The organism is Streptomyces sp. NPDC026575 (genome assembly GCF_055567415.1).
Window position 1 is genome coordinate 282036 of the sequence record NZ_JBVHQM010000006.1, and the last position, 55331, is coordinate 337366.

General features: G+C 72.2%; 50 protein-coding genes and 1 pseudogene. 26 read left to right on the forward strand and 25 right to left on the reverse strand.

The window, feature by feature from the left end; all coding sequences use genetic code 11:
• Positions 1-635: 635 nt before the first annotated feature.
• Both fxsT and ACZ4NB_RS11075 read right to left on the reverse strand, forming a co-directional pair.
• Entirely contained in the window at positions 636-3527 is a 2892-nt protein-coding gene (gene fxsT / locus ACZ4NB_RS11070; protein ID WP_467660339.1) for an FxSxx-COOH system tetratricopeptide repeat protein, read from the reverse strand.
• 297 nt (positions 3528-3824) lie between these two features.
• Positions 3825-4403 carry a class I SAM-dependent methyltransferase gene (locus ACZ4NB_RS11075; protein ID WP_467660215.1) on the reverse strand — a complete coding sequence of 193 codons (579 nt, stop codon included), beginning with the start codon at positions 4401-4403 and terminating at the stop codon, positions 3825-3827.
• 50 nt (positions 4404-4453) lie between these two features.
• On the opposite strand from ACZ4NB_RS11075, the gene ACZ4NB_RS11080 reads away from it, so the two are divergent.
• The gene (locus ACZ4NB_RS11080; RefSeq protein ID WP_467660217.1) at positions 4454-5263 is read left to right on the forward strand and encodes an AraC family transcriptional regulator; all 810 of its coding nucleotides are present in this window, start codon (positions 4454-4456) and stop codon (positions 5261-5263) included.
• A gap of 83 nt (positions 5264-5346) precedes the next feature.
• Here ACZ4NB_RS11080 and ACZ4NB_RS11085 read toward each other — a convergent pair whose 3' ends face one another.
• Entirely contained in the window at positions 5347-6594 is a 1248-nt protein-coding gene (locus tag ACZ4NB_RS11085; RefSeq protein ID WP_467660341.1) for a DUF2786 domain-containing protein, read from the reverse strand.
• A 78-nt stretch (positions 6595-6672) separates the two neighbouring features.
• Positions 6673-7116, reverse strand: a complete 444-nt coding sequence (locus ACZ4NB_RS11090) for a winged helix-turn-helix transcriptional regulator (RefSeq protein ID WP_467660218.1) — start codon at positions 7114-7116, stop codon at positions 6673-6675.
• Positions 7117-7203: 87 nt separating this feature from the next.
• Here ACZ4NB_RS11090 and ACZ4NB_RS11095 point away from each other — a divergent pair, with 87 nt between their 5' ends.
• Positions 7204-7794 (forward strand): YybH family protein, encoded by a 591-nt coding sequence (locus ACZ4NB_RS11095; RefSeq protein WP_467660220.1) that lies wholly within the window; start codon positions 7204-7206, stop codon positions 7792-7794.
• Between the two features lie 166 nt (positions 7795-7960).
• Here ACZ4NB_RS11095 and ACZ4NB_RS11100 read toward each other — a convergent pair whose 3' ends face one another.
• Positions 7961-9226: a L,D-transpeptidase gene (locus ACZ4NB_RS11100; RefSeq protein ID WP_467660221.1), complete on the reverse strand. Its 1266-nt coding sequence runs from the start codon at positions 9224-9226 to the stop codon at positions 7961-7963.
• Between the two features lie 378 nt (positions 9227-9604).
• On the reverse strand, positions 9605-9943 hold the full coding sequence (locus ACZ4NB_RS11105) for a hypothetical protein (protein ID WP_467660222.1): 339 nt from the start codon (positions 9941-9943) through the stop codon (positions 9605-9607).
• Positions 9944-10052: 109 nt separating this feature from the next.
• Between ACZ4NB_RS11105 and ACZ4NB_RS11110 the strand changes: the two genes are divergently transcribed.
• A complete protein-coding gene (locus ACZ4NB_RS11110; RefSeq protein WP_467660223.1) occupies positions 10053-10436 on the forward strand; it encodes a hypothetical protein in 384 nt (127 codons plus the stop codon).
• Positions 10437-10691: 255 nt separating this feature from the next.
• Here the strand turns inward: ACZ4NB_RS11110 and hutH are convergent, their stop codons facing one another.
• From hutH to ACZ4NB_RS11135, 5 genes are all read right to left on the reverse strand, one after another.
• Positions 10692-12236: a histidine ammonia-lyase gene (gene hutH / locus ACZ4NB_RS11115; RefSeq protein WP_467660224.1), complete on the reverse strand. Its 1545-nt coding sequence runs from the start codon at positions 12234-12236 to the stop codon at positions 10692-10694.
• A gap of 120 nt (positions 12237-12356) precedes the next feature.
• The gene (locus ACZ4NB_RS11120; protein WP_467660342.1) at positions 12357-13484 is read right to left on the reverse strand and encodes a GGDEF domain-containing protein; all 1128 of its coding nucleotides are present in this window, start codon (positions 13482-13484) and stop codon (positions 12357-12359) included.
• Positions 13485-13876: 392 nt separating this feature from the next.
• Complete coding sequence (locus ACZ4NB_RS11125; protein WP_467660225.1) at positions 13877-14671, reverse strand: enoyl-CoA hydratase/isomerase family protein; 795 nt, start codon at positions 14669-14671, stop codon at positions 13877-13879.
• A gap of 138 nt (positions 14672-14809) precedes the next feature.
• Positions 14810-15964 carry an adenylate/guanylate cyclase domain-containing protein gene (locus ACZ4NB_RS11130; protein ID WP_467660227.1) on the reverse strand — a complete coding sequence of 385 codons (1155 nt, stop codon included), beginning with the start codon at positions 15962-15964 and terminating at the stop codon, positions 14810-14812.
• A gap of 633 nt (positions 15965-16597) precedes the next feature.
• A complete protein-coding gene (locus ACZ4NB_RS11135; RefSeq protein WP_467660228.1) occupies positions 16598-17488 on the reverse strand; it encodes a biotin--[acetyl-CoA-carboxylase] ligase in 891 nt (296 codons plus the stop codon).
• Positions 17489-17619: 131 nt separating this feature from the next.
• Here ACZ4NB_RS11135 and ACZ4NB_RS11140 point away from each other — a divergent pair, with 131 nt between their 5' ends.
• The 7 genes from ACZ4NB_RS11140 (at position 17620) to ACZ4NB_RS11170 (ending at position 23650) form a co-directional block, all read left to right on the forward strand.
• On the forward strand, positions 17620-19209 hold the full coding sequence (locus ACZ4NB_RS11140; protein ID WP_467660229.1) for an acyl-CoA carboxylase subunit beta: 1590 nt from the start codon (positions 17620-17622) through the stop codon (positions 19207-19209).
• 13 nt (positions 19210-19222) lie between these two features.
• Positions 19223-19438 (forward strand): acyl-CoA carboxylase epsilon subunit, encoded by a 216-nt coding sequence (locus ACZ4NB_RS11145; protein ID WP_467660231.1) that lies wholly within the window; start codon positions 19223-19225, stop codon positions 19436-19438.
• Between the two features lie 221 nt (positions 19439-19659).
• Complete coding sequence (mmpB, locus tag ACZ4NB_RS11150; RefSeq protein WP_467660233.1) at positions 19660-19788, forward strand: morphogenic membrane protein MmpB; 129 nt, start codon at positions 19660-19662, stop codon at positions 19786-19788.
• A gap of 218 nt (positions 19789-20006) precedes the next feature.
• Positions 20007-21491, forward strand: a complete 1485-nt coding sequence (locus tag ACZ4NB_RS11155) for a peptidoglycan D,D-transpeptidase FtsI family protein (RefSeq protein WP_467660234.1) — start codon at positions 20007-20009, stop codon at positions 21489-21491.
• Positions 21492-21526: 35 nt separating this feature from the next.
• Positions 21527-22162 (forward strand): nucleoside triphosphate pyrophosphatase, encoded by a 636-nt coding sequence (locus tag ACZ4NB_RS11160; RefSeq protein ID WP_467660236.1) that lies wholly within the window; start codon positions 21527-21529, stop codon positions 22160-22162.
• A gap of 20 nt (positions 22163-22182) precedes the next feature.
• Positions 22183-23013, forward strand: a complete 831-nt coding sequence (locus ACZ4NB_RS11165; RefSeq protein WP_467660238.1) for an MOSC domain-containing protein — start codon at positions 22183-22185, stop codon at positions 23011-23013.
• Between the two features lie 70 nt (positions 23014-23083).
• Complete coding sequence (locus ACZ4NB_RS11170; protein WP_467660240.1) at positions 23084-23650, forward strand: DJ-1/PfpI family protein; 567 nt, start codon at positions 23084-23086, stop codon at positions 23648-23650.
• Between the two features lie 81 nt (positions 23651-23731).
• Here the strand turns inward: ACZ4NB_RS11170 and ACZ4NB_RS11175 are convergent, their stop codons facing one another.
• The 5 genes from ACZ4NB_RS11175 to ACZ4NB_RS11195 form a co-directional block, all read right to left on the reverse strand.
• Positions 23732-24109 carry an SH3 domain-containing protein gene (locus ACZ4NB_RS11175; RefSeq protein WP_467660242.1) on the reverse strand — a complete coding sequence of 126 codons (378 nt, stop codon included), beginning with the start codon at positions 24107-24109 and terminating at the stop codon, positions 23732-23734.
• 163 nt (positions 24110-24272) lie between these two features.
• Positions 24273-26381 (reverse strand): protein kinase domain-containing protein, encoded by a 2109-nt coding sequence (locus ACZ4NB_RS11180; RefSeq protein ID WP_467660244.1) that lies wholly within the window; start codon positions 26379-26381, stop codon positions 24273-24275.
• A 99-nt stretch (positions 26382-26480) separates the two neighbouring features.
• Complete coding sequence (locus ACZ4NB_RS11185; RefSeq protein ID WP_467660246.1) at positions 26481-28706, reverse strand: protein kinase domain-containing protein; 2226 nt, start codon at positions 28704-28706, stop codon at positions 26481-26483.
• Positions 28707-28713: 7 nt separating this feature from the next.
• Positions 28714-29655 carry a protein kinase family protein gene (locus ACZ4NB_RS11190; RefSeq protein WP_467660248.1) on the reverse strand — a complete coding sequence of 314 codons (942 nt, stop codon included), beginning with the start codon at positions 29653-29655 and terminating at the stop codon, positions 28714-28716.
• Positions 29656-29824: 169 nt separating this feature from the next.
• Positions 29825-30292, reverse strand: a complete 468-nt coding sequence (locus ACZ4NB_RS11195) for a hypothetical protein (RefSeq protein WP_467660249.1) — start codon at positions 30290-30292, stop codon at positions 29825-29827.
• A 435-nt stretch (positions 30293-30727) separates the two neighbouring features.
• On the opposite strand from ACZ4NB_RS11195, the gene ACZ4NB_RS11200 reads away from it, so the two are divergent.
• Positions 30728-32497, forward strand: coding sequence for an acetyl/propionyl/methylcrotonyl-CoA carboxylase subunit alpha (locus ACZ4NB_RS11200; RefSeq protein ID WP_467660251.1), 1770 nt, complete (start codon positions 30728-30730; stop codon positions 32495-32497).
• Between the two features lie 99 nt (positions 32498-32596).
• Here ACZ4NB_RS11200 and ACZ4NB_RS11205 read toward each other — a convergent pair whose 3' ends face one another.
• Complete coding sequence (locus tag ACZ4NB_RS11205) at positions 32597-33781, reverse strand: alpha/beta hydrolase (protein WP_467660253.1); 1185 nt, start codon at positions 33779-33781, stop codon at positions 32597-32599.
• A gap of 436 nt (positions 33782-34217) precedes the next feature.
• On the opposite strand from ACZ4NB_RS11205, the gene ACZ4NB_RS11210 reads away from it, so the two are divergent.
• A complete protein-coding gene (locus tag ACZ4NB_RS11210) occupies positions 34218-34778 on the forward strand; it encodes a TetR/AcrR family transcriptional regulator (protein ID WP_467660344.1) in 561 nt (186 codons plus the stop codon).
• Positions 34779-34838: 60 nt separating this feature from the next.
• Here the strand turns inward: ACZ4NB_RS11210 and ACZ4NB_RS11215 are convergent, their stop codons facing one another.
• Together ACZ4NB_RS11215 and ACZ4NB_RS11220 are read right to left on the reverse strand one after the other, a co-directional pair.
• The gene (locus ACZ4NB_RS11215; protein ID WP_467660255.1) at positions 34839-35828 is read right to left on the reverse strand and encodes a DeoR/GlpR family DNA-binding transcription regulator; all 990 of its coding nucleotides are present in this window, start codon (positions 35826-35828) and stop codon (positions 34839-34841) included.
• Positions 35829-36136: 308 nt separating this feature from the next.
• Positions 36137-37582: an NAD(P)H-quinone dehydrogenase gene (locus tag ACZ4NB_RS11220; protein ID WP_393489535.1), complete on the reverse strand. Its 1446-nt coding sequence runs from the start codon at positions 37580-37582 to the stop codon at positions 36137-36139.
• Between the two features lie 140 nt (positions 37583-37722).
• Between ACZ4NB_RS11220 and ACZ4NB_RS11225 the strand changes: the two genes are divergently transcribed.
• The 3 genes from ACZ4NB_RS11225 (at position 37723) to ACZ4NB_RS11235 (ending at position 41093) form a co-directional block, all read left to right on the forward strand.
• Positions 37723-38160 (forward strand): gamma-glutamylcyclotransferase family protein, encoded by a 438-nt coding sequence (locus ACZ4NB_RS11225; RefSeq protein WP_467660257.1) that lies wholly within the window; start codon positions 37723-37725, stop codon positions 38158-38160.
• 178 nt (positions 38161-38338) lie between these two features.
• A complete protein-coding gene (locus ACZ4NB_RS11230; RefSeq protein WP_393489540.1) occupies positions 38339-39160 on the forward strand; it encodes a purine-nucleoside phosphorylase in 822 nt (273 codons plus the stop codon).
• 238 nt (positions 39161-39398) lie between these two features.
• On the forward strand, positions 39399-41093 hold the full coding sequence (locus tag ACZ4NB_RS11235; RefSeq protein WP_467660258.1) for a phospho-sugar mutase: 1695 nt from the start codon (positions 39399-39401) through the stop codon (positions 41091-41093).
• A gap of 78 nt (positions 41094-41171) precedes the next feature.
• Here the strand turns inward: ACZ4NB_RS11235 and ACZ4NB_RS11240 are convergent, their stop codons facing one another.
• The 3 genes and pseudogenes from ACZ4NB_RS11240 to ACZ4NB_RS11250 all read right to left on the reverse strand — a co-directional run bounded on the left by ACZ4NB_RS11240 (position 41172) and on the right by ACZ4NB_RS11250 (position 42415).
• Entirely contained in the window at positions 41172-41378 is a 207-nt protein-coding gene (locus tag ACZ4NB_RS11240; protein WP_467660259.1) for a DUF397 domain-containing protein, read from the reverse strand.
• Positions 41378-41587 carry a DUF397 domain-containing protein gene (locus tag ACZ4NB_RS11245; protein WP_467660260.1) on the reverse strand — a complete coding sequence of 70 codons (210 nt, stop codon included), beginning with the start codon at positions 41585-41587 and terminating at the stop codon, positions 41378-41380. Before ACZ4NB_RS11245 ends, ACZ4NB_RS11240 begins: the two co-directional genes overlap by 1 nt.
• Positions 41584-42415 (reverse strand): annotated as a pseudogene (locus ACZ4NB_RS11250) (helix-turn-helix domain-containing protein). Before ACZ4NB_RS11250 ends, ACZ4NB_RS11245 begins: the two are co-directional and overlap by 4 nt.
• A 157-nt stretch (positions 42416-42572) precedes the next feature.
• Between ACZ4NB_RS11250 and ACZ4NB_RS11255 the strand changes: the two are divergent.
• From ACZ4NB_RS11255 to ACZ4NB_RS11265, 3 genes are all read left to right on the forward strand, one after another.
• Positions 42573-43058, forward strand: a complete 486-nt coding sequence (locus tag ACZ4NB_RS11255; RefSeq protein WP_467660261.1) for an ATP-binding protein — start codon at positions 42573-42575, stop codon at positions 43056-43058.
• 240 nt (positions 43059-43298) lie between these two features.
• A complete protein-coding gene (locus ACZ4NB_RS11260) occupies positions 43299-44183 on the forward strand; it encodes a helix-turn-helix domain-containing protein (protein WP_467660262.1) in 885 nt (294 codons plus the stop codon).
• Positions 44184-44232: 49 nt separating this feature from the next.
• Positions 44233-44820 (forward strand): Uma2 family endonuclease, encoded by a 588-nt coding sequence (locus tag ACZ4NB_RS11265; protein WP_467660264.1) that lies wholly within the window; start codon positions 44233-44235, stop codon positions 44818-44820.
• Between the two features lie 9 nt (positions 44821-44829).
• On the opposite strand, the gene ACZ4NB_RS11270 is transcribed toward ACZ4NB_RS11265, so the two are convergent.
• On the reverse strand, positions 44830-45462 hold the full coding sequence (locus tag ACZ4NB_RS11270) for a PH domain-containing protein (RefSeq protein ID WP_467660266.1): 633 nt from the start codon (positions 45460-45462) through the stop codon (positions 44830-44832).
• 129 nt (positions 45463-45591) lie between these two features.
• Here ACZ4NB_RS11270 and deoC point away from each other — a divergent pair, with 129 nt between their 5' ends.
• The 4 genes from deoC (at position 45592) to ACZ4NB_RS11290 (ending at position 49629) form a co-directional block, all read left to right on the forward strand.
• The gene (deoC, locus tag ACZ4NB_RS11275; protein WP_467660268.1) at positions 45592-46596 is read left to right on the forward strand and encodes a deoxyribose-phosphate aldolase; all 1005 of its coding nucleotides are present in this window, start codon (positions 45592-45594) and stop codon (positions 46594-46596) included.
• Between the two features lie 2 nt (positions 46597-46598).
• Positions 46599-48035, forward strand: coding sequence for an aldehyde dehydrogenase family protein (locus ACZ4NB_RS11280; RefSeq protein ID WP_467660270.1), 1437 nt, complete (start codon positions 46599-46601; stop codon positions 48033-48035).
• The gene (locus tag ACZ4NB_RS11285) at positions 48028-48906 is read left to right on the forward strand and encodes an aldehyde dehydrogenase family protein (protein ID WP_467660271.1); all 879 of its coding nucleotides are present in this window, start codon (positions 48028-48030) and stop codon (positions 48904-48906) included. The genes ACZ4NB_RS11280 and ACZ4NB_RS11285 overlap by 8 nt, the downstream gene beginning before the upstream one ends.
• A 420-nt stretch (positions 48907-49326) precedes the next feature.
• The gene (locus ACZ4NB_RS11290) at positions 49327-49629 is read left to right on the forward strand and encodes a hypothetical protein (protein ID WP_467660273.1); all 303 of its coding nucleotides are present in this window, start codon (positions 49327-49329) and stop codon (positions 49627-49629) included.
• 71 nt (positions 49630-49700) lie between these two features.
• On the opposite strand, the gene ACZ4NB_RS11295 is transcribed toward ACZ4NB_RS11290, so the two are convergent.
• A complete protein-coding gene (locus ACZ4NB_RS11295) occupies positions 49701-50153 on the reverse strand; it encodes a hypothetical protein (RefSeq protein ID WP_467660274.1) in 453 nt (150 codons plus the stop codon).
• 150 nt (positions 50154-50303) lie between these two features.
• Here ACZ4NB_RS11295 and ACZ4NB_RS11300 point away from each other — a divergent pair, with 150 nt between their 5' ends.
• On the forward strand, positions 50304-50933 hold the full coding sequence (locus tag ACZ4NB_RS11300) for a uridine kinase family protein (RefSeq protein ID WP_467660276.1): 630 nt from the start codon (positions 50304-50306) through the stop codon (positions 50931-50933).
• Between the two features lie 213 nt (positions 50934-51146).
• Here the strand turns inward: ACZ4NB_RS11300 and ACZ4NB_RS11305 are convergent, their stop codons facing one another.
• On the reverse strand, positions 51147-51935 hold the full coding sequence (locus ACZ4NB_RS11305) for a SigE family RNA polymerase sigma factor (protein WP_467660277.1): 789 nt from the start codon (positions 51933-51935) through the stop codon (positions 51147-51149).
• Between the two features lie 269 nt (positions 51936-52204).
• Here ACZ4NB_RS11305 and afsQ1 point away from each other — a divergent pair, with 269 nt between their 5' ends.
• Genes afsQ1 through ACZ4NB_RS11320 form a run of 3 tightly spaced genes read left to right on the forward strand, consistent with a single transcriptional unit; the run spans position 52205 to position 55232 of the window.
• Positions 52205-52882 (forward strand): two-component system response regulator AfsQ1, encoded by a 678-nt coding sequence (gene afsQ1, locus ACZ4NB_RS11310; RefSeq protein ID WP_026169550.1) that lies wholly within the window; start codon positions 52205-52207, stop codon positions 52880-52882.
• Complete coding sequence (locus ACZ4NB_RS11315; protein ID WP_467660279.1) at positions 52879-54612, forward strand: ATP-binding protein; 1734 nt, start codon at positions 52879-52881, stop codon at positions 54610-54612. The genes afsQ1 and ACZ4NB_RS11315 overlap by 4 nt, the downstream gene beginning before the upstream one ends.
• Entirely contained in the window at positions 54609-55232 is a 624-nt protein-coding gene (locus ACZ4NB_RS11320) for a hypothetical protein (RefSeq protein ID WP_467660281.1), read from the forward strand. Before ACZ4NB_RS11315 ends, ACZ4NB_RS11320 begins: the two co-directional genes overlap by 4 nt.
• The last annotated feature ends 99 nt before the right edge of the window (positions 55233-55331 follow it).

Below are 55331 nucleotides of genomic sequence, written 5' to 3' on the forward strand. Positions count from 1 at the left end.
TCGCGTCCGTGCCTCGGGGTGGCTTTGTGACTCTGTGATGCCAGCTTCAGCGATGCGAACGCTCCGACTAAGCCCGCAAGCGAGGTCACGAGTGCGGCGCAGGCAAAGAGAACGCTGGACACTGTAGAGGTCGCTTGCGGAGGGGGCTGCGTCTCTCCCTCATGGGACTGTAGTTCTCCCTCACTGGACTGTGTCTCGTGAGGGGGTGTCGCTTGTGGTGGCTCCGTTTCGTGATTGCTGGGCGTCGCCTCCGGCCTGGACGCTGTGGGTGTCGTGCCGTGGGTCGGCCGTCCGGACTCACTGGGCGTCACTACGGGCCCGGACACAGTGAATGGCGGTCTTGAGGCGGGCAATCGAATGGGCTCGACCTCACTTGGTCGTGAGAGCCACAAAATCGTTATGGCCAACCCTGTGGTCAAGAGCGCTGCGCTGACCACAGCAACGACTGGCCAGTGACGTGCCTGAATCCAGCCCATAACAAAATGTTGCCTGGCGCATATGTCGAGAACAGAGCCGACATGCGGAAATTGGGCCGATCGGGCCCGGAGCGCCCGTGGCGTCACGCGCGGACGACTGGCTCGAACGCAGAGGAAGGCGTCTCTGGACCGTAGTGCTGGCCAGTGATGGCCGGCTTGCTACCGGCGCTTTCGCCCTAGGCGGCGTTTACCTCTCTTCTGTTGCGCCAGGAGCCTCTGTGCTGCGAATCGCTTGCCCATGTTGGACCACGTGTCGGCCAGGATTTTGATGGTCAACAAGGTATCGGCGTGGTCATTGCCCAGCGTGCGCCGCTGGCGGTCAAGCACATCCTCAAGTAGCTGAGCCGCGTCTGCGTAGCGGCGGAGTCGACGAAGTGTGAGGGCGAGGCTGTAGGCGGAGTCCAGGACGTCGGGATGGTCGTCGCCGAGGATGCGTTGCTGTCGTTGGAGTGCGTCCTCGGACATCCGAAGGGCCCTCTCAAGTTCGCCGAGACTTCGCAGCGTAATGGCGAGGCTTTGGGCGGAGTCCAGGGTCCTGGGATGGTCCTCGCCGAGCATGCGTTGCCGCCGTTGGAGTGTGTCCTCGCACATCCGGAGGGCTGCGCCATACTCGCCGGCGGTATGCAGTGTGTGGGCGAGGCTTTGGGCGGAGTCCAGGGTGCTGGGATGATCCTCACCGAGGGTGCGTTGCTTTCGTTGGAGTGTGTCCTCGGACATGCGGCGGGCCCTTTTCAGTTCGCCGAGGCTTCGTAGCGTAATGGCGAGGCTGTGGGCGGACTCCAGGGTGCTGGGATGGTCCTCGCCGAGGATGCGTCGCCGCCGTTGGAGTGCGTCCTCGGACATCCGGAGGGCCCTTTTGAGCTCGCCGAGGTTTTGCAGTGTGTGGGCGAGGCTTTGGGCGGAGTCCAGGGTGCTGGGATGGTCGTCGCCGAGGGTGCGCCGCCGCCGTTGGAGTGTCTCCTCGGACATGCGGCGGGCTTCCCCATGCTCCCTGAAGTGATTCAGGGCCATGGCGACATTTTGGGCGGACTGAAGGGTTTCAGGATGGTCGTCGCCGAGGATGCGCCGCCGCCGTTGGAGTGTGTCCTCGGACATGCGCCGGCCCTCTGAATGGTCGCCCAAACGCCCCAAAGTGACGGCTAGGTCGTTGGCGGAGTGCAGAGTGGCTGGGTGATCGTCGCCGAGGATGCGTCGCCGACGGGCATGCGTGTCGCTGACTACGGCCAGGGCTCCGCCAATATCGCCGACATCTATGCTTGCGTGCCCGAAGTACTGCATGCAGCTGAGAGTGTCTGGATGGTCCTTCCCCAATCTGTTCACCCACAACTCGCCCAGAGACTTGGTGAAGCTGTATGCGGTGTGTGGCTGGCCGCTCCGAATAAGGAAGATCGCGGCCTTGAGCAGAATGATCCGGAGCTCGGGGCGCTCGTCCAGAACGGCATTCCGGGCGGTGAGATGAGAGGCGAGGGTGGCCCAAGCGGGCCACGTGTCCGGCCTTTCCGGGTCGCCTGGGTCAGTGCCGCTGAGGATGGTGGCGACGTCGCCCTTGACCTTTGATGCCTGCTCCAAGCTGGTCAGGTCACGGAGAACAGCCTGGGTGAGACGGTGGATCTGGAATGTTTCGTGGTCCACGCGGGCGAGCCCGAAGCGGCTGAGATACCGGAGGGCGGCGTGCGGCCACATGGCATCGTCTGGATCGCCGGGAATAGTGCTCAGCTCCGGGCGAGCGCTCTCCAGCCAGCTGGTGGGAATGGGGTCGGGTCCGAAAAAGGCACCGAGCCGAAGCAGAGCCGGGGCGTCGCTGTGGTCGTCGTGAAGACGGGTGGTGGCGATACCGACCGCTGCGGCCAGCGACGCCGGGTAACCGGGGGCGTGCCCCTCTTCCAAGATTCGTGCAGTACTGGTGGTGAGGAGTTGACGGTAGCGGACGAGGGTCATACCGCTGCCGATGACGCCTGCGGCTTGGGCCAGGGCCAGCGGAAGGTCGCCAAGGTCCGTCGCCAGGGCATCTACCTGCTCGGCGGTAATGCCTGGGATACGCGCTGTGAGATAGGCGAAGGAGTCGGAGCGGGTGAAGACGTCCAAGCCGGTTTGTTGTGCGATGCCTCGCCAATCAGGATTGCGTGAGGTGATCAGGACGTGGCCGGGGCCGTCGGGGAGCCAAGGCTCGATCTGAGCCGGATTTTCGGCGTTGTCGAGGATGATGAGCCAGCGCTGCTGGGTTCGCAGGTGCTGTAAGAGAGTGCGGGCGATATGTTCGGACCCTGCGTCAGGTTTGGCGATACCGAGGCGGGCGGCCAGCTCGGTGTAGTGGACGGGTAGCTGGTCGGCCTGTTCTGCATCGATCCACCACACCAGGTCGTACTGGCCGGCGAAGCGGTGCGCGTACTCCAGAGCGATCTGGGTCTTGCCGATGCCGCCCAGGCCGTGCAGCGCCTGAACCACGGCCTGCCGCCCATTGAGCAGCCCATCACGGAGCCGGGCGATCTCAGTCTCGCGACCAGAGAAGTCGGGATTGCGTCGGCGCACGTTCCACACGTCGGGTTGAGCGACGCTACTTGGCAGCCGGGGCTTCGGGATGCTTGAGACCGTGGCCGATCCGGGGTCCCCCGCGATGCCGGGAAAAGCGGGGGGAGCGAGAGGGCGAGCCCCGCCGTTGATGGCCTCCCGCAGGGCCGCCAGGGCGGCGGCCTCGTCCAGCCCGTGGAGGTCCTTGCGGATCTTCGCGGCTAGCAGAGGAGGGACATCCACGGTGGAGATCGGTTCGAGAGCGAGGGGAACGATGCGGTCCCTGCGGGCAACGGTGGCAGTCCACTCCTCCTGCGTCCACCGCTCGGGATCGAAGTACGACTTGGAGAACAGGGCGACAACTGCGTCAGCCGTTTCGAGGGCGTGGTCCATGTGGTGCACGAAGTTGTCGCCGGTACGCCAGTCCCACACGTCGAGGGTGACCTGCTGTCCGGCCTGTTCCAGATGCCAGCCCACCCATTCGGCCCATGGGCGGTCCGGTCCTGCGTAGCTGATGAAGAACCGCTGCGTGCTGTTGGCCATCGTGGCCCCCCGAGTGACCATGTGCTTGCCATGTCGTATCGCCGCAATGATCGCGCGTATGGCGTTGACGAGGTGGGAGAACGTCAAGGTTGCCACTGGCGCGCGGAGAGGGGGTCGGGATGGGGCCCGGCCGACCAGGCACGGCAGGCTGCCGCCGAGATCGGCCGCATCCTTGACGAAGCTCATGCCGCCGTCGGCCTCCCGGCCCGGTGAGCGCCGACCGGCGCTGGGAGGACAGCGGGAAACCAGGGATCGGGAGATCGAGGGATCGAGGGATCGAGGGATCGGCGGTAAGCGTCACGGCCGGATCGCGCGGAAGCGGAAGTGGTCCTTGGTGAGGGTGACGGTGATTCCGGAGGCCGCGAAGCCTGCTGCGCGGAGGCGGGACGGGAGGGTCTCGGGCGGGACGGGGACGTAGGTGTCGCGGAGGTGGACGAGGCGGAAGCCGCGGCTTGCGCGGCCGTCGCAGCCTGCGAAGACGCCGCCGGGGCGCAGTACCCGCAGCGCCTCGGCGAAGAGTTGGTCCTGCTGCCGCGGCGTGGGCACGTGGTGCAGCATCGTGAAGCAGACGACGGTGTCGAAGGCGGCGTCCGGGAGCGGCATCGCGGTGCCGTCGCCGTGGACGACCGCGATCCGCTCGCCGTACTGCGCGCGCAGCCGCTCCGCCGCGTCCCGGTCGACTTCCAGGACGCTCAGCCGACCGCCGGTCCGGCGCTCCAGCACCCGTGTCGTGGCGCCGTATCCGGGGCCGATCTCCAAGGTGTCGGCGCCCAGTTGGACCTCGTCGAGGGCCCAGGGCAGCAGGTCCTTCTCCACCGCGCGGGCCCACATCCGGGAGCTGCACAGCCACTGGTGATATCGGTTCATGGAAGGCATGCGCCGAGGGTAGGGAGCGGCTCGGGCCGACCACCACGCGACAGGGGGACATGTTGTATCGCAGGACGGACAGCGGTGCGCAGCCGAACGGGCACGAGGGGCCGGCCGGGCGGGTGGCGCCGGCGGGGCCGCCCTCCGGCGCGGCCGTCGTCGTGGGGAGCTTCGCGATGGACGGCGGGCAGTGGTTCGAGCGCCACCGCCACGAGCACCATCAACTCGCCTGGGCGGGCAGGGGCGTACTGGCCGTACGGGCCGTCGGCAGCACCTGGGTGCTCCCGCCGTCGATGGCGCTGTGGATCCCGGCCGGGACCCAGCACGCCACCGGCGCCGCCGGTCCGGCGCTCTTCCGCAGCCTGTACTTCCTGCCCGGGCGCTGCCCCGTCGGCTGGTCGGCGCCCACCGTCGTCGGTGTCTCACCGCTGCTGCGCGAGCTGATCTGCTACCTGGCGGACGACACCCTGGCCGCGGCCGCCCGCGAACGGGCCGAGGCCGTCGTCCTGGACCAGCTGCGCCCGGTGTCGGTGGCGACGGTGCAGGCCCCGATGCCCCGCGACCCGCGGGCGCGCCGGGTCGCGGAGGCGCTGCGCGCCGATCCGGCGGACGGGCGGACACTGGCGGAGTGGGGCGCCCGGGTGGGCGCGAGCGGCCGGACGCTGGCCCGCGCGTTCGTGGCGGACACCGGTATGCCGTACGGGCAGTGGCGCACCCGGGTGCGGTTGCAGGCCGCGATGCCGCTGCTGGCCGGCGGCGCGACCGTCGCGGCCGTGGCGGCGCGGGTGGGGTACGCCTCCCCGAGCGCGTTCGTCGCGGCCTTCCGGCGGGCGGTGGGGGTGCCGCCGGGGGTGTACTTCGCGCCGTAGGCCGGTCGTTGCCGGGCCGGGAGTGCGGGGGCCGGGCCGGGAGCGCGAAAACCGGGCGCGGGAGGGCAGGGACCGGGTGCGGTTCAGCCGTCGCCGAGGCGGGCGCGGTCCGCGGCGGCCCTGCCCTGGTGCCAGCCGGCCGCGTCGTTGACGCCGCGCAGGCGGACCGGGGCGGTGTCCGGGAAGAGGGCGCCGGTGGTCTCCTCGACGGCGAGTTCGCGGGCGGCGAGGACCGGGAGGAGGTCGGGGGCCGCCCCGGCGGACTCAGCGGTGGCGGCGGCCGTGGCGGCCGCGGTGGCCGCCGTCAGCCGGTCGCGGATGCGGTCGGCGTACGCCACGAGGAAGGTCTGGCGGAAGTCCCGGGTACGGCGGGAGCGGCCGCCGGCGACGGGGGTGCCGCCCCGCTCCTTGAGCGCGCGGCCGTGGTCGTCGCCCGCGCGGTTCATGGCCGTGGTGGCCTGCAGCAGCAGGGAGGTGTAGAGCATCTCGGCCGCCTCCAGGTCGGCCGGGAAGCCGACGACCGTGGAGAAGCCGACGTCGGCGGCCCAGACGGCCTGGCAGCGGTTGGCGGTCGCGACGGCGTCCAGGAGCAGCGCCTTGGCCTGCTCGTACGGTCCCTCGATGCCGATGCGGACCGCCGACGGGCCGGCCACCCCGCCCGGCGAGCCGTCCGCGGTGTCGAGGAGCGCCTCGTCGATGCTGTGCCGGGCCATCAGCTCCTGCGCCTTCGCCGACAGCGCCTCCGCCTCCTGCGCGTAGTTCGTCGCCTCGGCCTTGGCGAGCAGACCGCGGATGCGCCCCAGGGCGCGCGAGGCGGCGTCCCCGGAGCGGCGCCCCGCCGCGGCCCCCGCCCCGGTCTCGGGCGGGGTCGGCAGCGGGGTGATGCGGGGCAGCCGGGCGAGGACGCGCAGCGCCGCCAGCACGTCGTAGGCGGTCTCGAAGCGGGAGCTGCGGCGGCGCGCGGCCACCGCGTCGAGGTAGCCGCGGTCGGACTCCCACCACACCTCGGCGCCCAGCCGCCGCAGCTGCTCGGACCAGCGCGTGCCGGGCCGGGAGCGGGTCGCGGCGGGCCGGGCGTGCTCCGCGGCGACGGCGTCGACGACCAGCGCCACCAGCGTCGCGTCCGATGCCTCACGCCGCACGATCCGCTCCAGGTCGGCCGGGTGCCAGCCGCCCGCCCAGCACTGCCGCACCGCCCCAACGGCGGCCTCGACCACCGCCGTGCTCACCGCCTCCCAGCCGGGCTCGGCGGCGGCCAGCATCGAGGCACCCGCCTCTATGGCGTCCTCGGCCCCGGCGCCGTCGGGTGCGTAACGGACCATGCCGAGCACCTTCGCGACCAGCTCGTCGGCCGCCGACGACCGGGCCCCGCCGCGCCCTTTTCCTCCGCGTTCGCTCACCCGGTCACTCTACGGCCGCGCGCGGTACGGCCCGCCGGCCGGCGCCGCGGGGCCCGGTACGGCGCTGCCCGCCGCCGCCTCCCGCGGTCGGCCGGCGGCGGCGCCCCAGTCCCAGAGTGCCTGCATTACGGGCCCCAACTCCCGCCCGTGCGGGGTGAGTTCGTAGCGGACGGTGGACGGCCAGCCGGGAATGCGGTCGCGCCGGGCCACGCCCTCGGCGACGAGCTGGGCGAGCCGGTCGCTGAGCACCTTGTCGGAGAGCGCGGGGAGGGCGGCGGCCAGTTCGCCGTAGGTGTGCGGGCCGCGGAGCAGCTCGCGGAGGACGAGGGTGGTCCAGCGGCCGCGGAGCGCGCCGAGCGCGATCTCCACGGGGCAGTCGGGGGACGGTTCGCGCACCGAGGCCCGGGCGTCGTCGGGCAGGCCGGGAGCGCCCCGAACCGTTCGGTGAGTCACGAGGGGGCCTCCTAGGGTTGCGCCGCACCGGCGGCCACCCACTGAAACACGCCCCGGCCGCGCACCGGCACCCAGGAGGCAACGACCGTGACGCCCGTTTCCGCCCAGCCCGATCCCGAGCCCGACGCCGCCCCCGAACCCGATCCCTATCCCGAGCCCGAACCCGGCCCCGGCCCCGGCCCCGAGCCCCATCCCGGTCCCCATCCCCGTCCCGATCCCCGTCCCGATCCCCGTCCCGATCCCGTCTCCGGCCCTGTGCCCGTCCCGGCGGCCCGTCCCGCCGAGTTGCCGCGTGAGGCGCGGGACGTGCCCGCCGCCTTCGCGCAGCGCTTCAACTCGGGCGATGCCGACGCGGTACAGGAGATGTACGCGCCCGACGCGGTGTTCGTGCCGCGCGGCGGGGCACCGGCCACCACACCGGAGGCGATCCGGCGCGCCAACGCCGGCTTCCTCGGCCTCGGGCTGCCGATCACCGTACGGCCGCGGCAGGTCCAGGTCGCGGGTGACACGGCGCTGCTGGTCGTCGACTGGGAGCTGGACGGGGAGGTCGGCGGGGCGCGGGTCCGGGGCACCGCGACCGATGTCGCCCGGCGGGGCGGGGACGGCCGCTGGCGGTATGTGATCGACAGCCCGTTCGGGGGCGATGGTCCGGCGCCCGGGGGCGGGCACCGGCCGTAACCGCGACGACGCCCGGCGCGCCGTGTGTACGGCACCGCCGGGCGTCGGTCGGTCGGTCAGGTCGTGCGGCGCGGGGCGATCGCCCGCCCGTCACTGATCACTGCAGGCACTGCCCGCGGATCACTGCAGGCACTGCGCGCGGATCACTACAGGCACTGCCCGCGGATCACTGCAGGGCGCTGCCCGCGACCCACTGCGACCAGGCCATGTTCCAGCCGTTGAGGCCGTTGTCGGGCTTGATGGTGCGGTCCGGGGAGTTGACCACCTTCACCACGTCGCCGGTCCGCGAGTGGTTGAAGAACCAGGCGCCGTCCGTCTTGGGGTCGTCGGCGCCCTTGACGTCCTTCAGGCCGATGCAGCCGTGGCTGGTGTTGGCGGTGCCGAAGATGCCCTTGCCCCAGTAGTTGCCGTGGATGAAGGTGCCGGAGGCCGACAGGCGCATGGCGTGCGGCACGTCGGGGATGTCGTACTCGCCCTTGCCGTTCTTCTTCTTGAAGCCGACCGTCGAGCCGTCCATCCGGGTCTGCTTGAACCGCTCGGAGATGACCATGTCGCCGTTGTAGGTCGGGTTCTCCTGGCCGCCGGCCGAGATCGGGATGGTCTTCACGACCCGGCCGTCGCGCACCACGGTCATCTGGTGCGTCTTGGTGTCGACGGTGCTGACCTGCGAGCGGCCGACGTGGAAGCTGACGGTCTTGTTCTGGATGCCCCGGACGCCCGGCGATGCCTCGACGCCGCTCAGGCCGAGGTCCATGGTGACCTCGGAGTTCGCCTGCCAGTACTCCTGGGGGCGGAAGTCCAGCCGGGTGTCGCTGAACCAGTGGCCGATGACGCGCTGGTTGCTGCTCGCCGAGACCCTGATCGCGGACTCCACGTCGGCCTTGTTCTTGATCGGCTTGTCGAAGTTGATCGACACCGGCATGCCGACGCCGACGGTCGAGCCGTCCTCGGGCGTGAAGTTCCCGATGAAGCTGCTGGACGGGGTGAGCGTGGTGAAGCTGGAGTTCTCCACCGCCTTGCGGCCCTGGGAGTCCACCGCGCGCGCGGTGACCTTGTACTTCGTCGAGCGGCTCAGCGGCTGGTCCGGCTGCCAGGAGGTGCCGTCGGCCGACAGCGTGCCGTCGATCGTCCGGCCGGACTCGACGGAGGTCATCGTGACGTCGGTGAGCCGTCCGCCACTGACCGTGACCTTGGCGGGCTTGCTGAGGCTCGCGTGGGTGTCGCCGTTCTTCGGCGAGATGGTGATCTCGGCGTCGGAGACGTCCTTCGCGGCCGCCTCGTCGACCTGCTGGGCGTTCACGTGACGGGTGGCGTCGGCGCCGACACCGCCTCCGTCAGCCGCGCTGCTGGCGCCACACGCCGTCAGCGTGATTACGCCCCCGAGCAGCGCGGCGCTGGCTATGAGGCTCTTGCGGCGCTTGCTGTCCGTCATCACACGCATCTCCATTGCTACCGAATTCGCATCTTTCCCCGAGCCGACTGCCAACTGAGCGAAGGCATATCTGGACGCAGCCATTCCGGCCGACTCCATTTGAACGCCTTTTCCGTTTCGCCCGTTCCATTCGCCCGAAAAGTGTGGGGTAGGCCACTATGGGGACCCGCCTGCACCGGGACGTACGGCGGGCCAGGGGCAGGGGCTGCGGAATGCGCTCCGGCCGATCACGCAGAGTGCCTTTGTCCGAGGCGTACGGGCCCGCCGACGGCCGCTGCACGCAATCGACCCCGGCCCGCTGGACGTAATCGGCCCCCGTACGGGCGGGACGCCGCGCGGGGGCCGTGGCCGGTGGGGGTGCGGGAGCGGTGCCCGGTGTCAGCCCTCCCCGTCCGCATCGTCCGCCAGATCCCACTCCGCCGCGTCCCACTCGGCTTCGGGGTCGTAGTCGGTCAGCTCCTCGCTGCTCCACGATGCCTGGGCGAGCTCCGTGCCCGGCACCGCGGTGACGAGGTCGAACGGGTCGACCAGGTGGGCCAGCGCCTCCGCCGGGTCCTCCTTGACGGTCTCCCGGGACTGCCTGCGCTCCTCGTCCGGCAGCGACGGGTCGCCGTCGATGCGCTCCAGGGCCGCGCCGGTCAGCTGCCCGGCGTCGGTGACCTCCATGACCAGTTCGACATGAAGCCGCACAAAACGTGATGTCTCACCATTGCTCATAGCACGGAGGTTAGGCACGGACGGGTCCCGACTTCCCCGCGACCCGCGGCGGTCACTAACATCTGCGCTCAACGGCCAATTCGCCGAACCCACAAGGGGGATCGCTTTCGTGACCGCTCGACGACCACTGCTGACCGCCACCGCCGCGGGATCGGTACTGTTCGCCTTGTGGTTCGTACCGTCCGCCAACGCGATCGTGGGCACTGACGGAGCGACAGACTCCGGCCTGCGGACGGCTTCCGCGCCGGCCGAACCGGGACTGGCGGACGAATCGGGACCGACGGACCAGTCGGGTCCGGCGGACGGGACGGACCGGGTGAGCCGCGCGGGGAGCGACGCCAAGGCCCCCGGCCCCACCGCCCCCCAGCACTTCCTCGCCGACACCGGCAGCCCGGACACCACCCCGTACGTGATCGGCGGCGCCGGCTTCCTCGCGCTCGGCGCCGCGCTGGTCGCCTACTCGGTACGCCGTACCCCCGGCGAGACGGCCTGACGGCCACGCCCGGCCCTGCGCCCACGGGCAAGGCCCCGGGGGCGGTCCCGGGGCCTTAGGGGTGGGGGGAACAGATCCCGTAGGGGTTGCGAACGCCCCCTGCGGGGCCACAACGCGGCGGTTGCGGAGGGTATTCCGACGGCGAGGGGCGCACCTCGGCCGACTTGGCCCGGCTCGGCCGACTTGGCCCGGCCCACGTGACCCCCCTCAGCCGACTCGGCCCGGCCCACGTGGCCCGGCCAACCCGGGCGCCTCCTAAGCCAACTCCCCCGTGACCGACTCCGCCGCCGTCACCAGCTTTCCGGCACGTACGAACGCGTACGCGGCCTCCAGGTCCGGCGCCAGGAAGCGGTCCTCGCCCGGGCCCTGGATGCCCGCGGCGCGTACCGCGTCCAGTACCGCGCGGGTGGCGGGCGCCGGCGTCAGGCCCTCGCGCATCTCGATGGCGCGGGTCGCCGCGTACAGCTCGACGGCCACGATCCGGGTCAGGTTGTCGACGGCGGTGCGCAGCTTGCGCGCCGCCGACCAGCCCATCGAGACATGGTCCTCCTGCATGGCGGAGGACGGGATGGAGTCCACCGAAGCGGGCGCGGCCAGCCGCTTCAACTCGCTGACCAGCGCGGCCTGGGTGTACTGGGCGATCATCAGGCCGGAGTCGACGCCCGGGTCGCCGGCCAGGAAGGCGGGCAGCCCGTGGGAGCGGTTCTTGTCCAGCAGCCGGTCGGTGCGGCGCTCGGCGATCGAGCCGAGGTCGGCGGCGGCGATGGCCAGGAAGTCCAGGACGTAGGCGACCGGGGCGCCGTGGAAGTTGCCGTTGGACTCCACCCGGCCGTCGGGGAGCACCACCGGGTTGTCGACCGCCGACGCCAGCTCGCGGTCGGCGACCAGGCGGGCGTGGTCCAGAGTGTCCCGGCCGGCGCCGGCGACCTGCGGGGCGCAGCGGATGGAGTAGGCGTCCTGGACGCGCGGGGCGTCGTCCTGGTGGTGACCGGTGAAGCCCGAACCCTCCAGCACCTTCAGCATGTTGGCGGCCGAGGCGGCCTGCCCGGGGTGCGGGCGGATGGCGTGCAGCTCGGGCGCGAGGACCTTGTCCGTGCCGAGCAGCGCCTCCAGGGAGAGGGCCGCGGTGATGTCGGCGGAGGTGAAGAGCCGCGCGAGGTCGGCGCAGGCCATCACGAGCATGCCGAGCATGCCGTCGGTGCCGTTGAGAAGGGCCAGGCCCTCCTTCTCGCGCAGTTCGACGGGCGCGATGCCGTGCGCGGCCAGCAGCTCCCCGGCCGGGCGTACGACGCCGTCGGGGCCCTCCGCCTCGCCCTCGCCCATCAGCGTCAGCGCGCAGTGCGAGAGCGGTGCGAGGTCGCCGGAGCAGCCGAGGGATCCGTACTCGTGGACGACGGGGGTGATGCCGGCGTTGAGTATCGCGGCCATGGTCTCGACGACCAGCGGGCGGACGCCGGTGTGCCCGGAGGCGAGGGTCTTCAGCCGCAGGAACATCAGCGCGCGGACCACCTCGCGCTCGACCCGCGGGCCCATGCCGGCCGCGTGCGAGCGCACGATGTTGCGCTGGAGCTGGGCCCGCAGCTCGGGGCTGATGTGCCGTACGGCCAGGGCACCGAAGCCGGTGGAGACGCCGTAGACGGGGTCGGGCTTGGCGGCGAGTTCGTCGATGAAGGCGCGGGAGACGGCGACGGCCGCGAGGGCCTCCTCGGACAGCTCGATCCGGGCCGCGCCGCGGGCCACCGCGATGACGTCCTGTGCGGTCGTGCCGGACGTCCCCAGCACCACAGTGTGCATATCCATATTCAGGCACCCTAGAGACTGAATCGCCGGATGTCACCACCGGATTTCCGGATCACCCCTTACCAAGTGTGACCGCGGGCGGCCGGCGGCACCGCCCGAGGATCTCCCACCGCACCGACCTCACCTCCTGAAGCGCCGGCGCTCCGGCCCCGGCCGCCGGTCCGGAGCGTCGGCGAGCCGTACGACCGGGTCGTCCCGGCCGCCGTGCCGGCCGGCGACCACCGGCTCGCCCGAGCCCGCCGCCTTGGCCTTGTACTGCGCGGCGTCCGCGAGCCGGAAGAGGCGGCGGCCGCTGCGCACCTGGCCGATCGGATCACCGGTCGAGGCGACCCCCACCGCGACGCCCTCACCGAGGTCCAGCTCCCCGGCCCGGCGGCACAGCTCGGCGGCCACCTTGACCACCTCGTCGGCCGGCGGCCCCAGCGCGAGCAGGCAGAACTCGTCGCCGCCGAGCCGGGCGGCGAGCGTGCCGGGCAGCATCGCACCGCACAGCGAGAGCACCGACCCGAACCGCTCCAGCAGCCGGTCGCCCACCGCGTGGCCGCGCGAGTCGTTCACCCGCTTGAGCCCGTTGAGATCGCACACCACCAGGCTGACCACCGCGCCCTCGCCTCGGTGCAGCTCCAGCGCCTCGTCCAGCCGCATATCGACGGCCCGGCGGTTGGCGAGGCCGGTCAGCGCGTCGGTGAAGGCCAGTCGTCGGGCCTCGGCCAGCCGCTCGGTCTGGGCGATCCCGGCGGCCGTCACGGCGGCGAGCACGCTGGCGAAGTCGGCGTCCGCCCGGCCGAAGACGGGCTCCGCGGTGCGCCGGGCGACATACAGCTCACCCCACGCCCGCCCGTGCAGCACGATCGGGGCGACCACACAGCAGCCCCGGCCGCGGCGGCGCAGCGCGGCCACCCGCTGGTGGTTGTAGGGGCCGTCCCGGCCGCCCGCCGACCCGCCGGGCCCGGGGCCCCCGGGAGGCGGGTCCGCCTCGGCCGTCTCCACCCAGGCGCTGGGCTCGCCGCCGCCGGCCCACTGCTCGTGCAGGAACCCGACGATCTCCGGGAACTCGTGCACCGGGTAGCTCTCGTCCTCCGGGAACTCCTCCTCGCCCTCGGCGAGTTCGCCGACGTTGACCAGCACCCGGAGCTTGCCCAGCTCGCGCTCCCACTTCGAGATCGCCGCGAAGGAGCCGCCCAGGGCCAGGCGTACGCCCTGGGCCGCCGCGTGCGCCGATTCGCGCGGTGTGTGCGCGGCCGCCATCGCCTGCGCCAGCTCCACCACTGCCCGCAGCCTCGCATCGCCCTCACCCGTCACCGGATCCTCACATTCCGTCACCGTGAGCACGCTCTGTATTACAGCGTAGGAATGTTTAGCCCCTTTCGCCCCTTTGAGTGCGGGAATGACACCGGGGCGTTATCCACGTCGTGGCTGGTGGGGGCCGAAAAGGGGGTGGGAGAGGGGTTGATTACGTTGCGTCACCTGCGCGCCGGGCCGCCCGGGGCAGGCCGCCCGCAGCAGGCCATCCGTAGCGGGCCACCCGCAGCGGGCCATCCGTAGCGGCCCGGCGGCTCATACACCGGGCCTTACGTGGCCGGGTCGAGCCTCGTTCGCCGGGCCTCACGCACCGGGCCCCGGGCTTCGTTCACCGGCCCTCACTCACCGGGCCACTGCGGGTCCCGCTTCTCGTTGAAGGCCGCCACGCCCTCCGCGCGGTCCCCGGAGAAGGCCACGCTGCGCCAGGCGCCGTCCTCCAGGTCCAGTCCGGTGCGCAGGTCCAGGCCGTGCCCCAGGCGCAGCGCGCGCTTGGCGGCGCGCAGGCCGACGGGCGAGTTGCGGGCGATCGTCGCGGCCAGCGCCAGCGCCTCGGCCCGGTCCCGGCCGTCCGCCACCAGCTGGTCGACCAGCCCCAGCTGTGCCGCCTCGGCCGCCGGCACCCGCCGGGCGGTGAAGATCAGTTCGGCCGCCCGCGCGGCGCCCACCCGGCGCGGCAGCAGCTGGGTGCCGCCCCCGCCGGGGATGACGCCCACCGACACCTCCGGCAGCCCGACCACCGCGGTGCCGTCCGCGACGATCAGGTCGCAGGCCAGCGCCAGCTCGAAGCCGCCGCCGAGCGCGAAGCCGTGCACCGCGGCGATGGTGGGTACCGGCAGCTCCAGTACGCCGGTGTAGGCGGCGCGGGTGTGCGGGCGCTGGCGCATCAGGTCCGCGTCCGTGAAGGAGTTGCGCTCCTTGAGGTCCGCGCCGACGCAGAACGCCCGCTCGTGCGTGGAGGTGAGCACCACCGCCCGTACGGAACGGTCCGCGGCCAGCTCGGCGCAGGCCCGTGACAGGGCGTCGGCCATCGCCGTCGAGACCGCGTTCATGGCCTTGGGGCGGTCCATGACCAGTTCCGCCACGAAGCCATGGCGCTCGATGCCGACCCACTCGTCCGCGCCGAACCGCTGCATGGAACCCTCCCGTGTTAACGAACGTTGACCTGCTCGACTGGGGGGATCATGCCAGGCGGGAGCCCGGCGGGACAGGGGGGCGGGGCACTCGTCGTGCCACGGCAGGGCCGATCAGCCGCGCCGGGTCGGCCGCGCCGATCAGCCGCGCCGGGTCAGCAGCCACGGTTCCACGACGCCCAGGCCGCGCACCGGCCGCTGCCACATCGGCTGCAGCGCGAAGCGGTAGGACGGCGGCGCCTCGCCCGTGCCCTCCTCGGCGGCCTTCTCCGCGGCCGCGGCGTCCGCCTCGGAGACCGGCGCGTCACCGATCCGGCCGAGTTCCTCCGCGAACGCCTCGTCCACCAGGACGGTGTCCTTGGGGGCTATCGAGGTGAGCCGGCTGGCCAGATTGACGGTCGTGCCGAAGACATCGCCCATCCGGGTCGTGACCGTGCCGAAGGCGATGCCGACCCGCAGCTCCGGCATCGTCTCGTCGTGGCTCATCGTCTCGATCAGCCGCAGGCCGATCTCGGCGGCGATTCCGGCGTCGTCGGCCGAGAAGAGCACCTCGTCGCCGAGGGTCTTGATGAGCCGTCCGCCGTGCGCGGCCACCAGGTCCGAGCAGGTGGTCTCGAACGCCTCCACCAGCTCGCCCAGTTCCTCCTCCTCCAGACGGCGGGTCAGACGGGTGAAGCCGACCAGGTCCGCGAAGCCGACGGCGAGCCGGCGGTCGACCATCTCGACGTCGTCCTGGGCCCGTACGACCCGGCCGGTGGCCGCGGCGAGCTGCCGCCGCCAGACGTAGACCAGGAACTCCTCCAGCTCGGGCAGGAGCAGCTCCACCAGCGGATAGGTGATCTCCGTACGGGTCAGGCCGGAGTCCTGGGGCTCGGTGAGGCCCTCCAGGAAGGAGTCGATCTGCCAGTCGGCGAGGCGGGCGGTGGTCTGGCCCGTGGAACGGGCGACCTGGACGGCCATGGCCTCGCTCAGCAGACCGGCCTCGACCAGGCCGGCCAGGCGCCGCAGGGCGAGTACGTCGGCCTCGGTCAGGGCCTTGACCTGGCCGATGTCGGCGAAGCCCATGGCGCGCCAGAAGCGGGCCGCCAGGTCCATGGAGACGCCGGCGCTGCGGGCCGCCTGGAACGGCGTGTAGCGGCGGTCGGCGCCGAGGATGAGTTGTTCGAGGCGGACGGCGATGCTGTTGTCGTCGCCCCCGTCGACGGCCCCCGGCGGGTCGCCCGCGGGCACGTCGCGTACGGCATCGTCCTCGGTGTCCGTGTCGCGCGGGGCGGCGCCCGAGTCGTCGGCGGTCACCGGCCGCTCCCTGTCCGATCCCTGCGCACTGCCCTTCCGATCACTGCTCGCCGGTGGCCCGCTCCCTGGCGGACCGAGTCAACGATACGGCAGGTGTGTGCCGTGGCTCACTGTGTCGGGTACGTCGTGGTGGCCCGGGGCGGAGCCGTTGGGGGTTGCTGTTGGTGGTGGGGGCGTAATCAGGGGCTCACTGTGTCGGGTACGTCGTGGTGGCCCGGGGCGGAGCCGTTGGGGGTTGCTGTTGGTGGTGGGAGCGTAATCAGGGGCTCACTGTGTCGGGTACGTCGTGGTGGCCCGGGGCGGAGCCGTTGGGGGTTGCTGTTGGTGGTGGGAGCGTAATCAGGGGCTCACTGTGTCGGGTACGTCGTGGTGGCCCGGGGCGGAGCCGTTGGTGGTTGCTGTTGGTGCGGTGGGGGCAGTCAGGGGCGCTCTCGGGTACGCCGTGGTGGCCCGAGGCGGAGCCGTTGGGGGTTGCTGTTGGTGGTGGGGAGCGTAAGCAGGGGCGCTCGGTCTCGGGTATGACGTGCCGCCTCGGGTACGCGGTGTCGGGCCGAGGCGGGGCGGCGCCGTTGGGGGTTGCGGCCGGAGCAGGGACGTTGGCGGATCGCGGCGGGCTCGCTCGGGCTCGGCGGGTCACTTCGGCTGTCCGGTGGTGTCCCCTCCCGCCGGGCGGAGGTGGATGATGTCGCCCGCGCCCACCGGTTGCTGTACGCCGTCGGCCGTGGCCAGGACCAGGCGGCCGTCGCCGTCGATGGCGACCGCCTCGCCGACGATCTCGGTGCCGCCGGGGAGTTCGGCTCGCACCGTTCGGCCCAGCGTGGCGCAGCCGGCCGCGTAGGCGTCCTGGAGCCGGCTGGCCGCGGGGTCGCCGTTGGCGGTCTGCCACTCGCCGTACCAGTGGTCCAGGGAGCGCAGTACGGCGCGCAGCAGCGGGTCGCGGTCGGTGGTGCGGGCGCCCGCCAGGGCGAGGGAACCGGCGCCGGGCACGGGCAGTTCGTCGGCGGTGAGGGTGACGTTGAGGCCGATGCCGACGACCACGCCGTCCGCGGCCCGTTCGGCGAGGATGCCGCCGGCCTTGCGCTCGGCGCCGTCGACCGCGACCAGGAGGTCGTTGGGCCACTTGAGTGCGGTGTCGACGCCGGCCGTACGCGACAGCGCGGTGGCGGTGGCCACCCCGGCCAGCAGCGGGAGCCAGCCCCAGCGCTCGACGGGTACGCGGGGGGTGAGGTAGACGGAGAAGAACAGCCCGGAGCGCGGGGGCGCCGACCAGGTGCGGTCGAGGCGGCCGCGGCCGGCGGACTGCTCCTCGGCCACCAGGACGGCGCCCTCGGCCGCCCCCTGGGCCGCGCGCTCGGCCAGGTCGGTGTTGGTGGAGCCGGTGGCGGGAACGACGTCCAGGGCGGTCCACAGGGCGCCGGGGCGCACGAGGGCGCGACGCAGCGCGGTGGCGTTCAGCGGGGGACGGCCCAGATCGCTCCAGCGGCCGGCGTCTTTGTCCCGGTTTCCCGGTGGTTGAGGCGTCATGGCACCAGCCTAGGTGTGGTCAACGACGCAGTGCCGCTGAGCAGCCCCGCCGATACGCTACGAGTCGGTAGCCATACACGTACCACCCTCAGTACGAGCACCAGTCCAGGACGAGCAGGAGCCGCATCCCGATGTCCGAACCGGAAGCAAACATCCACACCACCGCGGGCAAACTGGCGGATCTGCAGCGGCGGGTCGACGAAGCCACGCACGCCGGTTCCGCCCGCGCGGTGGAAAAGCAGCACGCCAAGGGGAAGCTGACGGCGCGTGAGCGCATCGATCTGCTGCTGGACGAGGGCTCGTTCGTCGAGCTGGACGAGTTCGCGCGGCACCGGTCGACCAACTTCGGGCTGGAGAAGAACCGCCCGTACGGCGACGGCGTGGTGACCGGCTACGGCACGGTCGACGGCCGTCCGGTGGCCGTCTTCTCCCAGGACTTCACGGTCTTCGGCGGGGCGCTCGGCGGGGTCTTCGGCGAGAAGATCGTCAAGGTGATGGACTTCGCGCTCAAGACCGGCTGCCCGGTCATCGGCATCAACGACTCCGGCGGCGCGCGCATCCAGGAGGGCGTGGTCTCGCTGGGCATGTACGGCGAGATCTTCCGGCGCAACACCCACGCGTCGGGCGTCATTCCGCAGATCTCGCTGATCGTCGGCCCCTGCGCGGGCGGCGCGGTCTACTCCCCCGCCATCACCGACTTCACCGTCATGGTCGACCAGACCTCGCACATGTTCATCACCGGCCCGGACGTCATCAAGACGGTCACCGGCGAGGACGTGGGCTTCGAGGAGCTGGGCGGCGCGCGGACGCACAACACCACCTCGGGCGTGGCGCACCACATGGCGGGCGACGAGAAGGACGCCATCGACTACGTCAAGGGTCTGCTGTCCTACCTGCCGTCCAACAACCTCTCCGAGCCGCCGGTCTTCCCCGAGGAGGCGGACCTTGCGACCTCGGACTACGACCGCGAGCTGGACACCCTCGTCCCGGACTCGGCGAACCAGCCGTACGACATGGTCACGGCGATCGAGCACGTCCTGGACGACGGCGAGTTCATGGAGACCCAGGCGCTGTTCGCGCCGAACATCGTGACCGGCTTCGGGCGGGTGGAGGGCCATTCGGTCGGTGTGGTCGCCAACCAGCCGATGCAGTTCGCCGGCATCCTGGACATCAAGGCATCGGAGAAGGCCGCCCGGTTCGTGCGCACCTGCGACGCGTACAACATCCCGGTGCTGACGTTCGTGGACGTGCCGGGCTTCCTGCCGGGGACGGACCAGGAGTACGACGGGATCATCCGGCGCGGCGCCAAGCTGATCTACGCGTACGCGGAGGCGACGGTCCCGCTGATCACGGTCATCACCCGCAAGGCGTTCGGCGGCGCGTACGACGTCATGGGCTCCAAGCACCTGGGTGCCGATCTGAACCTGGCCTGGCCGACCGCGCAGATCGCGGTGATGGGCGCGCAGGGCGCGGTCAACATCCTGCACCGCCGCACCCTGGCCGCCATCGAGGACCCCGCCGCGCAGGACGCCCGCCGGCAGGAGCTGATCCAGGAGTACGAGGACGCCCTGCTCAACCCGTACGTGGCGGCCGAGCGCGGCTATGTCGACGCGGTGATCGAGCCGTCCGAGACGCGCCGGCACATCGTGCGCGGGCTGCGCGCGCTGCGCAACAAGCGCGAGGCGCTGCCGCCGAAGAAGCACGGCAACATCCCGCTGTAGGAGGTGGACGCAGATGATCAAGGTCGTACGGGGCAATCCGACACCTGAGGAGCTGGCCGCCGCACTGGCGGTGGTGCAGGCCCGTGCCGCGGCGGTCGCCGCCGGTGCCGCTGCCGAGGGCGGTGCCCCCGGCAGCGAGTGGTCCGATCCGGCGTCCACGATCCCGGCGCGCGCCCGGGTGCCGCACCCCGGTCCGCGGGCGTGGCGGACGAGTTACTGGCCCCGTTAGCCGGGGCGGGGCAGGAGCCGTTGCCTCGGTTGCTGTTCCGGTGTGGTTGCGGTGATCGTTCGTCGAGTCGAGGGGTTGCCGTCCACTGGCCGCGCTGACCGGCCGGGAGCGCCCGGCCGCCGGCCGGGGTCGGTGCATGGTGCACTGACTAGTCCTTCGGACCGCGGCGCCTGAGTACGCGTACTCAGGCGCCGCGGGCACGACGGGCACAGGATCGATACATGCTGTGGTCCGACCCGCCCGATGAGCCGCCCGAGGAGCTGCATGAGGTACAGGCCAAGCTCCGCCGGATGGGCATCGTGCTGGCCGTGGCCGCGGTGGTGCTGATGTTCCTGCTCTCCGTGAGATGACCGCGTCGCGCCGCTCCCGCCGGCCGCTCCGCGAGGCCGGTCCGCGGGCCGTTCCGTCCGCAGTTCCCGTGCCGCGCGAGGCGACGCTCACAGTTCCCGTCTGCAACCACAGCCGCCGCAATCTCATCTTTCACTCTCGAAGAGCCGCAATTCGGGCGTAGCGCGGTCGGGGCGCCGATCCGCCCGGACCGGCGCCGCCGATGGGGAGTGGGAGAGCGATGAACAGGCCGCTGAGGCATATAGCCGTCTTCTGCGGGGTGCTGGTGCTGGCCCTGCTGGCCCGCGCGACCTGGGTCCAGTTCGTCCAGGCCGACGAGCTGGCCAACGACCCCAACAACCGCCGGGTGAAGATCGAGGCGTTCTCCTACCCCCGCGGCAACATCATCGTCGGCGGCCGGCCGATCACCGGCTCCGTGGCGACCTCCGGCGACTTCAAGTACAAGCGGACGTACAAGGACGGCCCGATGTACGCCCCGGTCACCGGCTTCGCCTCGCAGGCCCAGGGCACGACCTTCCTGGAGGGCATCTACAACAAGGTGCTCAGCGGCAAGGACGACCGGCTCGCGCTCAAGCGCGCCAAGGACATCCTGACCGGGGAGAAGCCGCGCGGCGGCGATGTGATCACCACCATCGACCCCAAGGCGCAGAAGGCCGCCTACAAGGGTCTGACCGACCTCAACGCCAAGGGCGCGGTGGTCGCCCTCGACCCGCGCAACGGCAAGGTCCTCGCGCTGGCCTCCACCCCCTCCTACGACCCGTCGGTCTTCGCCGGCATCTCCAACGCCGAGAGCAGGAAGTTCAAGGCGCTGGACGACGACAAGACCAAGCCGCTGAGCAACCGGGCGCTGCGCGAGACCTTCGCCCCCGGCTCCACCTTCAAGATCCTCACCGCGGCCGCCGCCCTGGAGCACGGGGTGGTCAGCGACATCGACGCCCCCTCGGGCGCCCCCGCCCCCTACCAGCTGCCGCTGAGCACGACGAAGATCGGCAACGATGTCGCGGGCGCGCCCTGCGACAAGGCGTCCCTCAAGACCGGCATGCAGTGGTCGTGCAACAACGTCTTCCTCGACACCGCGCTGAAGGTCGGCAAGGACAAGATGCGCGAGACCGCGGAGAAGTTCGGCTTCAACTCCGATGTCTACGACAAGGACTTCGGGGACCTGCTGGCCACCAAGAGCCTCTACCCGGACAAGCTCGACAAGCCGCAGACCGCGCTGACCGGCATGGGCCAGGGCAGCCTGACCAGCACGCCGATGCAGATGGCGATGGTGGCGGCGGGGCTCGCCAACGACGGCAAGCTGATGACGCCCCACATCGTCGACGAGGTGCGCGGCTCCGACCTGTCGACGATCGAGAAGTTCGAGCCGAAGATGATGTCCCAGGCCGTCTCCGCCGACACCGCCAAGAAGGTGCAGCAGATGATGGAGTACACCGTCGAGGAGGGCACGGCCGGCAAGGCCAAGATCGACGGCGTGACGGTCGGCGGCAAGACCGGCACCGCCCAGCACGGCGCGAACGTCAACGACGAGCGCCCCTACGCCTGGTTCGTCTCCTACGCCAAGCAGAGCGACGGCTCCTCCCCGGTGGCGGTCGCCGTCTTCGTCGACCCCAAGGACATGGACATCCCCCGCTCCGAGATCGCCGGCGGCAAGCTGGGCGGCCCGATCGCCAAGCAGGTCATGCAGGCGGTCCTGGGCAAGTAGTCCGGCCGTACCGGGGCCGGCACCGGCTCCGTACGATGGCGCCCATGACCGAAGAGCAGCCCCACTCCCCCGCCCGCCCCCGCCGCCTCGTCCTCGCCTCCCAGTCCCCGGCCCGGCTGGCCCTGCTGCGCCAGGCCGGGCTGGCGCCCGAGGTCATCGTCAGCGGCGTCGACGAGGACGCGCTGACCGCGGCCACGCCCGGTGAGCTGGCCCGCGTCCTGGCCGAGGCGAAGGCCGCGGCCGTCGCCGCCCGCCCGGAGGCCGCCGGCGCGCTGGTCGTCGGCTGCGACTCGGTCCTGGAGCTGGACGGCCGGGCGCTGGGCAAGCCCGCCGACGCCGAGGACGCCACCGCCCGCTGGAAGTCCATGCGCGGCCGCTCCGGCGTGCTGCGGACCGGCCACTGCGTCATCGACACCGCCGGCGGCCGCGAGGTGTCCGCCACCGCCTCCACCACGGTCCGCTTCGGCGAGCCCACGGACGACGAGATCGCCGCGTACGTCGCGAGCGGCGAGCCGCTCTTCGTCGCCGGCGCCTTCACCCTCGACGGCCGCTCCGCCCCCTTCATCGACGGCATCGACGGCGACCCCGGCAACGTCATCGGCCTCTCCCTGCCGCTGCTGCGCCGCCTGCTCGCGGACCTGGACGTGGCGATCACCCAGCTGTGGACCTGAAGCTTTCCTAGGCTGCCCGTATGGCAACCGTCATCGAACTGATCAGCTACCCCGTCAAGGGCTGCGCCGGCACCCCGGCCGCCTCGGCGGAGCTCACCCGGGCCGGCCTCGCCCACGACCGCAGCTTCATGGTCGTCGGCAAGGACGGAGTCTTCCGCAGCCAGCGCACCGACCCCGCCCTTGCGGTCATACGCCCCGAGGTCGGCGCCAACGGCAGCGAACTCACCCTGTCCGCACCGGGAATCGCCCCCCTGACGTGCGAGATCGCCTACGGCACGGAATCCGCGGCCCGGGTCGACGTCGAGATGTTCGGCGCGCCGTACCGCGCCGTCGACCAGGGCGAGGCGGCGGCCGGCTGGCTGTCCGAGGTGCTCGGCGCGCCCAGCCGGCTCGTACGGGTACCGCCGGAGCACGACCGGGTCACCGACGGGTGCACCCCGGGCACCTCCGGCTTCGCCGACAGCAGCCCGGTCCACGTCCTGTCCCTGGCCTCCCTCGACGACCTCAACGCCCGTATCACCGCCGCCGGACGCGCCCCGGTCGCGATGGAGCGCTTCCGGCCGAACATCGTCGTCGACGGATGGCCGGAACCGCAGACCGAGGACCGGGCCCGCCGGGTCACCATCGGCGACGGCGAACTGGGCTTCGCCAAGCTCGCCGTCCGCTGCGCCGTCACCCTCGTCGACCAGCGCACCGGCACCAAGGCCGGACCCGAGCCGCTGCGCACCCTCGCCTCCTACCGCCGCGTCCCCGAGGGCGGTGTCGCCTTCGGATCGAAGTTCTCGGTACTGCGAACCGGACGGCCTGCGGTGGGCGACGCATTCAACGTCACGGCGTGGGGAACCGATTGATCCGATACGGCCTGATCGAACCGATCAGCCGGATCACACCGGTCCGCCCGACCCACGAGGAGTGCGCAGCATGCCCGAGATCCTGCTCATCGCCGGCGACGCCACCGAGGATCTGGAGTTCTTCTACCCGTACCAGCGGCTGCTGGAGGAGGGCTACGAGGTCCGTATCGCGGCCCCGTCGCGCAAGAAGCTGCAGTTCGTCGTGCACGACTTCGTCGACAACTTCGACACCTACATCGAACGGCCGGGCCACTCCTGGCCCTCCGACCTCGCCCTGTCCGAGGTCGACCCGGCCGGCTACGCCGGGCTGGTCCTCCCGGGCGGCCGGGCCCCCGAGTACCTGCGCAACGACCCCGACTACCGCCGCGTCGTCACCCACTTCTTCGACACCGACAAGCCCGTCGCCCACATCTGCCACGCGGCCACCACCCTCGCCCCCCTCGGCGTCCTCAAGGGCCGCCGCACCGCCGCCTACCCGGCCTGCGCACCGGACGTGGAGATGGGCGGCGGCGAATTCGTCGACGCCCCGGCCGTCGTCGACGGCAAGGTCGTCTCCGCCCGCGCCTGGCCCGACCACCCGGACTGGATGCGGGCGTTCATGGAGGTGCTGCGGCAGCACGCACCGGTGAAGGGCTGAACCTTTCACGGGCCCGGGGCGGGCGCTCCGGGCCCGCTGACTGCTCATGGCCGGCAGCAATGAGCAGTCGATGTGTGCGGGTTAGCTCCAGGGGTATTTCAGGCAGCTACTCGCCACCCAGCCTTTGATATCAGTTCCGTCCTTCGCCACGCGCTCCCACTTGTTTCCGCTTTTCCCACACGCCTTGTACTTACCGTGAATCGCCCCCTCATAGGCGAGGAGTTTCACGCCCTTGCCGACAACGCCCAAGGCCGTGGAACCAGTCGTCGGCTCCGCGCGCAACGTGACCGCCTCCAGAGTCCTCACCTGAACCGGCGAAGCGGCGCGCGGCGTGGCCGCCGCAGACGTTGCGCCAGAACCCCGAACAGTGTGAGCCTCCGTCGAGCCGGATGGGCTCGCCACCGCGATGCCGCTGGTCAAGACGGCACCGACCAGCACCGACATGGCCGCGGCCACCATGGACCGGGACTTCCTCATCAGGTTTCCCCCTCGTAGTTGACGACGCATCACCCCAGAGGTCAGTGGTGCGGGAGTTTCGCGCAGTACGGCTCTTCAAATGCACCCGGGATGATCAATACAAGGTACGCGAACAGCGCTACCGAGGGCTCCCGAATACCCCGGATCAGAACACCGGCAGGGCATACAGCGATGTCCCGTTCAAGACGAAGACCCGGTTGCCATCAGCCGCCAGCCAGCGGCGCTCCGCTTTGGGCAGCCCGAAAGACCAGGCCGGGTAGCCGGTGCGCTGATCCACCGCGTTGACCTGGTTCCAGATGTCCTCGTCGATGAACCACACCCCGTTTCCCTGGAGGAGCACCGGGCGGCTGAGGTCAGCCGTCCCGCGGCACTCAAAGATCTTGCTGCCGTCGCTGCGCTTGATCTTGCGGGCCCAGTTGCCGTGCGTGGCGTAGAGCAGATCGTCGTCGTAAGGGGTCGCCGGGCCCCAGTCCTGGTGTTTGTGCCAGGCCGCGTCCCGCGCCTCGACCTCCCACAGCTTCTTGCCGTCGGCCAGCCTCCGGGCCGTGAGCGTGCTGCCGTTGAGGTAGACCGTCGAGCCGTGAACCGCCGGGCGGATCGCGCCGTCCCACTGCTTGCGCAGATCCCAGACCCGGTGCCCGTCGGAGGTGGCGAAGGCCAGCACATCGCCCTTGTCGGTGGAGACGACCAGCCGGCCTTCGGCGGCGACACCCGGCGGGGTGAGGGCGCCGCTGAAGTCGCCGGTGGGCCGCGCCGTCCACCGCACCCTGGCATCGGACCGCCCCACCGCGCGCAGGCGGTGGTCCTTGGTCACGAGGTAGACCGCCTCGTCGTCGGCGGCCAGCAGTTGTTCGGCGTCGGCGTCGGCGGTCCAGCGGGGTTCGCCGGTGGAGGCGACGAAGGTGCGGAGGGTGCCCTCGGAGTCGACGGCGGCTATCAGGCGGTCGGAGAGGGAGAGGTAGCGGCCGGTCGCCTTGATGTCGCGGACGGCCCAACGGCGTTTGCCGTCCACCACGTTGTGGGCCGCGATCCCGCCGCCGGCCGCGCCGACGACGATGACGTCCCGTACGGGCAGCGGCGCCGGGGTCTCCGAGTCGAGCACCTCGATCGGGCCCCAGAGCTCCTTCGGCGAGCCGCCGACGATGAAGTCGCCGTCGTCCGCGTTCAGCACATGCGCCTCGGGGGTCCGCACGGCCGGCGGGAAGGCGAAGAGGTCGGTCTTCTTCTTCACCGGCGCGGTGCGGGCGGGCGGCCAGAGCGCGACGGCCGCGCCGCCGCCCGCCGCGAGGACCACCCCGCCCGCGGCCAGGCCCGTCAGGAGCCGGCGCCGGGTCACCGGGACCGGGGAGCCGGCGGCCTCCCCCGCGGTCAGCGTGGTCAGCTCGTGGATCCGGGATTCCCGCTCCTTGATCGCGGCGGCCACCCGGCCGCGCCGCCAGGCCCGTTCGGCGCCCTTGGGCGCGGCGAAGGCCGCGGCGATCTGGGCGGGGGTGGGCCGGGTGGCCGGGTCCTTGGCGAGGCAGGGGGCGATCAGCGGCCGCAGCTGCTCGGGGACGCCGTGGAGTTCGGGCTCGTCGTGGACGACCTTGTACTGGAGGGCGGCGATATGGGTGGCGTCGAACGCGCGGTGGCCGCTGGCCGCGTACACCAGGACCGCGCCGAGGGAGAAGACGTCGGCGGGGGAGGCGACCCGGCGGCCCAGGACCTGTTCGGGCGCGCCGTAGCCGGGGGTCACCGGGATCTGCCCGGTGGTGGTCAGGGTGAGGCCGTGCTCCGGGCGGGCGATACCGAAGTCGATGACGCGCGGCCCGGTCGAGGTCAGGACGATGTTCGGGGGCTTGAGGTCGCGGTGGATCAGGCCCGCGGCGTGGATGTCCTCCAGCGTGCGGGCGATCGAGGAGGCCAGGGCGCGTACGGCCGCGTCGTCGAACGGGCCGTATGCCTCGACGGCCTCGTCGAGGGTCGGACCGGCCAGGAACTCGGTGGCGATCCACGGCCGGCCGCCCTCGGTCTGCGCGCCGAGCACCCGCGCCACGCCCTTGCCGGTCACCGCCCGCGCCGCCTGCGCCTCGCGGACGAAGCGCTGCACGAGGTTCGTCTCGCCGGTGAGTTCGGGCCGGAGCACCTTGACCGCGGCGACGGTGCCTTCGGCGTCCTGCCCGACGTAGACCTTGCCCATACCGCCCTCGCCGAGCACGCCGAGCAGGCGGTACGGGCCGAGGCGGAGCGGGTCGCCGGTGCCGAGAGGGTTCATGGTCGCGGCTTTCTGCGGAGGTGGGAGGGAGGCAGGGAGGGAGGGAGGGAGGGTGGGTGGGAGGTGTCCGAGGGTCCGGTGGCCTGTGGAGCCGCCGTACTACCGGAGGGGGAAGCCGGCGAGGAAGTGCTCGCCCGACGCCATGATCATCTTGCTCTGCGCCACGGCGGTGAAGCGGTCCCCGTTGGCCTTGTAGAGGTGGGCGGTGGTGCGCGAGCCGAGGTCGATCGCCCGCAGCGCCCCCTCGCTCTTGCTGTACGTGTACGCGTACCGGGAGCCGATGACGGGGCGGGAGATGAGTGACGCCTGCGCGCCGTCGCCGCCCTTCTCGCTCCAGCGCGGCTTCCCGCCGGCGGCGTCGGTCCCGACGAGGCCGACGCCCTTCCGCACCGCGTACACCACACCGTCCTTCAGGACCGGCGGCCCGTAGCTCCTGCCATCGGCCGCCTCCCACGCCTGGCCGCCGTCGCTCAGCCGCAGCGCCCGCAGCCGCCCGGTGCCCAGGTACAGGTGCGTGCCGTCGGCCGTCAGCGGGTGGTGCGCGGCGGCCGGCCCGACGTCCCACGGCTTGTCCCAGACGACCTTCCCGGTGCGGGTGCTCCGGGCGACGATCCGGACCTTGCCGTCGTTCATCTGCTGCAGGAGCAGCAGGCGGTCGTCGGCGACCTTGGCGGCCAGGAAGTGCCACTCGTCGGACTTCGCCGACCGGAACGGCAGCGGCTCGGTCCACGGCCGGCGCGCCGAGGCGAGGTCCACGGCGGTCACGGCCCAGGGGATCTGCCGCTGGTACATCTTGACCTTGCCCTGCGAGACGGCCAGGTAGGCGGTGTCGCCGGCGACCGCCAGCAACTGGCTGTCGATACCGCCGAAGTTCGCGTCGGTGATCTCGGCGAGGTGCTTGCCGGCCTTGCCCGTGGCCAGGTCGACGCGGGCGAGGAACCGGTCGACGGTGCGCGGAATCCCGCTCTTGGGGTCGTCGTAGTGCGCGACCCTGACGTTCTGGAAGAGGCGCTCGCCGTCCGAGGCGACCTGCCAGGTGCCGTCGATGTCGGCGGTCCACTTCACCGCGCCGGACGCCGGGTCCATCCGGTAGATCTGCGTGTTGCCCACCACGACGGGCACGCCGCCGAGCACGAAGGGGGCATCGGGCGACTCGTCGTCATAGGTGCCGCCGTTCTGGATCTGCCACACCGAATCCAGCTTCTTCTTCTTGAGCGCGCCGACACTCGGACCGGGCGTCGGCTTCTCGTACGGACCCGTCGGCCCCGGGTCGGTCCCGCCCCGCCCCAGCCACGCCCAGACGCCGGCCCCGGCCCCGGCCACGCCGAGCACCGACCCCGCGCCGGCCATCAGCAGCCCCCGGCGGGAGAGGCCGCCCGTGGCGGGCCCGTCGGCCATCGGCACGGTCGCCGGCTGGTCGGCCGGTGCGGGCAGCCGCTGCGGCACGATCTGCCAGACCTCGCTCGCCCGCCGCCCGATCTCCGCGAGCACCGCGTCCGGAAGCAGGTCGGCGAACGCGCCGCCGCCGTCGTGCAGCCGGGCCGACAGCTCGGCGGTGGTCGGGCGCTGTGCGGGGTCCTTGGCCAGGCAGCGGGTCAGGATCGGGGCGAGGGCGGCGGGGGTGCCGGTGAGGTCGGGTTCGCCGTAGGTGACCCGGTACAGCAGGTCCGCGGGTTGCCCGTCGCCGAAGGGGCCGCGGCCGGTGGCGGCGAAGACCAGGACCCCGGCGAGCGCGAAGACGTCCCCGGCCGGGGTGTGTTCCCCGCCGGTCGCCTGCTCCGGCGACATGAACGCGGGGGTGCCGACCGCGGCGCCCGTCTGGGTCAGCCGGTCGTCGCCCAGGGCGCGGGCGATACCGAAGTCGATGACCTTCGGGCCGTCGGCGGTGACCATGATGTTCGAGGGCTTGAGGTCGCGGTGCACGACATCGGAGCGGTGCAGCTGGCCGAGCGCCCCGCACAGCGCCGCGCCCAGGGCCCGTACGGACGCCTCGGGCAGCGGGCCGGCCAGTTCCACCGCCTCGTCCAGCGGCGGGCCGAGGACGTACTCGGTGGCGATCCAGGGGGTTTCGGCGAGCGGATCGGCCTCGACGACCTGGGCGCCGTGGCGTCCTCCGATGACCCGGGCGGCGTCCGCCTCCAGCCGGAACCGGGTGCGGAAGGCGGCCTCGGTGGCGATCCGGGCGTGCATGGTCTTGACCGCCACGGTCCGGCCGCCCGGCGAGCGCGCCAGGTAGACGGTGCCCATACCGCCGCTGCCCAGCCGGGCGAGGAGGCGGTAGGGGCCGAAGCCGTGCGGGTCGTCGTGGGTCAGGGGCAAGGGCATGGCGGTGTCAGTCCTGGCGTGCGGCGGGCAAAGGCGGGAGGGTCGCGGCGAGCAGCCCGGCCGACTGGCGGGCCAGGGCCGCGATGATCCGGCCGGGCAGCCAGCCGGGGCCGAGCGCGGCGGCGGCCCGCTCGGCGGGGTTGCCGGCGGCGTCGGGGCCCGCGCCGGGGTGCGCGGTGATCGGGCTGAGCGCGTCCAGCAGCTCCGCCGGACGCGGCCGGGCGGCCGGGTCCCGGGACAGGCAGGCCGTGACGACGGACCGCAGGGCGGCCGGCAACTCCTGTCGTTCCGGCACGGTGTGGCCGGTCGCGGCGTAGGCGAGGGTCGCGCCCAGGGCGTAGATGTCGCCCGCCGGCTGCGGGTGCCCGCCACCGGCCTGCTCCGGCGGCAGGCTCCCGGACTCCAGGCCCGGCAGCCCGGAGCGCGCGGTGCCGTCCTCGGCCGCGGCGCGTACCGCCCCGAAGCAGGTGAGCCGGGGCCCGTCCGCCGCCAGCAGGACGGCCGCGGGCGAGACGCCGGCGTGGCTGAGCCCCTGCCCGTGCCCGATGATCAGGGTCTCGACAAGGGCGGCGCCCAGGGCCCGCACGGTGCGTTCGGGCAGCGGGCCGCCGTGCACGGCGAGTGCGGCCGGCAGCGGGACCACCGGGAGGTAGGGGCGGGCGTGCCAGGGCGCGTCACCGGGGGCGGCCAGCTCGGCGACCGGGGCGGACCACGGCCCGAGCAGATAGCGGGATGCCTCCGCCTCGGCCAGGAACCGGCCGGGGTCGGCTCCGGGGAGCGGCAGCCCGATCAGGACCGTGCGGTCCCCGTCGGCGCTGCGCCCGATGAACCGCCGCTCGGGTACCGGCACCTGGGACGCCTCGTCGTCCAGCCGGCCCAGCACCGCGTACGGGCCGATCGTCACCGGCGCGCCCGTTCGCGCTCCGGCAGCCGCAACTGACGCCTGCATGCGCACCATCCCCCGTCGACGACACAGCGCGCTGAGCCTAACCCGGGCGTGTCGCGGGCCCTCAGGGGGTGTCGACCGGGGCCGGGCGGCGGGGAGTTCGGGCGCGGGGGCGGGTGGCGGTGCGGGTGGCCGTCCGGGTGCCTGTGCGGAGGATCCGGTGCGGGTGCTCTCAGACCGTGCCGGGCGCCGCCGCCGGCGGCCCGTTCGGGGCGCCCTCGGGTCCGCCGTCGCTCTCCTGCCCGCTGCGGCCCTCCCCGTACGCCACCAGCGTCAGCACGAGCAGCCCCAGCACGACGCTCATCGCGAGGAAGGCGACCCAGCCGACCAGGCCGACGGCGAAGGCGCCCAGCAGACCGTGCACCACGGCGGCGCTGATCAGGGCGATACGGCCGAAGCCGCCCGGGGCGCGGTCGCGCACCGCGGTGCGGATCAGGACGGCGGCGCAGAACAGGAGATAGAGCCCGAAGAGGACGCCGCCTATCCAGGAGCCGGTGGACATCGCGCGGGGCTGCAGACCCGCCAGCGACATCTGCTGCCGGTCCACGACGATGCTCAGGATCCAGTTGAGCAGCACGATCCCGCCGGCCTCCAGGATCAGTACCACCGCCGCGGCCGCCGCCACCGGTCGTCGTGCCATCACCCCGCCCACCCACTTCCGGAAGACATCCGTTACCGCGAGTACAAAGACATCGGGCACGCTACTAATGGGTAATAGCCAGGGCAAGGGTTCTGCGCGAGTGGGTGCGGACGACTGCGGGCGAGCGTCCGGCGGCACGCCGACGGACGGAGCCGGCGGCAAAGTTTTCTTCGCCCATTCGTAGGGACTCCACAAAGAATTGACGATCCGCTGGATCCCGGAGGTTCGAGACCTAGGCCACACCGCGTCTCTCGCCGGAGCCCGTGAATCCGGGCCTACCCTGGGACACCAGGGGACTTAGGCCCCTCACTGGCGCTCCGGGCACACTCCGTGTGGGAAAGCTCACCCCAGGGAACGGGTCGGCACGCGGTGTCGCCAGTCCCTAAAATCGCCGCATCCCTATTGATGCGGCGAAGCGCCAAGGAAGGACCCATCGTGCGCAAGGTGCTCATCGCCAACCGTGGCGAAATCGCTGTTCGCGTTGCCCGTGCATGCCGGGACGCGGGGATCGGCAGCGTAGCCGTCTACGCCGACCCCGACCGGGACGCTCTGCACGTCCGCGCGGCAGACGAGGCTTACGCCCTGGGCGGTGACACTCCTGCCACCAGCTACCTGGACATCGCCAAGGTCCTGGCCGCCGCCGCCGATTCGGGCGCGGACGCCATCCACCCCGGTTACGGCTTCCTCTCCGAGAACGCCGAGTTCGCCCAGGCCGTCCTCGACGCCGGGCTGACCTGGATCGGCCCTCCTCCGCAGGCCATCCGCGACCTCGGTGACAAGGTCGCCGCGCGGCATATCGCCCAGCGCGCCGGTGCGCCGCTGGTCGCCGGCACCCCCGACCCGGTCTCCGGCGCCGAGGAGGTCGTGGCCTTCGCCAAGGAGCACGGCCTGCCGATCGCGATCAAGGCGGCGTTCGGTGGCGGCGGCCGCGGTCTGAAGGTCGCCCGCACCCTGGACGAGGTCCCCGAGCTGTACGACTCGGCCGTCCGTGAGGCGGTCGCCGCCTTCGGCCGCGGCGAGTGCTTCGTCGAGCGGTACCTGGACCGCCCGCGGCACGTCGAGACCCAGTGCCTGGCCGACAAGCACGGCAACGTGGTCGTGGTCTCCACCCGTGACTGCTCGCTCCAGCGCCGCCACCAGAAGCTGGTGGAGGAGGCCCCCGCGCCGTTCCTGACGGACGAGCAGAACGCCGAGCTGTACCGCGCGTCCAAGGCCATCCTCAAGGAGGCCGGCTACGAGGGCGCCGGCACCTGCGAGTTCCTCGTCGGCCAGGACGGCACGATCTCCTTCCTGGAGGTCAACACCCGCCTCCAGGTCGAGCACCCGGTCACCGAGGAGGTCACCGGCCTGGACCTGGTCCGCGAGATGTTCCGGATCGCCGACGGCGAGGAGCTCGGCTACGACGACCCGGCGGTGCGCGGCCACTCCTTCGAGTTCCGCATCAACGGCGAGGACCCGGGCCGCAACTTCCTCCCGGCGCCCGGCACGGTCACCCGCTTCGACGCCCCCTCCGGTCCCGGCGTCCGCCTGGACGCGGGCGTGGAGTCCGGCTCGGTCATCGGCCCGGCCTGGGACTCCCTGCTGGCCAAGCTGGTCGTCACCGGCGCCACCCGCGCGCAGGCCCTGCAGCGCGCCGCCCGTGCGCTGGCGGAGTTCCAGGTGGACGGCATGGCCACGGCCATCCCCTTCCACCGCGCGGTCGTCAAGGACCCGGCGTTCGCCCCCGAACTGACCGGCTCCGCGGACCCGTTCACCGTCCACACCCGCTGGATCGAGACCGAGTTCGTCAACGAGATCGCCCCGTTCGCCGCGCCCGGCGCGGAGGAGTCCGAGGCCGACACCCGCGAGACGGTCGTCGTCGAGGTCGGCGGCAAGCGCCTGGAGGTCTCGCTGCCGTCCTCGCTCGGCATGCCGCTGGCCCGCGCCGCGGTCGCCGGTGGCGCCAAGCCCAAGCGCAAGGCCGCCAAGAAGGCCGGCAGCGCCGCCTCCGGCGACGCGCTCGCCTCGCCGATGCAGGGCACCATCGTCAAGGTCGCCGTCGAGGAGGGCCAGCAGGTCACCGAGGGCGAGCTGGTCGTCGTCCTGGAGGCGATGAAGATGGAGCAGCCGCTGAACGCGCACCGCTCCGGCACCATCAAGGGCCTGACCGCCGAGGTCGGCGCCGCGCTCACGTCCGGCGCGGTGATCTGCGAGATCAAGGACTGACCCGGTAGTTCCGAAACCTTCGAGGGGCTCGTGGCGGTGGACCGCCGCGAGCCCCTCGCACAGGTCCGGGACCTTCCCCGGCCGCCGCCGGCGCCCGCGCTACGAGTTGCCCACCACGTCCTCCGGGAACGTCAGCCGCTTGTCCATCCACTCCAGCGCCGAGGGCACCTCGCGCCGCCAGGTGGCGAAGTTGTGGCTGCCGTGGTCCAGGACGACGGCGTCGGCCTTCATCGGCGGCCGCACCGCGTCCAGGAAGGCCCGCGCGGCCGGGTAGTTCTTCTCGCCCGTACGGCTCGTGCCCACCAGGACGCTGATCTGCGGGGCCGGCAGATGCCGCAGCCGCCACATCAGATCGTGCTCCTGGCGGCGGCGGACCCGGTCCCGGCCGTCGCCGAAGAGGTTGCCGGTCGTGGGGTCGTTGCTGACCTTGAAGTCGGGCGAGAGGGCGGCCGCCGCGGTGTAGGTGCGGTCGTGCCGCATGCTGAGCTGGAGGGCGCAGGAGCCGCCCGAGGAGTAGCCCAGCACGCCCCAGCCGCCGGGGTCGTGGCCGATCCGGTAGTGCGACTTCAGGGCGTCGGGGACGTCCCGGGCGAAGAAGGTCTCGGCCTGCGGACCGCCGGGCACGTCGACGCACTGGGTGTCGCGCGGCGGCGCGATGGTGGGCCGCATCATCACGATGACGGTCGGCTGCATCCGCCCGGCACGGATCAGCCCGGCGGCGGTCTGCGGCAGCCGCAGATGCTGCGCCAGCAGGAACGTGCCGCCCGGGTAGCCGCTGAGCGCGACGATGACGGGGAAGCGCTGACGGGCGTACTGCGGCTGGAAGTACTGCGGCGGCAGATAGACATAGGCCGGGTCCACCGCCCGGGTCCGCTTGCCGACGATCCGCACCGCCTCGACCTTGCCCACCTGGTCCGGCGGGCCCTTGGGCAGCCCGTGCACCTTGTCCATGCCGTCCGGGCCCGACGTCTGGACCAGGCCCTTGGACGGGTCGCCGGCGGGCCCGGCCATACCGCCGTCGCCCCACTTCCCGGCGGCGGCCGGCGCGTCGTCGTACAGGCCGAGCAACTCGTGCCAGGAGCCGTAGAACTGGAAGTTGGCGTTCACCGCGAGGCCCAGCGCCGCCACGATGGTCAGCTGGGTGGCGGCGATCGAGCCGAGCCGCCCCAGCAGCGCCCGCGGCCCGCGCCCGGCGAACCGCGGCCACAGCCAGAGCGTGAGTCCTACGCAGACCACGGCGACCGCGGCCATGGCGTACAACAGCGACCGGCTGGTCAGTCCCATGACGTTTTCCCCAGATGTCCGGCGCCGCGCGCCACTCCCCGGCGGCCTGGCACGGCGTCTTCCCGGGTCTCCGGAACAGCCCGGAAGACCTCATTGCGCCAGGTTTGATGTCTCTTGACGGCGCGGCGTTGCGGCCCGCCCGAGGAGTTCGGCCGCGCGACCACCGCGGTACGCCGCGACTTCACGCCCCGTGCGCCGGCCGTCCACCGGGCGGGGCGCGGGAGCACCCCCCCGGGACAACAGGAGGGCACCTCCGGCATTCCTTGCATACCGCACCGGAACACCCCCCGATCGGGCAATGGCATCCTGGATCCACCGGGCCGCAAACCGGCCGGGTCGAGGAAGGACGGCGATGGCGACGGAGACGGCAGGGCAGCGGCAGGCGGCGCGGGGTCCGATGGCGTCCGCACCGGCGCGGGCACACGACGTACGCCCCATGCGGGCCGACGCGCGCCGCAATTACGAACGGCTGCTGACCGAGGCCCGGACGGCCTTCACCGAACACGGCACGGACACCTCGCTGGAGGACATCGCCCGCCGCGCCGGTGTCGGCATCGGCACCCTCTACCGGCACTTCCCCAACCGCACCGCCCTGATGGGCGCGGTCTTCCAGAGCGAGGTGGAGGCCCTGCTGGCGTACGCCGGCCAGCTGGCCGACGCGCCCCAGCCGTGCGCCGCGCTGGTCGACTGGCTGCGCGCGATCATCACCCACGCCAGCACCTACCGCGGACTGTCGCGGGCCCTGATGACCGCCTCGGCGGACGAGAGCTCGGGCATGGCGCGGTGCAGCGTGCCGATGCGGGAGGCCGGCGGCGCACTGCTGGCCCGCGCCCAGCAGGCCGGGGCGGTACGCCCGGATGTGAGCATCGGCGATCTGATGCAGCTGACCAACGGCATCGCGCTGGCCGTCGAGGAGTCCCCGGACGATCCGAAGCTCGCCGACCGGCTGCTGAGGCTCACCCTGCGCGGACTGAAGCCGGAGAGCGGCTCTTCCTGAGAAGGCGCGCTGCCGGCAGGGCGCCTTCCCCGGGCCGGCCGCTCGCGCCGGCAGTCGCGCTCAGCGCCGCCGTGGCGCCAGATCGGCGACCCGGCCGCCGCCCGGCGGTTCGCTCAGCGACGCCGCCGGGCGCAGCTGCGGCCCACCGCCCGCGGCACCCGGCGCATGGCTGCGCCGCTGGCCCGGCAGCGGGACGTCCCGCCGCGGTCCCCTGCGGTCACCGGCCGAGCCGTCCAGGCCCGGCTGGCCCGCCGCGTGCCCCGCACCCGGACCGCCGGCGACGGCGATCTGGACCCCCTGGTCGGCCAGCGCCTGGAGTTCGGTGGCGGCGCGGTCGTCGTGGGCCGGCGGCTCGTCCGTGACCAGGCGGGTGATCACGTCCGTCGGGACGGTCTGGAACATCGTGTCGGAGCCGAGCTTGGTGTGGTCGGCGAGCACCACCACCTCCCCCGCCGCCTGGACCAGCGCCCGGTCGACGCTGGCGGAGAGCATGTTGGAGGTGGACAGGCCGCGCTCGGCGGTCAGACCGCTGCCCGACAGGAAGGCGCGGGAGACCCGCAGGCCCTGGAGGGACTGCTCGGCACCGCTGCCGACCAGCGCGTAGTTGGAGCCGCGCAGGGTGCCGCCGGTCATCACGACCTCGACGCGGTTGGCATGGGCCAACGCCTGGGCGACGAGCAGGGAGTTGGTGACGACGGTGAGTCCGGGGACACGGGCGAGCCGGCGGGCCAGCTCCTGGGTGGTCGTTCCCGCGCCGACGACAATGGCCTCGCCCTCTTCGACGAAGCCGGCCGCGAGATCGGCGATGGCCGTTTTCTCCGCGGTCGCTAGATGGGATTTCTGCGGGAATCCGGATTCCCTGGTAAAACCTCCCGGCAGGACCGCACCGCCGTGCCGGCGGTCGAGCAGTCCCTCTGCCTCCAGCGCCCGCACATCCCGCCGTACGGTTACTTCGGAGGTCTGGACGACGCGGGCGAGCTCCCGGAGCGAAACCGCCCCGTTGGCGCGCACCATTTCAAGGATCAATTGGCGACGTTCTGCAGCGAACACGAAACTGACAGTAACGCCAACGACCGTCTGTTTTCAGCAGGTTGCACCAATTAACGGAAGTTGTTCACAGCGCAAGGCGTGACGTGGTATGCGGCGCGCATATGTCGCGCCTACGTCGAACTGCCGCGCGGCACCGCCCGCTTGCTGCCTGGTCAGCCGCCCTGACGGCCGGTGCGGCGGCGCATCGCCGCCGCGGCCCGGCCGCCGGTCCATGCAGGGACGTTTCATCCCCAGTGCTCACGGGGGGCACAAAGTTTTCAATCGCCTATGGGCGCCAGGGTGTCGCTTCTTTGTCGCCAGAGGGCCGGTTACTCGCCCGCGGTCTTACGGGAGTGCAACTGCCGGGCGACCTCGGCGATCGAACCGGACAGCGACGGATAGACCGTGAAGGCGCTGGCGATCTGCTCGACCGTCAGATTGTTGTCGACCGCGATCGAGATGGGGTGGATCAGCTCGCTGGCACGCGGGGAGACCACCACACCGCCGACGACGATGCCCGTGCCCGGACGGCAGAAGAGCTTCACGAAACCGTCGCGGATGCCCTGCATCTTCGCGCGCGGGTTGCGCAGCAGCGGCAGCTTCACCACCCGGGCGTCGATCCGGCCGCTGTCGACGTCCGCCTGGGAGTAGCCGACGGTGGCGATCTCGGGGTCGGTGAAGACGTTCGCGGAGACGGTCTTGAGGTTCAGCGGCGTCACCGCGTCGCCGAGGAAGTGGTACATCGCGATCCGGCCCTGCATCGCGGCGACGGACGCCAGCGCGAAGACGCCGGTGCAGTCGCCGGCCGCGTACACGCCGGGGGCGGTGGTGCGCGAGACCTTGTCGGTCCAGACGTGGCCGGAGTCCTTGAGCTTGACGCCGGCCGCCTCCAGGCCGATCCCCTCGGTGTTGGGGATCGAGCCGACCGCCATCAGGCAGTGCGTACCGGAGATCGTCCGGCCGTCGGCGAGGGTGACCTCGACGCGGTCGCCGACCCGCTTGGCGGACTGCGCCCGCGAGCGCGCCATGACGTTCATGCCGCGGCGGCGGAAGACGTCCTCCAGGACGGCGGCGGCGTCCGGGTCCTCGCCCGGCAGCACGCGGTCGCGGGAGGAGACGAGGGTGACGCGGGAGCCGAGCGCCTGGTAGGCACCGGCGAACTCGGCGCCGGTGACACCGGAACCGACCACGATGAGCTCCTCGGGCAGCTCGTCGAGGTCGTAGACCTGCGTCCAGTTCAAGATCCGCTCGCCGTCGGGCAGCGCGTCGGGGATCTCGCGGGGGTGCGCGCCCGTGGCGATCAGCACGGCGTCCGCGATCAGGCCCTCGGACGTGCCGTCGGCGGCGGTCACCGTCACCTTGCGCGAACCGTCCGGCGCCTGGCCCGGCTCCAGCCGGCCGCGGCCGCGCATGACCCGGCCGCCGGCGCGGGTCACGGAAGCGGTGATGTCATGCGACTGGGCGAGCGCCAGGCGCTTCACACGCCGGTTGACCTTGCCGAGGTCGACGCCGACGACCCGGGCCGGCCGGTCGATGTGCGGCGTGTCGTCCTCGACGATGATGCCGAGCTCCTCGTACGAGGAGTCGAAGGTCGTCATCACCTCGGCCGTGGCGATAAGGGTCTTCGACGGCACGCAGTCGGTGAGCACCGACGCCCCGCCCAGACCGTCGCAGTCGACGACGGTCACCTCCGCGCCGAGAGAGGCCGCCACCAGGGCCGCTTCGTATCCGCCGGGTCCGCCACCGATGATCACGATCCGAGTCACGTACTCCATTGTCCCGCACGCCCGAAGCTCCCTCTCGCCCGGGGGCGCCGTGTGCGCCCCGCAGCCGTCCGGACGCCCTCCGCAGTGCCCGGTCGGACGAACCTCCGGTACCACGAGCCCGGCGGGCAACCTCCCGTACCCTCGGAACCATGTCGCTCTACGCCGCGTACGCCGGCAACCTCGACGCGCGGCTGATGTCCCGCCGCGCACCGCACTCGCCGCTGCGCGGCACCGGCTGGCTCAACGGCTGGCGGCTGACCTTCGGCGGCGAGCAGATGGGCTGGGAGGGCGCGCTGGTGACGGTCGTCGAGGACCCGGGCTCCCAGCTCTTCGTGGCCCTCTACGACATCGCCCCCATGGACGAGGAGTCCCTGGACCGCTGGGAGGGCGTCGGCATGGAGATCTACCGGCGGATGCGGGTGCGGGTGCACACCCTCGAAGGCGACGAGACGGCCTGGATCTATGTGCTCAACGGCTACGAGGGCGGACTGCCCTCCGCCCGGTACCTGGGCGAGATCGCGGACGCCGCGGAGTCGGCCGGCGCCCCGCACGACTATGTGATGGAGCTGCGCAAGCGGCCCTGCTGAGGAGCGTCCGGGCGGGCCGGGAACGCGGTGCGCCCGGGGCCGGGGCCCGGATGCGTCCGTACGGGTGTCGCGACGCGCCCGGGGGACGGGCCTTTGGCAAATGCCACAAGACAACGATCCCAGCACCGTGGGCAGCGACATCTACGCGCGTAGGGGATTACCGGCTACCCTCGTCCGCGTGAACGCATCTGTTACCCCGGACATCGCGCGCGACCCACAGGGTGCCGCCGCCGACGCCGCCGCCCGCCTGCGCGAGCTGACCGGCGCCGAGACCCACGACGTCGCCCTGGTGATGGGCTCCGGCTGGGCGCCGGCCGCCGAGGCCCTGGGCGCGCCCGAGCACGAATTCCCCGTCACCGAGCTGCCCGGCTTCCCGCCCCCGGCGGTCGCCGGCCACGGCGGCAAGATCCGCTCCTACCAGGTGGGCGCCAAGCGGGCGCTGGTCTTCCTGGGCCGCACCCACTACTACGAGGGCCGCGGCGTGGCCGCCGTCGCGCACGGCGTCCGTACCGCCGTGGCGGCCGGCTGCAAGACCGTCGTGCTCACCAACGGGTGCGGCGGCCTGCGCGAGGGCATGCGCCCCGGCCAGCCGGTCCTGATCAGCGACCACCTCAACCTCACCGCCACCTCCCCGATCGTCGGCGCCAACTTCGTCGACCTGACCGACCTGTACTCGCCGCGGCTGCGCGCGCTGTGCAAGGAGGTCGACGCGAGCCTGGAGGAGGGCGTCTACGCCCAGTTCCCCGGCCCGCACTACGAGACCCCGGCCGAGATCAAGATGATCCGCACGCTGGGCGCCGACCTGGTCGGCATGTCCACCGTCCTGGAGGCCATCGCGGCCCGCGAGGCCGGCGCCGAGGTGCTCGGCCTGTCGCTGGTGACGAACCTCGCCGCCGGCATGACGGGCGAGCCGCTCAACCACGAGGAGGTGCTCCAGGCCGGCCGCGACTCCGCGACCCGGATGGGCAGCCTGCTCGCCCAGGTGCTCGGCAAGCTCTGAGCCACCGCGGCGCCACGGCCGCGGCGGGTGCGCGGGCCGCGTCCCGGGCCGGTCCCCACGGACCGGCCGGACGCGCCGCCCGCCGCGCCGGCCCGCCACCGCCGCCCCGGCCCCGCATTGGCCGGATCTGCGGCTCCCCGCACGCGCCCACCGGGTAAGCGTGACGAGCCGGAGCGAAGCCGTGCCCACGGGCACCCGCAGCGCGCCCCCACCCCGCATCCACCGTCAGGAGCATCACGTGGCTACCGATCCCGCGGAGCTGATCAACCGGGCCCAGGCATGGCTGGCCGAGGACCCCGACCCGGAGACCCGGGAGGAGCTGTCCAAGCTCATCGAAGCCGCCGGCGACCCCGGCACCACGGCCGACCTGGCCGCGCGGTTCACCGGCACCCTGCAGTTCGGCACCGCCGGGCTGCGCGGTGAGCTGGGCGCGGGCCCGATGCGGATGAACCGCGCGGTGGTCATCCGGGCCGCGGCCGGCCTCGCCGCGTACCTCAAGGCCAAGGGCGAGGGCTCGGGCCTGGTCGTCATCGGCTACGACGCGCGCCACAAGAGCGCCGACTTCGCCCGCGACACCGCGGCCGTGATGGTCGGCGCGGGCCTGCGCGCCGCGCTGCTCCCGCGCCCGCTGCCCACCCCCGTACTGGCCTTCGCGATCCGCCACCTGGGCGCGGTGGCCGGCGTCGAGGTCACCGCCAGCCACAACCCGCCGCGCGACAACGGCTACAAGGTCTACCTGGGCGACGGCTCGCAGATCGTGCCGCCCGCGGACGGCGAGATCGCCGCCGAGATCGCCGCGATCCGCTCGCTGGCCGACGTACCGCGCCCCGAGTCCGGCTGGGACACCCTCGACGACGCCGTCCTCGCGGCCTACCTGGAGCGCACCGACGCCGTCCTGACCCCCGGCTCCCCCCGGGACGTGAAGGTCGTCTACACGCCGATGCACGGCGTCGGCCGGGACACCCTCCTCGCCGCCTTCGACCGGGCCGGCCTCCCGGCCCCCGCGGTCGTCGCCGAGCAGGCCGAGCCGGACCCGGACTTCCCCACGGTCGCCTTCCCCAACCCGGAGGAGCCGGGCGCGATGGACCTCGCGTTCGCCACCGCCCGGTCGAAGGGCACCGGCGAGGTGGACATCGTCATCGCCAACGACCCCGACGCGGACCGCTGCGCCGTCGCCGTACCGGCCCCCGGCACGCCCGAGGGCTGGCGGATGCTGCGCGGCGACGAGGTCGGCGCCCTGCTCGCCGCCCACCTGGTCGCCAAGGGCGCGTCCGGCACCTTCGCCACGACGATCGTCTCCTCCCAGCTGATGTCCCGTATCGCCGCCGGCGCCTCGCTCCCCTACGAGGAGACGCTGACCGGCTTCAAGTGGCTGGCCCGGGTGGACTCTCTGCGCTACGCCTTCGAGGAGGCGCTCGGCTACTGCGTCGACCCGCAGGGCGTACGCGACAAGGACGGCATCACCGCCGCCCTGCTGATCGCCGAACTGGCCGCGGAGCTGAAGGCTGCCGGGCGCGGCCTGCCGGACCTGCTGGACGAGCTGGCCGTGGAGCACGGGCTGCACGCCACCGACCAGCTCTCGGTCCGCGTCGAGGACCTGTCGCTGATCTCCGACGCGATGCGCAGGCTGCGCGAGCAGCCGCCGACCTCGCTGGCGGGCCTGACCGTGCAGCGCGCCGACGACCTGAACGAGGGCAGTGAGGCGCTGCCGCCGACCGACGGCCTGCGCTACTACCTCTCCGGCGCGCCGGAGGCCGGTATCGAGGCCGCCCGCGTCGTCGTCCGCCCCAGCGGCACCGAGCCCAAGCTCAAGTGCTACCTGGAGGTCGTGGTCCCGGTGGCATCGACGGACGGCCTGCCGGAGGCCCGCGGGCGCGCGGCCGGGACGCTGGCGGCCATCAAGGAGGATCTGTCGGTGGCGGCCGGGATCTGAGGGCCTTCTGCTCTTCTCACGCCATGTGCCCCGCTCCCGGGTTCACCGGGGAGCGGGGCGCGTTGCGTTCAGTCGTCTTCAGCGCTCGACCATGTACGTCACGAAGTCGGCCCACGCGGTCGGCGTGAAGCCGAGGCGGGGCCCATGGGTGTTCTTGGAGTCGCGCACATGGATCGTGCCGGGGGTGGTCGCGACCTCAACGCACTCACTGCTGTTGCTGCTGTCGCTATAGCTGCTCTTGAACCACTCCAGGTCGGCAGCACCCCCAACAGGGGACTTGGGCATCACGTCTCGACCACGTACGACACGAAGTCGGCCCACGCGCCAGCTGTGAAGCCGAGCCGGGGGCCGTGGGTGTTCTTGGAGTCGCGGACGTGGACGAGGCCGGGGGCGCTGGCGACTTCGACGCAGTCGTTGGGGTTGCTCGTGTCGCTGTAGCTGCTCTTGAACCACTGCAGCTCGGAACCATGCCCGGCGGAGAGCTTGTGGATCATGATTCTCCCAGCACTTGCTCGATGAAGGCCAGCGATTCTGCTGGCGCGAGAGCTTGTGCCCGGATGATGCCATACCTCAGCTCAAGGATGCGGAGCCGCCTGGGGTCGGAAACCGGACGACCAGCAAACTCATCGTCAATGCGCCCAACAGCCGAACCGTCAGCGAACTTCAGCACCTGAATCCGCCCGCCGGTTCCCGGGTGGTTCCACCGCGCAATCGGCATTACCTGGATCTCGACGTAGGGCAACTCGGCTAGCTGCAGAAGCCGTTCGAGTTGCCGACGCCATACCGTCACACCCCCGACGGGGCGCCGCAGTGACGCCTCCTCCAGCACAAAGCTGAGTTCAGGGGCAGGCGCCCGCTCAAAGATCGACCGTCGGGCCATGCGCGCGGCCACCGCTCGCTCCAACTCACCCTGCGACAGTGCGGGGCGCCGCGTACCGAGCAGCGCCCGCGCGTGACCCTCCGTCTGCAACAACCCGTGCAGGCTGTGACTGCCGTACGCCAAGAGCTCGACCGCACGCTCCTCCAACTTCGCCAGCTCCCGCACCTTCTTCGGGTACCGGGCCTCCGCCACATCCCGCTTCATGGCGGACAGCTTTCCGCCCGCCCTCCACCTTGTAGATCAGGTCCTCCCCATACCCGATCGCCGCCCCGAACTCCGCGGCCCGCAGCCCGGCCGCCTCGCGCCACGCCTTGAGCTGGCGGCCGACCGTCGCGACCACCGCCGCCCCCGACTCGTCGTCCGGATCGACGTCCCAGCCCGGCTCGTCCGCCCCGGTCTCCCCCGTCTCCCCGGTCCCCACGCTCTCGCCGTCTACGCCCATCCGCGCCCACCTCCGAGATCCGTTCCTGGTCAACGCCCCGACTCGGCGCGATGTCACTCCGGACAGCCGGGACAGCACCGGACAAGCCCGGGACAGTCTCCGTACGCAAGGGCGCCACCGCTGTGCACGGTACGCACGCATCGCCACGCTGAGTGACATGAACCGAGAAATCCCCCAAACCGACACCCGCACACGGCAGTTCGCGGTCCAGCTCTCCGCCACCCGACGAGGCGCCCGGCTCGCGAGGCTGCTCGCCACCGAACAACTCCGTTCCTGGGGGCTCCCCATGGACACCGCCGCCCACGTCATCGCCGAACTCGCCGCGAATGCCGTGCTTCATGGCCGCGTACCGGGGCGGGACTTCCGGCTCATGCTGACCGTGCACGGCGACACACTGCGTATCGAGGTGACCGACGCCCGCGCCGAGCGGCTGCCCGTCCTCGCGGAGCGCCCGGAGCACCCGGAGCCTCCGGCCGACAGCGAGTCGGGCCGCGGACTGCTCCTCGTCGCGGCGCTCGCCGACCGCTGGGGCGTCACCCCGGGACCCGTCCCCTGCAAAACGGTGTGGGCGGAAATCGCCCTGGTCACCACGCCGTTCACCGCATCGCACCTGCCGCGACCCGGTGGAGCACGACGCGGGTGACCACGACGCGACGCGCCACGACATCAAGGCTTAAAGAACCGGGAAATCCCCGGGAAAATACCCTTCCCCACCCCTCCGGCCTCCCGTCACCCACTCAGGTGACATCGCCCAACTGGGCTGGATTTCCTACGGGTTCACCGGCATATGCTCGCCGCAACAACTCCAGACATGCGACGGCCCCCGGCCGGGACTCGCAATCCCGATCGAGGGCCTGACCACCGAGGAAGTAGGAGCTTCCCGATGGCTTTGCAGCACCCTAGCGCGCCCTCGCGCGCCTCGTCTCCCGTTCCCCGCCCGACCGCCCGATCCGGTGTCATTCACGTCAACATCCGGCACACCACCCGCTACACGGTCGTCGGCAACCACCTCGCCCAGCACCGCGAGCTCTCCCTCGTCGCGATCGGGCTCGCCGTCCACATCCAGTCGCTGCCTGTGGGCGCCCTGGTCGGCATCAAGTTCCTGTCGGCCCGCTTCCCCGAGAGCGAGCACCGCATCGCCGGGGCGCTACGGGAGCTGGAGGCCCACGGCTATCTGAAGCGCACCAGGGAACGACTCCCCGGCGGCAAGGTCGTCACCCGAACTGTCTCGTACAACCAGCCGGGCACGGCCGTCACAGCGGCACCCAGGCCGACCCGCACGCCCGAGCGCCCCCAGAAGCCGACGCCGGCCGCCCCGAAGCCCACGCCAGAAGCCACCCGGCCCCCAGCACCCGACCCCACTCCCGTACCTCGGGAACGTCTCCCCGAGCCGTGCAGCCCTGCCCCTGAGCATCACCGCACCGCCGCCGCCCTCCTCTCGGAGCTGCACCGCCATGCACCACGGCTGCTGCTTGCCGAGCAGGACGTACGCCGCCTGACCCCGGCAGTGGCGGCCTGGCTGGAGCGCGGCGCCGCCCCCGATGCCGTACGACGCACCCTGACTGCACGCCTCCCCGACGACCTGAAGCACCCGGCCGGCCTGCTCGCACACCGCCTCACCGCGCTGCTGCCGCCGCCCGTACACGCCACACCGCTCGTGGCACGCCCCCATCCACTCCAGACCTGCGAAGACTGCGACCGCGCCTTCCGCGCACCCGAACCGGGCCGCTGCCGCGACTGCCGGTCCGACCACAGAAAGGCCGCCTAGCATGAACGTGACGACCCTTGCCCCTGAGCACAGACGAGGAGCGCACGCCATGACCATCGCCCCGGACGGCACGCGAAATGGCAGCTCCGAGTACCGAGCGATGCGCGACATCGCCGAACGGATGCAGGACGCCATTCCCGGCAAATTCGAGATCACCAAGGAAGGAATCATCCACGACATGATGTCGCCGGGGCGTCCCCACGAGTTCACCGCGGGGCTGGTCAGCCGCCTTCTGGAACGAGAGCTGCCGGACGGGGTCTGGGCATACACCGGCACGCCCGACGTGGAGGATCAGGTCCAAGGCATCATGCGCCATCCCGATGTGATGGTGATCGCCGTGGAGGACATGAAAGGCAAGGGTTCCTTCGACCCCCGCACCCTCATGGCCGCGATCGAGATCGTCTCCCACTCCAACCCCGACAACGACTGGGTGAGCAAGATGCGGGACTACCCGCTGCTCGGTATCCCCATCTACGCGGTCTTCGATCCGCGCGAGGGAAAGGGAGCCGTCCTCTCCGACATCCACTCCACCCCCGACGGCCCCCGCTACGCCACCCGCAAGGACTTCCTCTACGGCGAGGACATCACCATCGGCGAGTGGACGATCTCGACCGAGGGCCTGCCCCGCTACGAGTAGCCCGGGCACTCAGAGCGCGATCATCACCGCAAGCCCGACGGCGCCCACCACACTCGGCGCGAGAACCTCGTACGCCCACCGCACCACCGGCTCCCCCTGAGCGCCCTCCCGCCCCGCCGCCCGCTCCTTCAGCTCGCGCAGCTCGTCCAGCGACTGGTCGGCCATCGCGCGCGGCACCGGGCCGCCGGCGTCGGCGTTCGGCCCGAAACGGGGGCCGGCCGCGCCCGCGCCGCGCATCGCCTGCCGATGGGCCTTCTTGCGCTGGCGCAGCGAGACCGGGATCGCCCACAGCTGGTACGTGCCGCCGTCTGCGGTGGCGACCTCGGTGGAGAAGGACGCCCGCAGCCCCTCGACCGCGGCCCACGGCAGCGTGATCGTGCGGAACGGATTGCGCACCAGCAGCCGGTCCTCGCCCGCGCGCACCAGCGGCCGCAGGGTGTAGGCGGCCACCAGCGGCACGCCGAGGAGCAGAGCGAACAGCGCCGTCAGCCGGGTGCGGGCATCGCCCCGCAGCAGCGCGTCGCCGCCCAGCCACAGGCCGAGCAGCAGGAGCAGCACACCGCCGACGAGGGCCGCCGGCGAGCGGTAGGTGCGCTCGGCGTACTGCTGCGGCGGCGGGGTGGCGCGTTCCTGGCTCGTCATGCCGCCGATTCTGCCCGACCGTCCGGATGCCGGACATTGCGTTACGGCATCATTCGGGTGCGGGGCGGGATTTGGCCGCCGAGGGGGATGACATTGCGCTACGCGCGTAGATATGCTCCCCTCGTGACCATGCCCATCACTGTTCCCGCATACGGCAAGGAAGCCGCGGGGCGTCTGGCGTCAATGGCGGACGTGACCGCCGACGACGGTGCGCTGCGCCGCTTCCTCCACGGCCTCCCCGGCGTCGACGCGGTCGGCCTTGAGGCCCGCGCCGCCACCCTCGGCACCCGCTCGATCAAGACGACGGCGAAGGCGTACGCCATCGACCTCGCCATCTCGATGATCGACCTGACGACCCTCGAAGGCGCGGACACCCCGGGCAAGGTCCGGGCGCTGTGCGCCAAGGGCATCCACCCCGACCCCACCGACCGCACGGCCCCCAAGGTCGCCGCGATCTGCGTCTACCCCGACATGGTCGCGACGGCCAAGGAGGCGCTGCTCGCCGGCGGCGCTCCCGACATCCACGTCGCGTCCGTGGCCACCGCCTTCCCGGCCGGCCGCGCCGCGCTGCCGGTCAAGCTCGCCGACACCCGTGACGCGGTCGCGGCCGGCGCCGACGAGATCGACATGGTGATCGACCGGGGCGCCTTCCTCGCCGGCCGCTACATGGCGGTCTTCGAGGAGATCAAGGCCGTCAAGGAGGCGTGCGCCCGTCCCGACGGCAGCGCCGCCCACCTCAAGGTCATCTTCGAGACCGGCGAGCTCCAGACGTACGACAGCGTCCGCCGTGTCTCCTGGCTGGCGATGCTGGCCGGTGCCGACTTCATCAAGACCTCCACCGGCAAGGTCGCGGTGAACGCCACCCTGCCGGTCACGCTGCTGATGCTGGAGGCGGTGCGCGACTTCCACGCCGCCACCGGCGTCCAGGTCGGGGTCAAGCCGGCCGGCGGTATCCGTACGACCAAGGACGCGGTCAAGTACCTGGTGACGGTCAACGAGACGCTCGGCGAGCCCTGGCTGACCGCCGACTGGTTCCGCTTCGGCGCCTCCAGCCTCCTGAACGACCTGCTGATGCAGCGCCAGAAGCTCAGCACCGGCCGCTACTCCGGCCCCGACTACGTCACGGTGGACTGACCATGGCCAATCTCTTCGAGTACGCACCGGCGCCCGAGTCGCGCGCGGTCGTCGACATCGCGCCGTCCTACGGCCTGTTCATCGACGGCGAGTTCGCCGAGGCCGCCGACGGCAAGGTCTTCAAGACCGTCTCGCCGTCCACCGAGGAGGCCCTCTCCGAGGTCGCCCAGGCCGGTGAGGCCGACGTCGAGCGTGCCGTGAAGGCCGCCCGCAAGGCGTTCGAGAAGTGGTCGGCGCTGCCCGGCGCCGAGCGCGGCAAGTACCTCTTCCGCATCGCCCGGATCATCCAGGAGCGCTCCCGCGAGCTGGCCGTCCTGGAGACGCTGGACAACGGCAAGCCGATCAAGGAGACCCGCGACGCGGACCTCCCCCTGGTCGCCGCGCACTTCTTCTACTACGCGGGCTGGGCCGACAAGCTCGACCACGCGGGCTTCGGCCCGAACCCGGCGCCGCTGGGTGTCGCGGGCCAGGTCATCCCCTGGAACTTCCCCCTCCTCATGCTGGCCTGGAAGATCGCCCCGGCGCTCGCCACCGGCAACACGGTCGTGCTCAAGCCCGCCGAGACCACCCCGCTCTCCGCGCTGTTCTTCGCCGACATCTGCCGCCAGGCGGGCCTGCCCAAGGGCGTCGTCAACATCCTTCCCGGTTACGGGGACACCGGCGCCGCGCTCGTCGCCCACCCGGACGTGAACAAGGTCGCCTTCACCGGCTCCACGGCCGTCGGCAAGGAGATCGCCCGCACGGTCGCCGGCACGGACAAGAAGCTCACCCTGGAGCTGGGCGGCAAGGGCGCCAACATCGTCTTCGACGACGCGCCCCTCGACCAGGCCGTCGAGGGCATCGTCACGGGCATCTTCTTCAACCAGGGCCAGGTCTGCTGCGCGGGCTCGCGCCTGCTGGTCCAGGAGTCGATCCAGGACGAGCTGCTGGAGCGCCTCAAGCGCCGGCTGTCCACGCTGCGCCTGGGCGACCCGCTCGACAAGAACACCGACATCGGCGCCATCAACTCCGCCGAGCAGCTGGCCCGGATCACCGCGCTCGCCGAGACCGGCGAGGCCGAGGGCGCCGAGCGCTGGTCCCCCGACTGCGAACTGCCCACCTCCGGCTACTGGTTCGCCCCGACGCTCTTCACGAACGTCACCCAGGCGCACACGGTCGCCCGCGACGAGATCTTCGGCCCGGTGCTGTCGGTGCTGTCCTTCCGCACGCCCGACGAGGCCGTCGCCAAGGCCAACAACACCCAGTACGGCCTGTCGGCGGGTATCTGGACGGAGAAGGGCTCGCGCATCCTCGCGGTCGCGAACCAGCTCCGGGCGGGCGTCGTCTGGGCCAACACTTTCAACAAGTTCGACCCGACCTCGCCGTTCGGCGGCTACAAGGAGTCGGGCGCCGGCCGCGAGGGCGGCCGCCACGGCCTGGAGGCGTACCTCGATGTCTGACAAGCCCGAGAAGACCGAGCGACTCTCCGTCCTCAAGACCTACAAGCTGTACGTCGGCGGGAAGTTCCCGCGTTCCGAGAGCGGCCGGGTGTACGAAGTGCAGGACGCCAAGGGCAAGTGGCTGGCCAACGCCCCTCTCTCCTCCCGCAAGGACGCCCGTGACGCGGTCGTGGCCGCGCGCAAGGCGTTCGGCGGCTGGTCCGGCGCGACCGCGTACAACCGCGGCCAGGTCCTCTACCGCGTCGCGGAGATGCTGGAGGGCCGCAAGGACCAGTTCGTACGGGAGGTGGCGGAGGCCGAGGGCCTCTCCAAGTCCAAGGCAGCGGCCCAGGTCGACGCGGCGATCGACCGCTGGGTCTGGTACGCGGGCTGGACCGATAAGATCGCGCAGGTCGTGGGCGGGGCGAACCCGGTCGCGGGCCCGTTCTTCAACCTCTCGACCCCCGAGCCGACCGGCGTGGTGGCCGTCCTGGCCCCCCAGGAGTCCTCCTTCCTCGGCCTGGTCTCGGTGCTCGCCCCGGTCATCGCGACCGGGAACACCGCCGTGGTCGTCGCCTCCGAGAAGGCCCCGCTCCCCGCGCTGTCGCTGGGCGAGGTCCTGGCCACCTCGGACGTACCGGGCGGCGTGGTCAACGTGCTGTCCGGCAGGACCGCGGAGATCGCGGCCCCGCTCGCCGCGCACCAGGACGTCAACGCCCTCGACCTGACGGGCGCGGACGCCGACCTGGCCCGCGATCTGGAGGTCGCGGCGGCCGACAACCTCAAGCGCGTACTGCGTCCACAGCCTGTGGACTTCGCCGCCGACCCGGGCACCTCCCGCCTGACCGCCTTCCTGGAGACGAAGACGGTCTGGCACCCGATGGGCGTCTAGCCCGACATACGGAGCGGCGCCGGACCGGTGCCCGAGCGGCGCCGGCGGACCGGCAGTGCGGGGCCTCACCTCTTGCGGGGTGGGGCCCCGCACCGCTGGCGGCGGCCGGCGCGGCGGCGGCGGTGGCCAAGGCGGGCATCACCTCGGCCCGGGTCGCCGACAAACTGCGCGACCTGGCCACCGAACTGAAGGCCCTCGTCAACATCATCAAGCTGCTGAAAAAAGCAAAGAAGATGTCGAAGGTCAAGAAGCTCAAGCCCTGGACCTGGAAGCACATCAAGGACCCGGGCGAGGCCGAGAAGTTCGCCACGGCGCTCGCCGCCAAGCATGCGCTCAAGGCCATCAAGGCCCCGATGAAGGGGGCCGTCGAGCTCGGCATGGGCGGCCTGGGCTTCTCCGGTGACCCGACCCAGGCGGAGCATGGCGGGACGCTTCCACGTCCAGCTCACCAACGCGGGCGGCGAGCCCCGCCACCAGGCGGTCACCGACCGCCGGCTGTTCGTGGTCGTGGACCACGCCACCGGCTGGCGGGAGCGGGCGCCGGAACTGGAGGTAGCGGTGGAGGTGCCGCGCACCGACATCGCGCAGCTGCGGCCCAAGCCGCGTACGACGTTCCCGCGCGGCCGCTTCGACCTGGTCTTCACCGACGGCTCGTGGATCGCGCTCAGCTGCTCCTTCCAGCGGGACATGGAGGCGCTGGTGGGGGCCTTCTACGGGCGCTGAGCACGACCGTGCCCGGGTGCCGGGCACGCCTTGGCCGGGTGCCGTCGAGTGCACCCGGCCCGGGGGGTGTCTCAGCCCGGAAGCACCTTCGTCGCCCGCCCCACCACCGGCAGGTGCCTGAGCGCGCCGCCGTTCGACAGGGTGCCGGTCACCTGCTTGGTGCTCATCGGCTTGAAGTCGGCGACCCGGGTGGCGACGGCGTTGTCGAGCGGGTCGACGGAGGTGTTCGCCATCGGGTTCAGCTTGAGGTCCTTGACCGGGCCGAGGCCGCCGCCCGTGGACTTGAGCGTCGCACCGGTCAGCGCCGTGGTCATGGCGCCGGTGTCGGTGTTGCTCGACGGGATGAACGACGGGGTGGACGACGGGACGAACGAGGGGGTGGCCGACGGGTTGAACGCCGGGGCCGCGCTCGCCGTCGCCGCACCGCCCCCGGCGATCGCGGCGCCGGCCGCGGAGACCACCAGGCCGACGCGCAGCAACGTGCGCGGGGCGCGGCCGGGCTTGGGACGTACCGGGAAGAGCATGTTGTGCCACCTGCCTATGGATCGAAAGGCTGCACGAGCATGTGCGCTCGGTAACCAACTAGTTTCGCAGCGTAGTTGAGGGCCCGGTTCCCGATCCACCTCGCGCGCCAGGGGTAGCCCACACGGCGCAATACGCGACAATGGCTACCCGTGAGCTCCCACTCCCCCGCCCGCGTCGTCCTGCTGACCGGCCCCTCCGGCTCCGGCAAGACGTCCCTGGCCGCACGCAGCGGCCTGCCCGTCCTCAACCTCGACGACTTCTACAAGGAGGCGACGGACCCGACGCTGCCCCAACTCCCCGACGGCGGCGGCGCCGACTGGGACTCACCGCTCTCCTGGGACGCCGACACCGCCGTCGCGGCCATCGCCGCACTGTGCCGTACGGGACGCTGCGAGGTCCCCGTGTACGACATCTCCGCCAGCGCCCGGGTCGGCACGGCCCGGCTCGACCTCGGCGGCGCCGGGCTGTTCATCGCCGAGGGCGTCTTCGCCGCCGACGTCATCGCGGCCTGCCGCACGGCGGGCCTGCTGGCCGACGCCCTGTGCCTGCGCGGCCGCCCGGCCACCACCTTCCGCCGCCGACTGGTCCGCGATCTGCGCGAGGGCCGCAAGTCCGCCCCGTACCTGGTCCGCCGCGGCCTGCGCCTGATGCGCGGCGAACGCTCCATCGTCGCCCGCCAGACGGCCCTGGGCGCCCACCCCTGCGCCAAGCCGGAGGCCCTGGACCGCATATGGGCGGCCGGCGCGGTGGACCCGGCGGGCGCGGCCGTGGGCTCCTGACCCGGCGGCCGGGGCACCCGTAGGCAGTCGCGGCACACGCGGAAGCGGGCTCGGGCAGACCCCCCGGCCGCCCGAACCCGCTTCCTTCCCCCCGTGCTCCCCCGTATCCCCCGATACGCCCGGCCCTTGCGGATCGCTCCGCCGGAGCCGGTTCCCCCGTATCCCCTTATCCCCTCGGGCGTTTCCCGTTCCCCCTCGGGCTCCCCCGGCCCTTCAGGCCACCAGCTCGCCGAAGGACTCCTCCTCGTCACGGCCGAAGCTGAGGACCTCGTCCTCGCGCAGCCGGCGCAGGGCGCGCCAGATGCTCGACTTCACCGTGCCGACACTGATGTTCAGGATGTCCGCGATCTCCGGGTCCGTACGGCCCTCGTAGTACCGCAGCACCAGCATGGTGCGCTGCGGCTCGGGCAGCCGCGCCAGCGCCTGCCACAGCACCGCACGCAGCTCGGTGCCGCGCATCGCGTCCACGTCGCCCGCCGTCTCCGGCAGCTCCTCGGTCGGGTACTCGTTGAGCTTGCGGCGGCGCCAGGCACTGATGTGCAGATTCGTCATCGTGCGCCGCAGATAGCCGCCGAGCGCCGCCTTGTCGCTGATCCGGTCCCAGGCCCGGAACGTCGAGAACAGCGCGCTCTGCAGCAGGTCCTCGGCCTCGTAGCGGTCGCCGGTCAGGTGGTAGGCGGTGGCGTACAGGGAGGCGCGGCGCTCCTGGACGTAGGCGGTGAAGGCCGCTTCGGCCTCGGCCGCCTCCGACGCGGAACGCCGTTCCCCCGTGGCCTCCCCGTACTCCGCTCCCCCGTGGGCCGCGTCTCCCCCGTGGCCCGTGCTTCCCCCGTCGACGGCCACCTTCGTGGCGTCGATGGCCACCATGAAAGGCAGCCGCTGACGCCCGGTGCCGCGAGCGCACCCCCGCCCGCTCACGACACCGGACTTCTCCGTGGTCCGTACGACATCGTGAAGTCGCGTGATAACTGCGCTGGAAGCCGTGCCGTGCAGTGTGTTCATCTCGCGCCCCCCGTCGTAGAGCCAGCTCAATCGGTGTCTCCCCGGGTGTTGATCTCTCCCGGTGCCCAAAAGACTGCCAACCCAGTTTCATCGCGTTGTCCGCCGACTGTCACAGACCTGTCACAGCGCCCCGGCGGCCCGACCGCAACCCCCACGGCTCCGCCCCGGCCCACCACGACGCACCCGTGGCGGCACGACTCACCCGAGACGGCCACGACGCACCCGCGGCAGGTCGATGTCCAGGCGTCCCATGGGACAGAATGGCTGCCGTGCCCTTCCTGTTGCTGATCGAGGACGACGACGCCATCCGCACGGCCCTCGAACTCTCACTGTCCCGCCAGGGTCACCGTGTGGTGACCGCGGCGACGGGCGAGGACGGCCTGAAGCTGCTGCGCGAGCAGCGCCCGGACCTGATCGTGCTGGATGTGATGCTGCCGGGCATCGACGGCTTCGAGGTGTGCCGGCGGATCAGGCGTACGGACCAGCTGCCCATCATCCTGCTCACCGCGCGCAACGACGACATCGACGTCGTGGTGGGCCTGGAGTCCGGCGCCGACGACTATGTCGTCAAACCGGTCCAGGGACGGGTGCTGGACGCCCGCATCCGGGCCGTACTGCGCCGCGGCGAACGCGAGTCCAGCGACTCGGCGACGTTCGGCTCGCTGGTCATCGACCGGTCGGCGATGACCGTCACCAAGAACGGCGAGGATCTGCAACTGACGCCGACCGAGCTGCGGTTGCTGCTGGAGCTGAGCCGCCGGCCCGGCCAGGCGCTGTCCCGGCAGCAGCTGCTGCGGCTGGTGTGGGAGCACGACTACCTGGGCGACTCGCGCCTGGTGGACGCCTGTGTGCAGCGGCTGCGCGCCAAGGTGGAGGACGTACCGTCCTCGCCGACGCTGATCCGCACCGTCCGCGGCGTCGGCTACCGACTGGACTCCCCGCAGTGACGGAACGTTCCCACAGCAGTGGGACGGCGCACGAGAACGCGGACGGCCCGGCCCCGTCCGGACGGCGGGTGCCCCGGCTGCTCGGCCGGGCGTCGGGACTGCTGCGCTGGACGAGCCTGCGGCTGCGGCTGGTCGTGGTCTTCGGGCTGGTCGCGCTGACCGCCGCGGTCTCCGCGTCCGGCATCGCGTACTGGCTCAACCGCAACACCGTCTTGGACCGCACCCAGAACGCCGTCCTCAAGGACTTCCGCAAGTCACTGGAGGACAGCACACGGTCGCTGCCGCTGCGCCCCCGGTGCACCGAACTCCAGGACGCTGCGCGCCAGATAGCCGGCGGACCGCAGAACTACGCGGTGCTGCTGATCGGCGTGGACCGCGAGGGCAAGGACTGCGCGGCGACCACGGACAAGGACCTGCTGACCCTGCACAGCGTGCCCGACGCGCTGCGCGGCGCGGTCAACGAAGTGCGCCCGGTCGACGAGTCCAACCCCTCCGCCCACCATCTGTACTGGCAGCGCAAGCAGGTCGGGGACACCCCCTACCTCGTCGCCGGCGCCAAGGTGATCGGCGGCGGACCGACCGGCTACATGATGAAGTCGCTGGCCGCCGAGCGGCAGGACCTCAACTCGCTGGCCTGGTCCCTCGGCATCGCCACCGCGCTGGCGCTGGTCGGCTCCGCGCTGCTGGCCCAGGCCGCCGCGACGACCGTGCTGCGGCCCGTACAGCGGCTGGGACACGCGGCGCGGCAGCTGGGCGAGGGGCGGCTGGAGACCCGACTGCGGGTGACCGGCACGGACGAACTCGCCGATCTGTCGCGTACGTTCAACCGCACGGCGGAGCGGCTGCAGCAGCGGGTCGAGGAGCTGAGCGCCCGCGAGGCCGCCTCCCGCCGCTTCGTCGCCGACATGTCGCACGAACTGCGCACGCCCCTGACGGCGATCACCGCGGTCTCCGAGGTGCTGGAGGAGGAGGCCGACTCCCTCGACCCGATGATCGCGCCCGCCGTCCAGCTGGTGGTCAGCGAGACCCGCCGGCTCAACGACCTGGTGGAGAACCTGATGGAGGTCACCCGCTTCGACGCGGGGACGGCCCGGCTGGTGCTCGACGACGTCGACGTCGCCGACCAGGTCACCGCCTGCATCGACGCGCGGGCCTGGCTGGACGCGGTGGACCTGGACGCGGACCGCGGCATCGTGGCCCGGCTGGACCCGCGGCGCCTCGACGTCATCCTGGCGAACCTCATCGGCAACGCACTCAAGCACGGCGGGTCGCCGGTGCGGGTGTCGGTCCGCACGGAGCACGGGGACGGCGGCGAGCAGCACCCGCGGGACGCGGCCGGCGACGACCGGGGCGGTGCGGCCGCGGCCGGCGCGACGGAGGCGCCCGAGAGCGCCGACGAAGGGCCCGCCGAGCGGGCCGAGGACACCGGCCGGGCCGGCGGCGGCGAGCTGGTCATCCGCGTGCGCGACCACGGGCCCGGCATCCCCGAAGAGGTCCTCCCGCACGTCTTCGACCGCTTCTACAAGGCGAGCGCGTCCCGCCCGCGGTCCGAGGGCAGCGGTCTGGGCCTGTCGATCGCGTTGGAGAACGCGCACATCCACGGAGGCGAGATCACCGCGGCCAACCTCCCCGAAGGCGGCGCGGTCTTCACCCTGCGGCTGCCCATGGACGCCTCCCGGCTGGCCGGCGGCGACAACGCGGTCACCCGGGGCACGGAGGACGAGCGATGACACCGACCGGACAGAGGTGGCGGCGCGCCGCCGGTGCGGCGGCGCTCGCGCTGGCCGCCGCGGGCTGCGGGATCCGGGGCACGTCCGTGCCCGTCGACGCCGGCGGCGCGCCCTCGCGGGTGAGCTGCAAGGCGTCGGACGAAGCGTCGCCGGGCACGCCCGGCGGCGCGCAGACCGCCGTCTATCTGGTGTGCGGCTCGGCGCTGGTGCAGGTCGAGCGGACGGCGCCGCCGGCCAAGGACACCACGGCCGCCGATCCGCGGCTGCGGGCCGCCCGTACGCTCCTGGCCGAGCTGCAGCGCCCACCGTCCGCGGACGAGGAGACGGCCGGGTTCAGCAGCGCGCTGCCCCAGGGGCTGAAGGTCGACGGGCCGCGCCGCGGCGACCCGGCGGAGGCGCTGCGGCTGAGCATCCGGCCGGACGACCTGCCGTCCTTCGCGCTGGCGCAGCTGGTGTGCACCTACGGCACGAGCCCGGCGCTGGGGCGTACGCACGCGGCCGTCCTCGGCGGACCGGGCGACGACACGGCACACCGCTACGACTGCTCCGCCGATGTGCTGGCCCACCCGGACATAGCGGAACACGCCGGGTGGGGCGACCCGCTGTCGCAGCAGGACTAGAGAGAACCGGGCGGCCGGGGGCGGGCCACGGCGGGCACGGCGGGCACGGCCAAGACGGGTGCAATGGGGCGGAACCGCGGGCCCCACTACCGGCGTCCT

Excerpts from the sequence above, each read along its gene's own strand:
- ACZ4NB_RS11280 (WP_467660270.1), top strand. The coding sequence starts at position 46,599 with ATGGCCAATCTCTTCGAGTACGCACCGGCGCCCGAGTCGCGCGCGGTC.
- deoC (WP_467660268.1), top strand. The coding sequence starts at position 45,592 with ATGCCCATCACTGTTCCCGCATACGGCAAGGAAGCCGCGGGGCGTCTG.
- ACZ4NB_RS11285 (WP_467660271.1), top strand. The coding sequence starts at position 48,028 with ATGTCTGACAAGCCCGAGAAGACCGAGCGACTCTCCGTCCTCAAGACC.
- ACZ4NB_RS11295 (WP_467660274.1), bottom strand. The coding sequence starts at position 50,153 with ATGCTCTTCCCGGTACGTCCCAAGCCCGGCCGCGCCCCGCGCACGTTG.
- ACZ4NB_RS11265 (WP_467660264.1), top strand. The coding sequence starts at position 44,233 with ATGACCATCGCCCCGGACGGCACGCGAAATGGCAGCTCCGAGTACCGA.
- ACZ4NB_RS11245 (WP_467660260.1), bottom strand. The coding sequence starts at position 41,587 with ATGATCCACAAGCTCTCCGCCGGGCATGGTTCCGAGCTGCAGTGGTTC.
- ACZ4NB_RS11225 (WP_467660257.1), top strand. The coding sequence starts at position 37,723 with ATGTCGCTCTACGCCGCGTACGCCGGCAACCTCGACGCGCGGCTGATG.
- ACZ4NB_RS11220 (WP_393489535.1), bottom strand. The coding sequence starts at position 37,582 with ATGGAGTACGTGACTCGGATCGTGATCATCGGTGGCGGACCCGGCGGA.
- ACZ4NB_RS11210 (WP_467660344.1), top strand. The coding sequence starts at position 34,218 with ATGCGGGCCGACGCGCGCCGCAATTACGAACGGCTGCTGACCGAGGCC.
- ACZ4NB_RS11290 (WP_467660273.1), top strand. The coding sequence starts at position 49,327 with ATGGCGGGACGCTTCCACGTCCAGCTCACCAACGCGGGCGGCGAGCCC.
- ACZ4NB_RS11125 (WP_467660225.1), bottom strand. The coding sequence starts at position 14,671 with ATGCAGCGGTTCGGCGCGGACGAGTGGGTCGGCATCGAGCGCCATGGC.
- ACZ4NB_RS11305 (WP_467660277.1), bottom strand. The coding sequence starts at position 51,935 with ATGAACACACTGCACGGCACGGCTTCCAGCGCAGTTATCACGCGACTT.
- ACZ4NB_RS11270 (WP_467660266.1), bottom strand. The coding sequence starts at position 45,462 with ATGACGAGCCAGGAACGCGCCACCCCGCCGCCGCAGCAGTACGCCGAG.
- ACZ4NB_RS11140 (WP_467660229.1), top strand. The coding sequence starts at position 17,620 with ATGTCCGAACCGGAAGCAAACATCCACACCACCGCGGGCAAACTGGCG.
- ACZ4NB_RS11155 (WP_467660234.1), top strand. The coding sequence starts at position 20,007 with ATGAACAGGCCGCTGAGGCATATAGCCGTCTTCTGCGGGGTGCTGGTG.
- ACZ4NB_RS11255 (WP_467660261.1), top strand. The coding sequence starts at position 42,573 with ATGAACCGAGAAATCCCCCAAACCGACACCCGCACACGGCAGTTCGCG.
- ACZ4NB_RS11195 (WP_467660249.1), bottom strand. The coding sequence starts at position 30,292 with ATGGCACGACGACCGGTGGCGGCGGCCGCGGCGGTGGTACTGATCCTG.
- ACZ4NB_RS11165 (WP_467660238.1), top strand. The coding sequence starts at position 22,183 with ATGGCAACCGTCATCGAACTGATCAGCTACCCCGTCAAGGGCTGCGCC.
- ACZ4NB_RS11180 (WP_467660244.1), bottom strand. The coding sequence starts at position 26,381 with ATGAACCCTCTCGGCACCGGCGACCCGCTCCGCCTCGGCCCGTACCGC.
- ACZ4NB_RS11120 (WP_467660342.1), bottom strand. The coding sequence starts at position 13,484 with ATGGCGGCCGCGCACACACCGCGCGAATCGGCGCACGCGGCGGCCCAG.
- ACZ4NB_RS11190 (WP_467660248.1), bottom strand. The coding sequence starts at position 29,655 with ATGCAGGCGTCAGTTGCGGCTGCCGGAGCGCGAACGGGCGCGCCGGTG.
- ACZ4NB_RS11105 (WP_467660222.1), bottom strand. The coding sequence starts at position 9,943 with ATGAGCAATGGTGAGACATCACGTTTTGTGCGGCTTCATGTCGAACTG.
- ACZ4NB_RS11160 (WP_467660236.1), top strand. The coding sequence starts at position 21,527 with ATGGCGCCCATGACCGAAGAGCAGCCCCACTCCCCCGCCCGCCCCCGC.
- ACZ4NB_RS11205 (WP_467660253.1), bottom strand. The coding sequence starts at position 33,781 with ATGGGACTGACCAGCCGGTCGCTGTTGTACGCCATGGCCGCGGTCGCC.
- ACZ4NB_RS11145 (WP_467660231.1), top strand. The coding sequence starts at position 19,223 with ATGATCAAGGTCGTACGGGGCAATCCGACACCTGAGGAGCTGGCCGCC.
- ACZ4NB_RS11260 (WP_467660262.1), top strand. The coding sequence starts at position 43,299 with ATGGCTTTGCAGCACCCTAGCGCGCCCTCGCGCGCCTCGTCTCCCGTT.
- ACZ4NB_RS11075 (WP_467660215.1), bottom strand. The coding sequence starts at position 4,403 with ATGCCTTCCATGAACCGATATCACCAGTGGCTGTGCAGCTCCCGGATG.
- ACZ4NB_RS11175 (WP_467660242.1), bottom strand. The coding sequence starts at position 24,109 with ATGGTGGCCGCGGCCATGTCGGTGCTGGTCGGTGCCGTCTTGACCAGC.
- ACZ4NB_RS11240 (WP_467660259.1), bottom strand. The coding sequence starts at position 41,378 with ATGCCCAAGTCCCCTGTTGGGGGTGCTGCCGACCTGGAGTGGTTCAAG.
- ACZ4NB_RS11185 (WP_467660246.1), bottom strand. The coding sequence starts at position 28,706 with ATGCCCTTGCCCCTGACCCACGACGACCCGCACGGCTTCGGCCCCTAC.
- ACZ4NB_RS11100 (WP_467660221.1), bottom strand. The coding sequence starts at position 9,226 with ATGACGGACAGCAAGCGCCGCAAGAGCCTCATAGCCAGCGCCGCGCTG.
- ACZ4NB_RS11170 (WP_467660240.1), top strand. The coding sequence starts at position 23,084 with ATGCCCGAGATCCTGCTCATCGCCGGCGACGCCACCGAGGATCTGGAG.
- ACZ4NB_RS11135 (WP_467660228.1), bottom strand. The coding sequence starts at position 17,488 with ATGACGCCTCAACCACCGGGAAACCGGGACAAAGACGCCGGCCGCTGG.
- hutH (WP_467660224.1), bottom strand. The coding sequence starts at position 12,236 with ATGGATATGCACACTGTGGTGCTGGGGACGTCCGGCACGACCGCACAG.
- mmpB (WP_467660233.1), top strand. The coding sequence starts at position 19,660 with ATGCTGTGGTCCGACCCGCCCGATGAGCCGCCCGAGGAGCTGCATGAG.
- fxsT (WP_467660339.1), bottom strand. The coding sequence starts at position 3,527 with ATGGCCAACAGCACGCAGCGGTTCTTCATCAGCTACGCAGGACCGGAC.
- ACZ4NB_RS11320 (WP_467660281.1), top strand. The coding sequence starts at position 54,609 with ATGACACCGACCGGACAGAGGTGGCGGCGCGCCGCCGGTGCGGCGGCG.
- ACZ4NB_RS11080 (WP_467660217.1), top strand. The coding sequence starts at position 4,454 with ATGTTGTATCGCAGGACGGACAGCGGTGCGCAGCCGAACGGGCACGAG.